This window comes from Vibrio sp. ER1A (assembly GCF_000733315.1).
Classification (GTDB): domain Bacteria; phylum Pseudomonadota; class Gammaproteobacteria; order Enterobacterales; family Vibrionaceae; genus Vibrio; species Vibrio mediterranei.
Genome location: NZ_JPJA01000084.1, coordinates 34,492 through 87,032 on the forward strand (window position 1 = coordinate 34,492; position 52,541 = coordinate 87,032).

48 protein-coding genes are annotated in these 52,541 nt (G+C 44.6%); 17 read left to right on the forward strand and 31 right to left on the reverse strand.

The window, feature by feature from the left end:
- The 7 genes from HW45_RS05080 to HW45_RS05110 form a co-directional block, all read right to left on the reverse strand.
- Positions 1 to 563 (reverse strand): AMP-binding protein (locus tag HW45_RS05080; RefSeq protein WP_038225371.1); only part of this gene is annotated, 563 nt, incomplete at its 3' end.
- 168 nt (positions 564 to 731) lie between these two features.
- The gene (locus HW45_RS05085; RefSeq protein ID WP_051867810.1) at positions 732 to 1,598 is read right to left on the reverse strand and encodes an alpha/beta fold hydrolase; all 867 of its coding nucleotides are present in this window, start codon (positions 1,596 to 1,598) and stop codon (positions 732 to 734) included.
- Positions 1,599 to 1,600: 2 nt separating this feature from the next.
- Complete coding sequence (locus HW45_RS05090) at positions 1,601 to 2,149, reverse strand: Slp family lipoprotein (RefSeq protein ID WP_006074290.1); 549 nt, start codon at positions 2,147 to 2,149, stop codon at positions 1,601 to 1,603.
- A 34-nt stretch (positions 2,150 to 2,183) separates the two neighbouring features.
- Complete coding sequence (locus HW45_RS05095) at positions 2,184 to 2,501, reverse strand: hypothetical protein (RefSeq protein WP_038225372.1); 318 nt, start codon at positions 2,499 to 2,501, stop codon at positions 2,184 to 2,186.
- A gap of 45 nt (positions 2,502 to 2,546) precedes the next feature.
- Complete coding sequence (tsaB, locus tag HW45_RS05100) at positions 2,547 to 3,248, reverse strand: tRNA (adenosine(37)-N6)-threonylcarbamoyltransferase complex dimerization subunit type 1 TsaB (RefSeq protein ID WP_006074288.1); 702 nt, start codon at positions 3,246 to 3,248, stop codon at positions 2,547 to 2,549.
- Positions 3,249 to 5,207, reverse strand: coding sequence for an ATP-dependent DNA helicase (locus HW45_RS05105; RefSeq protein WP_038225373.1), 1,959 nt, complete (start codon positions 5,205 to 5,207; stop codon positions 3,249 to 3,251). It abuts the gene before it with no gap.
- A gap of 146 nt (positions 5,208 to 5,353) precedes the next feature.
- On the reverse strand, positions 5,354 to 5,551 hold the full coding sequence (locus HW45_RS05110) for a hypothetical protein (RefSeq protein ID WP_038225374.1): 198 nt from the start codon (positions 5,549 to 5,551) through the stop codon (positions 5,354 to 5,356).
- A gap of 270 nt (positions 5,552 to 5,821) precedes the next feature.
- Here HW45_RS05110 and purU point away from each other — a divergent pair, with 270 nt between their 5' ends.
- The gene (gene purU / locus HW45_RS05115; RefSeq protein WP_038225375.1) at positions 5,822 to 6,655 is read left to right on the forward strand and encodes a formyltetrahydrofolate deformylase; all 834 of its coding nucleotides are present in this window, start codon (positions 5,822 to 5,824) and stop codon (positions 6,653 to 6,655) included.
- 108 nt (positions 6,656 to 6,763) lie between these two features.
- On the opposite strand, the gene HW45_RS05120 is transcribed toward purU, so the two are convergent.
- From HW45_RS05120 to HW45_RS30170, 3 genes are all read right to left on the reverse strand, one after another.
- On the reverse strand, positions 6,764 to 7,573 hold the full coding sequence (locus HW45_RS05120) for a hypothetical protein (RefSeq protein WP_051867812.1): 810 nt from the start codon (positions 7,571 to 7,573) through the stop codon (positions 6,764 to 6,766).
- A gap of 163 nt (positions 7,574 to 7,736) precedes the next feature.
- A complete protein-coding gene (locus HW45_RS05125; RefSeq protein WP_038225376.1) occupies positions 7,737 to 8,339 on the reverse strand; it encodes a VOC family protein in 603 nt (200 codons plus the stop codon).
- Between the two features lie 3 nt (positions 8,340 to 8,342).
- Positions 8,343 to 8,474, reverse strand: coding sequence for a hypothetical protein (locus HW45_RS30170; RefSeq protein ID WP_256200724.1), 132 nt, complete (start codon positions 8,472 to 8,474; stop codon positions 8,343 to 8,345).
- A 42-nt stretch (positions 8,475 to 8,516) separates the two neighbouring features.
- On the opposite strand from HW45_RS30170, the gene argS reads away from it, so the two are divergent.
- The 3 genes from argS to HW45_RS05140 all read left to right on the forward strand — a co-directional run bounded on the left by argS (position 8,517) and on the right by HW45_RS05140 (position 11,462).
- Positions 8,517 to 10,250, forward strand: coding sequence for an arginine--tRNA ligase (argS, locus tag HW45_RS05130; protein ID WP_006074282.1), 1,734 nt, complete (start codon positions 8,517 to 8,519; stop codon positions 10,248 to 10,250).
- 110 nt (positions 10,251 to 10,360) lie between these two features.
- On the forward strand, positions 10,361 to 10,789 hold the full coding sequence (locus HW45_RS05135; protein WP_038225377.1) for an HIT family protein: 429 nt from the start codon (positions 10,361 to 10,363) through the stop codon (positions 10,787 to 10,789).
- Between the two features lie 169 nt (positions 10,790 to 10,958).
- Positions 10,959 to 11,462, forward strand: coding sequence for a YqhA family protein (locus HW45_RS05140; RefSeq protein ID WP_038225378.1), 504 nt, complete (start codon positions 10,959 to 10,961; stop codon positions 11,460 to 11,462).
- A gap of 49 nt (positions 11,463 to 11,511) precedes the next feature.
- On the opposite strand, the gene HW45_RS05145 is transcribed toward HW45_RS05140, so the two are convergent.
- Genes HW45_RS05145 through HW45_RS05155 form a run of 3 tightly spaced genes read right to left on the reverse strand, consistent with a single transcriptional unit; the run spans position 11,512 to position 14,236 of the window.
- The gene (locus HW45_RS05145) at positions 11,512 to 11,742 is read right to left on the reverse strand and encodes a FeoC-like transcriptional regulator (protein WP_038225379.1); all 231 of its coding nucleotides are present in this window, start codon (positions 11,740 to 11,742) and stop codon (positions 11,512 to 11,514) included.
- Positions 11,739 to 14,009, reverse strand: coding sequence for a Fe(2+) transporter permease subunit FeoB (gene feoB, locus HW45_RS05150; protein WP_038225380.1), 2,271 nt, complete (start codon positions 14,007 to 14,009; stop codon positions 11,739 to 11,741). The genes HW45_RS05145 and feoB overlap by 4 nt, the downstream gene beginning before the upstream one ends.
- On the reverse strand, positions 14,009 to 14,236 hold the full coding sequence (locus HW45_RS05155) for a FeoA family protein (protein ID WP_006074277.1): 228 nt from the start codon (positions 14,234 to 14,236) through the stop codon (positions 14,009 to 14,011). Before HW45_RS05155 ends, feoB begins: the two co-directional genes overlap by 1 nt.
- Before the next feature lie 562 nt (positions 14,237 to 14,798).
- Here HW45_RS05155 and HW45_RS05160 point away from each other — a divergent pair.
- The 3 genes from HW45_RS05160 to HW45_RS05170 are packed head-to-tail and all read left to right on the forward strand — an operon-like array spanning position 14,799 to position 17,160.
- A complete protein-coding gene (locus HW45_RS05160) occupies positions 14,799 to 15,539 on the forward strand; it encodes a 5-oxoprolinase subunit PxpA (RefSeq protein WP_051867814.1) in 741 nt (246 codons plus the stop codon).
- Entirely contained in the window at positions 15,536 to 16,234 is a 699-nt protein-coding gene (gene pxpB, locus HW45_RS05165; RefSeq protein WP_038225382.1) for a 5-oxoprolinase subunit PxpB, read from the forward strand. Before HW45_RS05160 ends, pxpB begins: the two co-directional genes overlap by 4 nt.
- A complete protein-coding gene (locus HW45_RS05170; protein WP_038225383.1) occupies positions 16,219 to 17,160 on the forward strand; it encodes a biotin-dependent carboxyltransferase family protein in 942 nt (313 codons plus the stop codon). Before pxpB ends, HW45_RS05170 begins: the two co-directional genes overlap by 16 nt.
- Here HW45_RS05170 and HW45_RS05175 read toward each other — a convergent pair.
- Both HW45_RS05175 and znuA read right to left on the reverse strand, forming a co-directional pair.
- Positions 17,157 to 20,501, reverse strand: a complete 3,345-nt coding sequence (locus HW45_RS05175) for an AraC family transcriptional regulator (RefSeq protein ID WP_038225385.1) — start codon at positions 20,499 to 20,501, stop codon at positions 17,157 to 17,159. The two genes, HW45_RS05170 and HW45_RS05175, sit on opposite strands and share 4 nt — an antisense overlap.
- Before the next feature lie 306 nt (positions 20,502 to 20,807).
- A complete protein-coding gene (gene znuA / locus HW45_RS05180) occupies positions 20,808 to 21,695 on the reverse strand; it encodes a zinc ABC transporter substrate-binding protein ZnuA (RefSeq protein ID WP_038225386.1) in 888 nt (295 codons plus the stop codon).
- Between the two features lie 81 nt (positions 21,696 to 21,776).
- Between znuA and znuC the strand changes: the two genes are divergently transcribed.
- Both znuC and znuB read left to right on the forward strand, forming a co-directional pair.
- Positions 21,777 to 22,559 (forward strand): zinc ABC transporter ATP-binding protein ZnuC, encoded by a 783-nt coding sequence (znuC, locus tag HW45_RS05185; protein WP_006074271.1) that lies wholly within the window; start codon positions 21,777 to 21,779, stop codon positions 22,557 to 22,559.
- On the forward strand, positions 22,556 to 23,341 hold the full coding sequence (gene znuB / locus HW45_RS05190) for a zinc ABC transporter permease subunit ZnuB (protein WP_038225387.1): 786 nt from the start codon (positions 22,556 to 22,558) through the stop codon (positions 23,339 to 23,341). Before znuC ends, znuB begins: the two co-directional genes overlap by 4 nt.
- Positions 23,342 to 23,419: 78 nt before the next feature.
- Here znuB and sucD read toward each other — a convergent pair whose 3' ends face one another.
- From sucD to sdhC, 8 genes are all read right to left on the reverse strand, one after another.
- On the reverse strand, positions 23,420 to 24,292 hold the full coding sequence (gene sucD / locus HW45_RS05195; protein WP_006074269.1) for a succinate--CoA ligase subunit alpha: 873 nt from the start codon (positions 24,290 to 24,292) through the stop codon (positions 23,420 to 23,422).
- On the reverse strand, positions 24,292 to 25,458 hold the full coding sequence (gene sucC / locus HW45_RS05200; RefSeq protein ID WP_038225388.1) for an ADP-forming succinate--CoA ligase subunit beta: 1,167 nt from the start codon (positions 25,456 to 25,458) through the stop codon (positions 24,292 to 24,294). The genes sucD and sucC overlap by 1 nt, the downstream gene beginning before the upstream one ends.
- 182 nt (positions 25,459 to 25,640) lie before the next feature.
- On the reverse strand, positions 25,641 to 26,846 hold the full coding sequence (gene odhB / locus HW45_RS05205) for a 2-oxoglutarate dehydrogenase complex dihydrolipoyllysine-residue succinyltransferase (RefSeq protein WP_006074267.1): 1,206 nt from the start codon (positions 26,844 to 26,846) through the stop codon (positions 25,641 to 25,643).
- Positions 26,847 to 26,874: 28 nt separating this feature from the next.
- Positions 26,875 to 29,685, reverse strand: coding sequence for a 2-oxoglutarate dehydrogenase E1 component (gene sucA, locus HW45_RS05210; RefSeq protein ID WP_038225390.1), 2,811 nt, complete (start codon positions 29,683 to 29,685; stop codon positions 26,875 to 26,877).
- Between the two features lie 102 nt (positions 29,686 to 29,787).
- Positions 29,788 to 30,498 carry a succinate dehydrogenase iron-sulfur subunit gene (locus HW45_RS05215; protein WP_006074265.1) on the reverse strand — a complete coding sequence of 237 codons (711 nt, stop codon included), beginning with the start codon at positions 30,496 to 30,498 and terminating at the stop codon, positions 29,788 to 29,790.
- Positions 30,499 to 30,513: 15 nt separating this feature from the next.
- Complete coding sequence (gene sdhA, locus HW45_RS05220) at positions 30,514 to 32,280, reverse strand: succinate dehydrogenase flavoprotein subunit (RefSeq protein ID WP_038225391.1); 1,767 nt, start codon at positions 32,278 to 32,280, stop codon at positions 30,514 to 30,516.
- Complete coding sequence (gene sdhD, locus HW45_RS05225; protein WP_006074263.1) at positions 32,281 to 32,628, reverse strand: succinate dehydrogenase, hydrophobic membrane anchor protein; 348 nt, start codon at positions 32,626 to 32,628, stop codon at positions 32,281 to 32,283.
- Entirely contained in the window at positions 32,622 to 33,014 is a 393-nt protein-coding gene (gene sdhC / locus HW45_RS05230) for a succinate dehydrogenase cytochrome b556 subunit (protein ID WP_038222929.1), read from the reverse strand. Before sdhC ends, sdhD begins: the two co-directional genes overlap by 7 nt.
- A gap of 395 nt (positions 33,015 to 33,409) precedes the next feature.
- Between sdhC and HW45_RS05235 the strand changes: the two genes are divergently transcribed.
- The gene (locus tag HW45_RS05235) at positions 33,410 to 34,699 is read left to right on the forward strand and encodes a citrate synthase (RefSeq protein WP_006074261.1); all 1,290 of its coding nucleotides are present in this window, start codon (positions 33,410 to 33,412) and stop codon (positions 34,697 to 34,699) included.
- Positions 34,700 to 34,773: 74 nt separating this feature from the next.
- Here the strand turns inward: HW45_RS05235 and HW45_RS05240 are convergent, their stop codons facing one another.
- The gene (locus tag HW45_RS05240) at positions 34,774 to 35,532 is read right to left on the reverse strand and encodes a Nif3-like dinuclear metal center hexameric protein (protein ID WP_038225392.1); all 759 of its coding nucleotides are present in this window, start codon (positions 35,530 to 35,532) and stop codon (positions 34,774 to 34,776) included.
- An 84-nt stretch (positions 35,533 to 35,616) separates the two neighbouring features.
- On the opposite strand from HW45_RS05240, the gene HW45_RS05245 reads away from it, so the two are divergent.
- Positions 35,617 to 36,384 (forward strand): DUF1853 family protein, encoded by a 768-nt coding sequence (locus HW45_RS05245; protein ID WP_038225569.1) that lies wholly within the window; start codon positions 35,617 to 35,619, stop codon positions 36,382 to 36,384.
- Between the two features lie 92 nt (positions 36,385 to 36,476).
- On the opposite strand, the gene thiI is transcribed toward HW45_RS05245, so the two are convergent.
- From thiI to pomA, 3 genes are all read right to left on the reverse strand, one after another.
- Complete coding sequence (gene thiI / locus HW45_RS05250) at positions 36,477 to 37,925, reverse strand: tRNA uracil 4-sulfurtransferase ThiI (RefSeq protein ID WP_038225393.1); 1,449 nt, start codon at positions 37,923 to 37,925, stop codon at positions 36,477 to 36,479.
- 241 nt (positions 37,926 to 38,166) lie between these two features.
- The gene (locus HW45_RS05255; protein ID WP_038225394.1) at positions 38,167 to 39,102 is read right to left on the reverse strand and encodes a flagellar motor protein MotB; all 936 of its coding nucleotides are present in this window, start codon (positions 39,100 to 39,102) and stop codon (positions 38,167 to 38,169) included.
- A 39-nt stretch (positions 39,103 to 39,141) separates the two neighbouring features.
- Positions 39,142 to 39,906 (reverse strand): flagellar motor protein PomA, encoded by a 765-nt coding sequence (pomA, locus tag HW45_RS05260; protein WP_031493735.1) that lies wholly within the window; start codon positions 39,904 to 39,906, stop codon positions 39,142 to 39,144.
- A gap of 343 nt (positions 39,907 to 40,249) precedes the next feature.
- Here pomA and xseB point away from each other — a divergent pair, with 343 nt between their 5' ends.
- From xseB to dxs, 3 genes are read left to right on the forward strand one after another with little or no spacing between them, the layout of a single operon-like run.
- Positions 40,250 to 40,492, forward strand: a complete 243-nt coding sequence (xseB, locus tag HW45_RS05265; protein WP_006074254.1) for an exodeoxyribonuclease VII small subunit — start codon at positions 40,250 to 40,252, stop codon at positions 40,490 to 40,492.
- 20 nt (positions 40,493 to 40,512) lie between these two features.
- Positions 40,513 to 41,397: a (2E,6E)-farnesyl diphosphate synthase gene (gene ispA, locus HW45_RS05270; RefSeq protein ID WP_038225395.1), complete on the forward strand. Its 885-nt coding sequence runs from the start codon at positions 40,513 to 40,515 to the stop codon at positions 41,395 to 41,397.
- A gap of 22 nt (positions 41,398 to 41,419) precedes the next feature.
- Entirely contained in the window at positions 41,420 to 43,285 is a 1,866-nt protein-coding gene (dxs, locus tag HW45_RS05275; protein ID WP_038225396.1) for a 1-deoxy-D-xylulose-5-phosphate synthase, read from the forward strand.
- Between the two features lie 106 nt (positions 43,286 to 43,391).
- On the opposite strand, the gene gltX is transcribed toward dxs, so the two are convergent.
- A complete protein-coding gene (gene gltX / locus HW45_RS05280; protein WP_038225397.1) occupies positions 43,392 to 44,819 on the reverse strand; it encodes a glutamate--tRNA ligase in 1,428 nt (475 codons plus the stop codon).
- Positions 44,820 to 44,982: 163 nt separating this feature from the next.
- Here gltX and HW45_RS05285 point away from each other — a divergent pair, with 163 nt between their 5' ends.
- Entirely contained in the window at positions 44,983 to 47,730 is a 2,748-nt protein-coding gene (locus tag HW45_RS05285; RefSeq protein ID WP_038225398.1) for a heavy metal translocating P-type ATPase, read from the forward strand.
- 58 nt (positions 47,731 to 47,788) lie between these two features.
- Positions 47,789 to 48,238 (forward strand): DUF411 domain-containing protein, encoded by a 450-nt coding sequence (locus tag HW45_RS05290; RefSeq protein ID WP_006075234.1) that lies wholly within the window; start codon positions 47,789 to 47,791, stop codon positions 48,236 to 48,238.
- A 56-nt stretch (positions 48,239 to 48,294) separates the two neighbouring features.
- On the opposite strand, the gene HW45_RS05295 is transcribed toward HW45_RS05290, so the two are convergent.
- The 3 genes from HW45_RS05295 to HW45_RS05305 form a co-directional block, all read right to left on the reverse strand.
- Positions 48,295 to 49,041 carry a hypothetical protein gene (locus HW45_RS05295; RefSeq protein WP_038225399.1) on the reverse strand — a complete coding sequence of 249 codons (747 nt, stop codon included), beginning with the start codon at positions 49,039 to 49,041 and terminating at the stop codon, positions 48,295 to 48,297.
- 319 nt (positions 49,042 to 49,360) lie between these two features.
- A complete protein-coding gene (locus HW45_RS05300; RefSeq protein WP_051867816.1) occupies positions 49,361 to 49,714 on the reverse strand; it encodes a DUF2799 domain-containing protein in 354 nt (117 codons plus the stop codon).
- Between the two features lie 223 nt (positions 49,715 to 49,937).
- Positions 49,938 to 50,648 (reverse strand): oligogalacturonate-specific porin KdgM family protein, encoded by a 711-nt coding sequence (locus HW45_RS05305; RefSeq protein WP_038225400.1) that lies wholly within the window; start codon positions 50,646 to 50,648, stop codon positions 49,938 to 49,940.
- 550 nt (positions 50,649 to 51,198) lie between these two features.
- Here HW45_RS05305 and HW45_RS05310 point away from each other — a divergent pair.
- Positions 51,199 to 52,056 carry a TraB/GumN family protein gene (locus tag HW45_RS05310; protein ID WP_038225401.1) on the forward strand — a complete coding sequence of 286 codons (858 nt, stop codon included), beginning with the start codon at positions 51,199 to 51,201 and terminating at the stop codon, positions 52,054 to 52,056.
- The last annotated feature ends 485 nt before the right edge of the window (positions 52,057 to 52,541 follow it).

A 52,541-nucleotide genomic window follows, 5' to 3' on the forward strand; every position in this document is an offset into this window, starting at 1 on the left:
GATTTCGGCAACAAAGCCCCTGGCAAATCATACTTAGGCACCATACCTTTGACGTATTTCACGACAAAGTCGACCACCGTCCCTTTTGCTCTTGGCAACATTTGACCAAGACTGGTTAGTACCACGTGTTTGATTGGCGTGTTCTCGACCACTTGCTCAAGCGTGCTAGCAAAGTTGGAGACGATAATTATAGCTTTAGCATCAGCGTCGTTTAACTGGTGCTCTAGCTCACGCGGTGTATACAGTGGGTTAACGTTGACGGCTATTAAGCCAGCACGTAAGACACCAAACAAGGCAACCGGATATTGCAGCAAGTTAGGCATCATGATCGCGACACGATCACCCTTTTTCAGCTTTAACTCATTTTGTAAGTAAGCTGCAAAAGCGCGGCTGCGCTCTTCCAACTTACGAAATGTCATCACCGACCCCATATTAACGAAGGCTGGTTGGTCAGCGAATTTGTGTACTGACTGTTCAAACATTTCTACTAAAGAAGGATACTGGTCCGGATTAATCTGTTCCGGCACATCACTTGGGTATCGCGAAAGCCAAGGTTTATCCACAATTATACTCCTTGCGTGTAAGGTCACTCTTTCGTATTCATAGACTGGCAGTTAAATCAATGTAGAGTTTAAAAACTTGTTAACACTTAGAATCTCTATGAATGTTTTATTATTCCTGCTATTACAACACAGCAGACCAGTTTGCGCACGAAAGACTCAAACACTTGTTTAATTTTTGTTAACTAGTCCAAGTATTAGCTCAAATACCTTTTTTGGCGACTCTAAATGGCAATGGTGATCGCCTTCGACCTTTTCTATCTGTGCATCGACAAGAAGAGATAAGATTTGAGGGTTCTGTAAATAGTGATAACCACGCTGCCCCAAAATCACCAAATGAGGAACAGTAATCGCAGACATAATGGCCTCAGCGTGCTCTTGCGTCATACGATAGACCGACTCACATTTAAGCTTACTGTCATGACGCCAAAACCACTGACCATCGATCAATTGCAGGTCACGTTCAACAATCGGGAGGACTGTTTCTTCCCGCAACTTTGTTGCTCGCATCCTCATTTTGATTGCATCTTGTTTGGATGGAATGGCACGTGGTGATTTTTCTCGCCAATGCTCACGACTTTCAATACCGTTTCTTAGTCGCTCTGCGCTCTGCTCTGGGGATTCAGAAAGAGGGACATGCGCTTCGATTTGAACTAATCCTGCGACTTTTTCAGGAAAGGCCGCACTATAGCAACTCGCGATTAATGCACCAAGTGAATGTCCCACTAGATATACATCAACTGCTTCAAGTTTGAGCAAAATGCGGTGAAGATCATCGACGTAGTCGTGAAAGTTGTAAAAATGGTGCGCAGACTTATGTGTTGAATGACCATGCCCTGGCAAATCAATCGCAATAACTCGCCAAGGTACCTGATGTGCAGCAGCCTGCTCGATTAAAGATTGGAAACTGGCGGCATTATCCATCCAACCATGAATAAAAACGACCGTCTTAGCGGCCGTTAGTTTGGGGTTCAATTCAAGATAGGTCACGTACCTGTCATCTATCTTGACTGATTTTTCTTCTATTTTTGCAAGCAATGCTACTTCACCTCTTTGATAACTCTTCCCTGTGTTGGTCCGTAGTAGAAGTCGTCACAGTAATAACCCCAGCAGGAATGAAAAGAACTTGGGTTACGATTTATGATCAAGCGCTCTTCTACTCGCCAAAGATACTGCCCATATACTTTGATAACAGGAAAGTCCGCTTCGAACTCACCTACTTTACCACGCTCCACACCACCTTTATGACCACCAACGGTAATTAAGCGACCACGTGAGTACGTTACAGGATCGACAAATCCATCAACATAAGCAATAAAACGGCCATTGGGTTCTTGGTCTAAGTCAGGCTTACCATACTTATCGATCGGAAGATTGACGATCTCAATGCGAGTTTGGCTTGGCAAGTTTTTAACCGTATCAATCACACCACCAAGGCGAACTTCAGTTCCATCCTTAGCATCAACCACCTGTTGATATTGGGAAACAACGTTTTCATTCGTTGTGGCAAGTTGCTCCGGCAAACTACCACACGCCGACAACATTATACTCAAACCAATCAGGCTAACGATTTTCGTCACCAAATTCATACTTCTTATCCTTAAATGAAAAATACTCTTATTATCATATAAAAATATCGACACCAAGTAACTGTTCAAGTTCCTCTCGTTTGGCTCGATTCATCACATCCATATAGGCTTCTAATGCCTTTTTGGAGCGTCCTTCAGGTAAATCATATTGGACTTGAGCACGCGCCACGTCAGCGTCTGATAAATGTTTTACCGAATGAGCAACAGCTTGAGCCACTTTAGTGACTTGTGTGGTTTGATTAGTTGCGTTAGTACTTGAAGGCGTCGACGCTTTCGACACAGCCTTATTCGTTTTGGCTTTCTGTGTCTTGCGTTGGCTGGGGATAGAAGGAAGGCCGTTAATCGAGACCATGAGTTAATTAAGCTAGCGCGTTATTCGCGCGCTAGCTTTCTCCCGTTATTCGCGGCCTGGTAGCTTTTTCCAAGCTACCGTATCGCGAAGATAAACTGGACTTGCCTCTTCCGCTGGCACAGTATTACCGCGCTCTAGTTCGAATTTAGCAAGAAATGCGATATCTTGCGCCTGCGGATATTTGACTTCAGAAGCGATGGTATCGATAGCCAATGTGTTCATTGTATCCACGTAAGCTTCCCAACCCGTTCCAGCTTGCGTCCACTGCATGCCATCAGCAGACAGATTCTCCGCTAAGATGCTCGGTGGGATCACTTGTTCTTGGTCAACGTCTTGCCAATCGCCATTGTCTTGCTGTTCGAAACGCCCCCAATACACTTCGTTCATGCGTGCATCGATAGCACTAGCCACACGAGTGGCACCATTCATACGATATGAGCCTTGCGCCATTGCTTTGAGTGTTGAAATTCCAATCATTGGTAAGTCGGCACCAAACCCTAGCCCTTGAGCAATCCCGATACAAATACGTACACCCGTAAAACTGCCCGGACCACGTGCAAACGCTAAGGCATCCAGTTCTGCAAGTGTCAATCCTGCCTCTTTTAACAGCTCATCGACCATAGGAAGTACTTTCTTCGTATGATCGCGAGGAGCAAGTTCACTGCGAGTATGAATCGTATCACCAACCAACAGAGCCACTGAGCAGTTCTCTGTTGCAGTATCGATAGCTAGAATTTTATAAGTCATTTATTTCTCAATTTTTTCTTCTTTAGCATTCGACTCTGTGTCGAGTGCTAGAAACTGTCTTATCGTTCCAAGGTCGCGCGTTCGAGGAATAGGCGGCAAGCTGGCTAAGAACGTCGCTCCATACTCTCTGGTCACCAATCGATTGTCGCAAATAATCAGTGCGCCACGATCTTTCTGATCTCGAATCAATCGGCCCACACCTTGTTTTAACGTAATTACGGCATCAGGCAGTTGTACCTGTTGGAACGGGTCACCACCTTGTAATTTACAATCTTCGATCCGTGCTTTAAGCAGTGGATCATCGGGGGCTGTAAACGGTAATTTGTCGATGATAACACAGCTCAGCGTATCACCTCTAACATCTATTCCTTCCCAAAATGCCCCTGTCGCCACCAGCAAAGCGTTACCAAGTTCCATAAACTCTGCGAGCGTTTTTTGTTTGCTGGTTTCACCTTGAAGTAATACGGGCAGTGACAAGCTTCCACGAAACTTTTCACCCAGCTCGCGCATCATGCTGTGTGAGGTGCATAGGAAAAAGCAGCGCCCTTGGTTTTCTTCAATGACCGGAGACAACATGTTCACTAGCTTTTGAGCTAATCCTTGGCTATTTGGTTCAGGCAAATAACGTGGTACACACAATCTAGCCTGAGTGGGATAGTCAAACGGACTTGGTAGAGAAAACTGCTGCTTCGGAATCAGACCTAATCGAGAGGTAAAGTGACCAAAGTCATCGGAAACCGCTAAAGTTGCAGAGGTAAAGATCCATGCACCGCCCTTCATCTCCACTTGCTCATGGAACTTATCGGCAACGGTTAACGGGGTGATATGCAGACTAAAATGACGAGGCGACGTATCGTACCAATAGGAGTAACCGGTAATAGTGACATCGCACACTCGTTCAATACGACCTTTAATAAGATTAGCCCGCTCAAATGCGGTATCTAATAGCTGACTTCGACCTAAAGCGAGTTTAAGTACATCAATCACCAAGTTGATGGCATCCAGCAGTCGGTCTAATTCACGTTTGATACTTGGTGAGGCAACGGCATCGCGCCAGTTTCCCCTAAAACCTGTATCGCCTAGCACAATACGCATATCCATCGCTGATTGGGAGAGTCTATCACCTGCTTTTTGCAATTGACGCATGTCTCTGGCTTCAGTGCGATAACCAATCTCAATATCTTTCGCGAGATCTTGGATCTGACGGCTTGAAATAGATTGCCCGAAATACTGACTGGCAATATCTGGTATTTGGTGTGCTTCATCAAAGATAAACACTTCCGCTTCTGGAATCAGCTCCCCAAAGCCAGTCTCCTTAATAGCAAGATCCGCCATAAATAAGTGGTGGTTTACCACCACGACATCAGAGTCCAACGCTCGCTTACGAGCCTTCAATACAAAGCAATCTTGGTAGCTTGGACACTCTTTTCCTAAGCAGTTGTCATTAGTGGACGTAATGGTGGGTATAATTGGGCTATCTTCAGCAATCGCATCACATTCACCCAAGTCTCCAGACTTAGTTTCCGAGGACCAAGATCGCACTTTGACCAACTGTGACAACAAATCCGTTTGCGTTTCTGTGGTATGACTTTCCACCATTTGTCGACTCAGTCTATCTAGACACAAATAGTTGGAACGCCCTTTTAACAACGAAACTTGCCCATGAAAACCTAACGCTTCAACCATCAAAGGTAAATCACGATGGAAGAGCTGTTCTTGTAAGTTTTTCGATCCGGTACTGATAATGGTTTTCTTACCGCTTAACAGCGCAGGGACTAAATAAGCAAAGGTTTTGCCAGTACCCGTACCCGCTTCCACCACAAGCTGGTCTTCATTATGAATAGCTTGTTCAACGGCATCAGCCATATCAAGTTGTGGTTGTCTGGGCTGAAAACCGGGGATAACCCTTCCCAATGCGCCATCAGAGGCGAACGCCTTTTTAATTGTTCGTGAAACCATTTATTGTTGAAACCACTGATTGCCGCTACCTAATATTAATCGGCCTAGTGTATACCTAATCGCTTAGCAGTTGAAAATTGAATTGAGCGCTCTTGCTCGTAGAACAGAGAATAAGAGCGCTTAAACCAGGGAAGAATTTAAAGTGGCTAGTGCTTATTCAGGTAACGTGTAAGCCATCCTGGGGCGATGACATTGTCCGATTGCTTTAATTGTTCAGCTGCTTGTGAAGGCGAGACTTTACTGTACCAAAGCTCATCAAGCTCATGCTGGTCAAAGGCCGAATCTCCAACCAATTCTGAGACTCTTTGGTCGTAGAGTTTGCGCGCGAGTAGTTCTTTATCCATAACACTCTCCTAAAGCCAAATTGAGGATGCTCCAACAAATCGAGACAAGCCGGAATGCCGTCGTGGCGGACTTCTTTTGTTGAAACCTTGCCCAGAATAGATTAATAATGTTGATTAGATTGCGTACTACCTCAACAAACGCACCATTTTAAATCCTCAAATTCGTAAATTTAGATTCACATCAATATGTTGTGCTCCTTCCGGACCATGAATATCGAGTTTCAGAATAACGAAGAGGTCAAAGTTTAAATTTCACGGAAGCAGTAAATCATGGAAAAGAAAACGTTATTGACGCATTGCAACGATGCGCCTGGTCTCATTTCAAAAATCACCAACATTTGTTACAAGCACCAGCTGAACATTATTCACAACAATGAATTTGTAGATAACACCAGTGGTCACTTCTTTATGCGCACTGAGTTGGAAGGTTACTTCAACGATGAAACCTTTTTAGCGGATTTAGACCAAGCACTCCCACAAGGCACAAAACGTAAGTTAGTCGATTCATCACGTAAGCGCATCGTTATTCTGGTCACCAAAGAAGCGCACTGCCTAGGTGATATCCTGATGAAGAACTTTGATGGTAGTCTAGATGTAGAGATCGCCGCAGTCATCGGTAATTACGATATGCTTCAAGGACTAACCGAGAAGTTTGATATCCCATACCACTGCGTTTCTCATGACGGACTAAGCCGAGAGGAGCATGAAACGAAAATGTTGGAAGTGATCGACCAATATGAGGCCGATTATTTGGTGCTGGCAAAATATATGCGCGTTCTAACGCCAACGTTCGTGGAACAATATCATCATAAAATCATCAACATTCACCACAGTTTCTTGCCTGCATTTATCGGCGCTAAACCATACCAGCAAGCGTATGATCGCGGCGTGAAGATTATCGGCGCGACAGCCCATTTCGTCACCAATGATCTGGATGAAGGCCCAATCATCAAACAAGACGTTATCCCAGTGGATCACAACTTTAGTGCCGCAGACATGGCTCAAGCTGGACGAGATGTTGAGAAAAACGTACTTTCCAAAGCGTTAAACAAGGTCATTAATGACCATGTGTTTGTTTACGGCAATAAGACCGTCATTCTGTAGCCTTTATAACTCGCTACCATGGTTGAATCATCATTGAGCAATGGTAGCGAGTGACTTTCGCTAACTCTAATCAGATAGACGCAGACTCGGTTTATTCAGGAACTAGCGTTAATTTGAGTAACGATCCCCTTTCGAATAGTCCACCTGATAGCCCAAGTCATCTAATAGACCTAATGTCACTGGTCCAATCAAAGTACCATTTGCCATCAACTCTTGACTCATGTCTGGTACTGGAACGCCGTTTTTATCGTAGCGCTTTTTGTCTTCACTCCACTTTGAGTCATATAAATGGCCACCATCGTCACTTATTGGCAGTTCGCGATAGTTTACCTGATATTGTCGATTAAACCGTTTCACCGCTTGGCTATCTTTGACTAAAAACACTTTACCCAGTTGTCCATCATGACGCGTATAGTCGGTAGAATACGCCCCCACCCCGAACACATGACCCATTTCGTGCAGAATATTGGCGTTGAATTCAACTTGATCAAATCCAGGCTCATAGGTATGGCTGCCGATAAAGACCGACCCTTTTGTGGGAATCAAACGCCAACTGATATCAATTTCATCTTCAGGCCCCGCCATGCCATTGGCATCTTCGAGCGGTACCACATAGAAGTTAATGTCTAGTGTATGTTTGTCAGCGCCATCGACGGCGGTAAGCACTTCAAGCCATCGCTTAGCCGCACGCTCATAAGGAGCTATGTAAGATTTGCTCCATGGTGCTTTTTTACCATCATCAAGAACTAATTGATTGCAAAAATGTAGATTGAGATCGAGGCGACCGTTAGAGACTTGTCGACTCGTGCTGGTTTCACAGGTGGGATTATCAATATCAAAATCAGCGGCGGAGGTTAGAAAGGAGGTGCTTGATAGGAGCAGCACTACTCCCCATTTATTTATCGTAGCTGTTATCACTTGCCGTTTCCTTACAGACTAGGTTTACAGCTACAAGTTTAGTCGTTGACGATAAATTGATCGGTAAGAGCCTGTCGAGGCTTTGTGAAGTTAGCCCTTATTCAGGTAATGATCTTTCACTTAATGTCATTACCCGAATAACTAACACTCACACCATTTTGCTCTAGATATCGGCTTGCTCAGAAGCAACAATGTTTTTTAGGCTATGCGGATGAAGTTTGACGCAGATGTTATCGTGCTTAAATGCCACCGTCGGGTTAGCTAAGCGCTCTCCTTCGCCTTTCGGACTGGATAGCTTCATTTTAATGTTAAGAGCATCCAACTGCTCCAAACGATGAGCCAACGCTGGAAAAATGATACATAAATCAGCTAAATATTCGTCCGCTGTTGTTGCCTTTGAAGGCACAACGAACTCAACGTGCTCCCAGTGTTCAATAGGGTGTGTCTTCCCTATTGCTGGATAAGGCAGTTCCAGACATTCAATCGACCAACCACGACTTGTTATTGCTTGGTCAAATTGCAAAACGATAATTGGACGACCGTTTATGTGCGCCTCAGAAATGACCTTGCCATATTCTAGCCACGCGGTATGAGCCGCTTTCGCCACGTCCGAATCATTGATTCGCAAAGCAATATGGTCGGCTTGGTAATCTGCTAAATCTATAGATAACTTGCTGCATAATGCCTGAACTTTATCGAGAAAGGCATCAGTTTCACTCAACATTTGAGAAGGTACTAGACCTTTTTGTAGCAGGGTTTGTTCCATTTTTTAGCGCTCATTTTGTACTTCAAACGCCAGATAGTAGCAGGATTCGGCCAGAATCAGAAAAAATACAAACTTCCCCTCTAGGTCACTGGCGTTAAAGTTGCTATTATGTGCGCCAAATTGCCACAGTTTCATGAACAACATGAAATCCAATTCCAAGAATTGAAGGAAACGCGTGTGAATATCCAAGCACTGATCAACGACAAAGTATCTCAGGCTCTAGAAGCCGCTGGCGCACCTGCAGGCAGTCCTGCTGCTGTTCGCCAATCTGCGAAACCACAGTTTGGTGACTACCAAGCAAATGGCGTAATGGGCGTTGCTAAGAAATTGGGTACAAATCCACGAGAATTCGCACAGAAAGTTCTGGACGTTTTGGACCTAGATGGAATTGCAAGCAAAACTGAAATTGCTGGTCCTGGCTTTATTAACATCTTCCTAAGCGAAGAATTTCTTGCAAAGCAAGCTGACGAAGCACTGACGGATGCACGCCTAGGTGTGGCTTCTCAAGAGCAACAAACCATCGTTGCTGACTACTCTGCACCAAACGTAGCAAAAGAAATGCACGTTGGTCATCTTCGTTCAACCATCATCGGTGATGCGGTTGTTCGTACTCTAGAGTTTTTGGGTCATAACGTTATCCGTGCTAACCACATCGGTGACTGGGGTACTCAGTTCGGTATGCTTATCGCTAATCTAGAGCGCGTTCAACAAGAGTCTGGTGAAGTTTCAATGGAACTCTCTGACCTTGAAGCTTTCTACCGCGAATCTAAAAAGCTGTATGACGAAGATGCTGAATTTGCAGAGCGCGCACGTGGCTACGTAGTGAAACTGCAAGGTGGCGATGAGTTCTGCGCTGAAATGTGGAAGAAGCTTGTTGACGTTACTATGATCCAGAACCAACGCAACTACGATCGCCTAAATGTATCGTTAACGCGTGACGATGTGATGGGTGAAAGTATGTATAACGACATGCTACCTGGCATTGTGCAAGACCTGAAAGAAAAAGGTCTAGCAGTTGAAGATGACGGCGCACAAGTGGTATTCCTTGACGAATATAAGAATAAAGATGGCGAGCCAATGGGTGTTATCATCCAAAAACGTGATGGCGGCTTCCTATACACCACGACTGACATCGCTTGTGCAAAATATCGCTACGAGAAGCTTGGTGCAGACCGCGTTCTTTACTTCATCGATTCACGTCAGCACCAACACCTACAGCAAGCTTGGACTATCGTCCGCAAGGCAGGTTATGTACCAGAATCAACCAGCCTTGAGCACCACGCATTTGGTATGATGCTAGGTAAAGATGGTCGTCCGTTCAAGACTCGCGCAGGCGGTACGGTTCGCCTTGCTGATCTTCTAGACGAAGCAGTAGAGCGCGCTACAGCGTTAATCGAGTCGAAAAACCCAGAGCTAGATGCTGAAGAGAAAGCAAATATCGCTAACACGGTAGCAATGGCAGCGGTTAAGTATGCAGACCTTTCTAAGCACCGTACTACAGACTACGTGTTCGATTGGGACAACATGCTAGCGTTTGAAGGTAACACTGCTCCTTACATGCAGTACGCTTACACTCGTGTAGCGTCTATCTTTGCAAAAGCTGGCGTATCAATGGACGAGCTTTCAGGTGACATCAAGATCACTGATGAGAAAGAGAAAGCGTTAGTTGCTAAACTACTGCAATTCGAGGAAGCCGTACAATCTGTCGCTCGTGAAGGTCAGCCTCACATTATGTGTAGCTATTTATTTGAGCTTGCAGGTCAATTCTCTAGCTTCTACGAAGCATGTCCAATTCTTATTGCTGAAGATGAAAGCGTTAAGCAAAGCCGACTAAAACTCGCGGCATTAACAGCTAAGACTATCCAGCAAGGTCTAGAACTGCTTGGTATCGAAACGCTAGAACGCATGTAATTACCACTACGTAAATGGTAATGAATACACAAAGGTTGACGTGAAAGCGTCAACCTTTTGTTTTATCTGACGTATACTGAGTCCCTCATTATGACAACGGAATTAACACCATGAGCTTTGAACTGCACCCTCAACTCGCCAAAGACACTACTGTCATCGGTCACTTTCCACTTTGCGTTGCCCTCCTTAGCAAGGACAGTGCGGTTCCTTGGGTAATCTTGGTTCCGAAGCGTGAAAACTTAAAAGAACTTCATCACTTACCAATGAAGGAACAGCAGCAATTTTTGCTAGAGTCTCAAGCCGTCGCTCAAGCACTCGAAGCGACTTTTCGACCTGACAAGCTCAACCTTGGCGCATTGGGAAACATGGTGCCGCAACTGCATATCCATCATATTGCTCGATTCAAAGACGACATCGCTTGGCCAGGTCCTGTATGGGGCAATACCAAAGGCGAGCAACGCAGCGATGAAGAACAAGCGGACATCATGACACGCATCGGTAATGTCCTTTCCTTAAGCAGCTTGTTTACACGCGGTTAATGTCACCCTTTTAACAGCGACTGACCATTGGCCTACCTACCCAAGATCTCCGCTCGAATAAAGATCTTGGGTACTATTACGTATTCGTAATAATCTTTAAAAAAATCCTATTATTATCACGAATCCAATTTCTCTATAAACTTGCCCCGTTAAAATATAGGAGCAAGTCATGACCAAAAGATTATTAGTTCAATTCCGTTATGTCAGCTGGATTGCCATCATTGGCTCTATGGCTGGCTCTGTCTTATTGTTCCTAATTGGTGCCGCAAAGACTTACAATGCGTTTGGCGTGTTCTTGTTGAACGCCGAGCCACCTTCCGAGTTACTGCACCTAGACCGCGCAGATATAGCCATCAGCTATCTTATTAAATCTTTAGATACCTTCTTAGTCGCTTTAGTGCTATTTATTTTTTCACATGGGGTGTACACCTTATTTATCAAGAATAAAACCGCCGAAGAGACAGACTCAACTTTGAGCTGGATTAAAACGCCAAACATCGGTCACTTAAAAAACAAACTGGCCGAGGTCATTATCATCATCCTCTTCGTCAAGTTTCTTGAACTGGTGTTGATCAACTTTAACCAACTTAAGTGGGAAATGCTGGTCTTGCCAGGTGCGATTGTTTTGCTAAGCGGTGGCCTCAAGTTATTAGGTCTCAATCAGCATAAATAAAAAAGCCGCCCTAATTGGGCGGCTATTTATATAATGACTCAATCACATTTTACATGGTAACGGTAACCGATAAACCATCGTTACGATTCATGGCATAACGCACACGTGTCACTTGATCGGATTTATTGGTATCAAGCATGCGTGATACTGTGCCCTTACGAATCCATACGGACAACATCGCGTCAACACCATCTTCACTGAGCGAGAACTTCTTAGCAATCTCCTGGCGACTCGCGCCAGGATGCATTTCAATGAATGATTTTAACTCTGTAAGAATCATGCCGTTTGCGCCTCTAGTGCACTCTGTTTTCGGCCTTCGTTTTGCAGTAGCTTGAACACCAGTACACACACTAACAGAATGGCAGCGATCCAAGCAGCACTGGTCATAGGATGAGCCGTGAAATGAGTAACCTGGTAGTACAACGTTGCACTTCCGTAGGCTAGACCCATTGTCCACACCGCAATAAAGCGTGCGTATTTTTGACCAAACTCTTTAACGTAAGCACCCATTGCTGCAACACATGGTGTGTAAAGCAAGATAAAGATCAAGTAAGCAAACGCTGCATTGCCAGTGACAAAGTAGCCTTTTAGGTTACCAAAAATTGATGTATCTACGGCCTGCTCTTCAGCTACGGCAGAGGAATCAGTAAGGTCACCAACATCGACACCTAGAGGATCTGAGTAGCTAAGACCAGCTAAATTCGCCGGGATAGATTCAACCGCTTCTTGTAGGCTCCCCATCAAATCATATTCACTCTCTTCACCTTCACCCGAAGTGTAAAGGCTGTTGAGTGTACCCACGACAGCTTCCTTGGCAAAAATACCAGTGATAATACCCACCGTTGCTGGCCAGTTATCTTGCTGGACACCCATAGGTGAAAAGACTGGAGTAACCACTTGAGCCGCTTTCGACAATACTGAGTTTTCACTATCTTCGTTGCCGAATGAGCCGTCTGTACCAACAGAATTTAGGAAACTCAAAATAGTTACAACTACCACGATGGTTTTACCTGCACCCAATACAAAGCGCTTTAATTTCTGCCATGTTTTGATCATGACGTTTTGGAAAGTTGGCAGCTCATAGTCCGGCATTTCCATAACTAAGCTATCACTCGAACCTGGGTAGATGGTGTGCTTAAGTACTAAACCTGTAAACACTGCCGCGACAATACCAAGGATGTACAAAGCGAATACCACATTTTGACCGCTTTCTGGGAAGAAAGCCGCTGCAAACAAGGCATACACAGGAAGGCGGGCACCACACGACATAAATGGTGCCATGGATGCGGCAAGTTTGCGCTCACGCTCTTGGTCTAGGGTACGTGTTGCCATAATAGACGGTACGTTACAGCCAAAACCTAAAACCAGTGGGACGAATGCTTTGCCCGGTAGACCGATTTTTTGCATGACTTTATCTAGCACGAACGCGGCACGAGACATGTAACCAGAGCTCTCAAGAACGGCCAAGAAAAGGTACAGAGCTGCAATCACTGGGATAAAGGTAGCTACCGTTTGAATACCACCACCGACACCGTCAGCAATAAGCGTTACAAGCCAAACAGGTAAGTGTCCATCCAATAGATAGTGTCCACCATCAACCAGCAACGCACCGACACCAATGTCAAAGAAGTCGATAAATGCGCTACCAATGTTAATGGAGAACATAAACATTAGGTACATCACCACAAAGAAGAATGGCACACCCACCCATTTGTTCAGAATGAGTGCGTCTACTTTTTCAGTGAAGCTGCGGCTTAGCTTACCTTCACTACGGCGAAGTTTCTTACATTGTTCATGCAGGAATGTGTATTTGGTATCAGCAACCTGTAGATCGATATCAAGTTGAGTTTGCTTGCCAGCCAGTTCAATGTCGTCACGCTGCTCTGATGTCAATGAGTTCAACACCATCACATCTTTTTCTAATGCACGAATCGCTAGTGCTCGCGAATTAACCGTTTCTCCGGCAAAAACAGGTTCCACTTTCGCAATAGCCTGCTCCATTTCTGCACCATAATTAATGGCAAGCGCATCAAGAGTAAGACCTTGAACAACGGTTTTGTGAAGACGTTCTTTTAGGTTTCTGACTTGGTCTTTATCTGTCGCAGATAGTGTCATCACCGGACAGCCAAGCGCTTTTTCAAGCCCAGCAATATCCAATTTTACTCGTTCACGCTTCAACGCATCCATTTTGTTAAGTACAACTACCATAGGGCGACCTAGCTCACGTAGTTGGAGCGTCATATACAAGCTGCGCTCTAAACTGGTAGCATCAACAACGTTAATGATAAGATCAGCAGGATGAGTCAGGACAGCGCGAGAAGCTATCGATTCATCAATACTGTTACCATCATTGCCACTATCTAACGCGTAGATCCCCGGCAAATCTGTAAGTTGAAAGTCATCACCCGCGTGATGATATTGACCAGTTTTCTTTTCTACCGTGACACCAGCCCAGTTACCAACTTGTTGCTTAGCACCTGTAAGTCCATTGAATAAGGTCGTTTTACCGCTGTTTGGGTTACCGACTGTCAGAATGGTGTAGTTCATTACACTGACTCCACTTCTATCGCTTGCGCTATGTTATTGCGAACAGCCAAAGAGACGCCACGAACCTCAATTTGCAGAGGGTCACCCATTGGAGCTCGACGAATAACTTTAACTTCGGTATTAGGTAATAATCCCATTACCATCAGTTTTTTACGGACATCATTCGATAGTCCTGTCAGTGCAGTGATTTTTCCACTGCTTCCGATATTCAAATCAGCAAGTTTCATTAAATCCACCCAAACTATGATTGGTAATGAGAAATATTAACATTAACAATAATTTTATATTTAAAAACTAAGGTTTCGCATTGCGCTAAATCAATTTTAGCGCCAACGCAACTGCAATACTTGTCAAAATATTTCCGTCAATTACGTCAATTTCTGAAAACAAACCCAACTTTCATGACGAGAAGATGACTAGCAAAAAAGATAAATAAAAATAAAATCAATAAATATCAACACCTTACACTAAAAATAAAACAATGGCGTAATACTCATAATAAGTTGCCGTTTTTTTTATAAGGAAAATAAGTGGAACTGCTTATAGTAAATCCCAACAGAGCAAACCTGCTCCTGTTAATCGAAATTCCAGAGGTGATGTGGGTAACCGCATCACTCCGGCAGCAAGCGAAGGTGTCATTGGCACCCGCGGTATGGTCCCCCGGCTATGCCGCGAATTTTTTTTCTTACTCGTCTCTCAAACTTCCTTCTCACGTCTACTTTTCTGATTTGTAAACAATTAACCTATTCCCCATACTCAGTAATAGATGGTCAAATGGAATTGGACACTATGTTTAAACTTAACGGTGATGTTGGTGAAAGTTTCGGCCCTTGGCAAATGGGACAAGATGCCTCCTTAATCCCACTGCTTGATATGGCTAACATTGCCTGTGGCTTTCATGCCTCTGATCCTGACAACATGATTAAGACTATCGAACTCTGTGTCACACATCAGGTTACAATTGGTGCCCATCCTGGGTATGCCGATAAAGAGGGATTTGGGCGGCGCTCAATACCAATGACACAAAACGCCCTCATTCACTCTGTGATTTATCAGATTGGCGCTCTTAAAGCACTAACGGAATACCAAGGCAGTCAGGTAAGTTATTTTAAGCCACACGGCGCGTTATATAACGATATGATGGAGTCCGATGATATTTTGAAGTGTATGTTGACGGTGTCAGCCTCTTTAAATTTACCTCTTATGCTACTGGCAACAAATCATGCCATGACCCACTCCGAAATGGCGAGTCAATGTGGTGCATCATTAATATTCGAAGCGTTTGTTGATAGACGCTACCAAACCTCTGGTTTATTGGCGCCGCGAAATCTAGAAGGCGCCGTGCTTCACTCTGAAACCGATATTCTTGGGCAAGCCTCATCCTTAGTCTCACAACATTCTGTACAAACCATTGACAACAAAACGTTGAAGTTAGATGCCGAGACACTCTGTGTGCATGGAGACAATGAGGCGTCAATTCGAGTCGCCAAAGCAATCCGCTCACTTATTGACGCTCAGGCCTTATCATGAATACCAACTTACGCATCATTGAGGTATCTGAGTCAGCACTTATGGTGTACTTTGGCGATGAAATTGAACTCTCTTTACCAAATGAGATTGGTCAGTTCTGTGACCAGATAGAGCAACACTTTGGGGAAGGTATACTAAACCTCACCCCTTCCTACACCAGCTTATTGGTGGAATATCATCCTTTGAGAGTGGATGAGCAGCAGCTTCGACAGTTCATCACAGACATTAAGGTAATCGAAACCAGTCTGTCCACACCGTCATCAATTACGGTTTTACCCGCCTATTACGCACCTGAGGTAGGCCCAGAATTAGACAGCATGTCTCGTGACTTATCTCTTGCAATTGAGAGTATTATTGAAATACACAGCCAGACACTTTATACCGTTTGCGCTATCGGCTTCGCTCCAGGGTTTGCTTTTCTAGCTCAGGTGTCAGAAACCATCCAAGTTCCCAGACTAGTTACACCGCGACACTTTGTTCCAAAAGGAAGTATCGGTATCGCTAATAATCAAACGGCGGTTTATCCTCAAGATACGCCTGGCGGATGGCAAATCATAGGTAATTGTCCTATTGAACTTTATAACCCTCAGCAGCCACAAGATAGCAAGTTGAAGGTTGGAAATAACGTTCGATTCGAAGCAATAGACAAGCGAGAGTTCATAAGTCTTGGAGGCAAGATATGCCCAAATTGGTAGTACTCAATCAAGGACATCATGCAACTATTCAAGATCTTGGACGCCACCATTGCGCACAATTTGGGTTAAGTCCGGGTGGAGTCAGTGATCTACACGCCCACTGCTGGGGCCAAAAACTGTTAGGTAACCCGTCTACCAACGCCAGCGTTGAAATACTGCTTGGGCGGATAAAGCTGCGTGCAGTCGGCGATATCGACGCTGTTCTTACCGGAGCTGATTGTCGCGCAATTAACGCTACTCGCGGTATTGCCTTGCCTCAGTGGCAAGCCTTTCGCTTGCATGATGGCGAAGAACTACACCTATCCACGCCCAGACAAGGCCTAAGAACGTATTTATCGGTCAAAGGAAATTTCCAAATTCCTCCTTTTCTGCATAGTGTCGCAACGGTTGAAAGAAACCAAATAGGAGGACTAGGACAAGGAAAACCACTCGCTTTGGGAGATGTATTGACCATAACGGATAAAGCTCATACCAAACCCATCAAGATGCCAAATTCGGCAATTCCACGTTATGCGTCCAGTTATCGACTCAGGCTCATCCCCACTTTTCAATACCATCAATTATCATCGCAGGTGACCAATGAAATACTGACATCGCAATATCGAATTTCAGCCAATAGCAATCGCATGGGTATCAGACTCGAAAACGAAAACGGATCAACCAGTACGGCTTTACCTGCTGTTGGTTCGATGATCTCAGAAGGTATTGTTTGCGGAGCTGTGCAACTCCCGCCAGACGGGATGCCAATTATACTACTGCAAGATAGACAAACGTTAGGTGGCTACAAAAAACTTGGCACCGTCGCTTTTAGAGACTTGGCGACACTTGCACAGTTAAGACCTGGCGACCACATTGAGTTCCACCTGACTAACCTTGAAGTCGAACGTCACAAACAACGCGCTTTTTATCAGTACTTTGAACTCTAATCGCTTGTTTCTTCTACATCCATGGCAGCAAACTTCGAGGGCGGTAAACCGAAATAGAGTTTGAAGCGTTGCGAGAAATATGACGGATCGTTGAAACCACAAGCAAACGCCACGTCAGCCACTTTTTCTCCTTGTAATAACATCTCACACGCTTTTTCCATTCTCACATCAGTTAGATAGTCGGTAAATGTCGCACCAAAAAGTGATTTAAAGCGACGCTGAAAACTGCGCTCGGAGATAAACAAAGATTTAGACGCCGTAGCGGTACTAAGATCAGGATCATTGAAGTGTACTGACACCAACTGAGTCACCTGGCGTTTCCAACTTTCATACTTGTCGGTTTTCACTTCAACTGATGAGGTTTCCGTCTCTGGATTCAGTATAGAGCGAGCCTTCACCTCTGCCGGTCCTGTCGTTGACTGCTCACCTGACAGAGTCCAGCGCATAGTAATTCGATTTCGACCGTTTCGCTCTACAGGTTTCAACTCGCCACCAGAGTGATGTATATGGAAAGGAAGACTACTTGGACTAAAATCCAACTGATTAACGGCCATCGTATCCAACTGAGTTGCATTACTTTCGCTAAAGTTAGGGAGTGGTAAACCACTATCTTCAAAGCAAACGCTCAGCTTCGCTTGGTCATCATCCAGAGTAATACGTATGACTTGCCCACGAACCAAACGTCTCATTGCGTTAGCAAGTATCGAGTTAAATATGATGTCTAAGTCACAACTATCTACCAACACAATATCGCGACTAGCGTGATTAACCAGCTCAACATTGATGCCATAGCTGTCTAACTCTTTCTGCCACGCCGCCAGCGTGAAGTTTAGAATTCGCATCACCGAGCATAACATGGGCTTTTGATTGCTATCCTCAAACACAGCACGCACACTTTTTAGGCTTTCACTCGCCTCACTGCTTTTGTGGGAGTAACTGGAATTTTCTAGTTTAAACTGTTTAGAGTGACTGATCGCCTGCTCAGTGAGTTCTCGAAGCACTTGGTGACGTATATTAAATGCCTTTCTAAGTTGCTGATTATTCCCCACCAGAACTCGACTTTGATGTTGCAATTGTTCTGTCTTCAACGCGACTTGTGTTTTTAGAACGGTATTCATTGCTTGTATTCGACGTGAACGCCAGTAGATAAACATCGCCGTTGCACAAACAAAACTCATACCAAGAAGGGTATAAAACCACCCGGTCATATACCAAGGTGTGAGTACATAGAACTCGAACAATTTGGTCCTCGGACTATCTTGCTCGCCTGATATTGCAATTTCGATATGCTGCTTGCCTGGCTTTGGCTTATCAATATTTAACTGCTGTCCCTGCAATTGTTGCCAATTAGAATCACCGATTCGATAGACCAAGTTACTCCCTTGCGCAAAAGGCCATAAACCTAACTGCAAAGCAATTGAATCACCAAACTCCACTTTAGGTGTTAATCCTGCTACACCACCAAGGTGAATGGGTTGGTTATTGATCGATACCTTAGACACTAGTACTTCCGGCAAAGGCAGCTGTGCATCAAGTAGTGCTTTCGAACTGAACTCGACAATGCCGTAGCGTGAACCTACTATCACTTCATCACTTTTTTGACTGTAACTACAACTGCCATTGATAAACTCATTATTGATTAGCCCATAAGGCGCACTAAAATGTTTCGTGATATCTCCTGAGGTGGAATAGGCAGAAATCCCCGCTGATGTCACGAGCCAAACACGCTCATCCGCTTGCGTAATACATACTGGACGAATGTTGTCGTGAAATAGAGGAAGGGTCCTAAAGGCTCGACTAGGTAGTGATAACGAAAAGGCTCCATAGCCACTCGCCACCCAAATCTGCTCATCAGAGGAGGATATTTCGATAACGCTGCCAAAGGGTTCACTCTGCTTAATAAAGTGACTTTTGCCATTTTCAATCAGATACAGTCCGTGGTCCGTCCCAACAACGGTAAGTTCTGGATTAACAACTTCGATTTCAGTGATCTTTGCAGGTAAGTGCTTGCTCACCACCCACTCATCACCAAAGTCTGTGACTTTTTTAGTCACTGTGTTTACGCTCATCAACCTTAGTCCATCACTCAGCCACAGGTTGTTGCCCGACCCTATCGCCAAATGATCAACGTGTGTTGGTATGCTATCAATCTCTTGTCGAATAGCCGTGACACGATATTTGGCGAGATCGAGTTGCAACAGTCCTCTATCAGTCGCTAACCATAATTGTTTGTCTTGTTGGGTCAGTGATGAAACACGCCCCCAAAATACCAGTGTTGAGATTCCCTTGCGATCTATTGAATAGAGTGCAGATGGCGTAATAACCCAGTAGCCTCCCAATGTGTTGGCTACGACTTCCAATTTCGCCTCTACGCGCTGTAGTTCATCTTCTAGCGACACCGTAAAACGACGAAATAGATCACCATATTCCGAGAAATAGCGCATGCCATTATCGGTGGCGATCCACATCCCATCCATCTTGTCTGATACTAGCGAATATATCTTTTCACCAGATAAGCTGAACTTGTCATTAATGTTGTGTTCTACACGTTCGGCGCGATAGGTTGCTTTATCAATTAGGAACAAACCATGCTCCGTTCCAACCCAGAAGTATTGAGTAGATTCTTGGAGTGTCAGTACATGGGCGCGATTCAGTAAATAGTAGTGTGACTCTTGGTTTACCAAGGAAAACTGCTCCACGCCTGTGCTATACCCTATCAAAAGCTGGCGTGTTGAGGACGAATAGAATAATTCGGTAACCATGCCTCTATGGCTAGTCTTGAGTTGACTCAAGGCTTGGTCTTGCCACTTAAACACACCTACATTTGTCCCTAAAAACCAAGTCCCATCAACTTTCAAAACGGCACGTATATCAATATTTGAACCGCTGTAGAACCGTTCAAAGATAGCTAGGTCGATTTGAGAAAAGTTCTGTGAATTTATATCCTGAACGTAAAGGTGTTTTTGATCGGCAAACCAAACTCGCGGTCCACTATGACCAATACGTTTTATGCTACCAGTGATTTCTACTTGATAGGCAACTTGCTCTTTACCCAGCGGGTAACGAGTCAATAGCTGATTACCTCTGGCATACCAAAACCGGCCATCTGCAAATGTAACGGTACGACTATTGAAAGACGCACCATTGAGCTCAACAAAACGAGAACCATCGAAAAATCGAACTTTATCATGCACATCAATAGACCATAACCCTCCCTCTTCTCCAGGGAAAAGCTGTTTCGCAGCAAGAAACTTTCCTTCGGTTTGCAGAGTAAGTGGGTAGAATATTGGCGGTAATTCGACGGCAAACGTAGTGACGGAATAAACCCCCAGCACAGCCATGCTCAATAGTTTTGCTATAAAGCAAAACAAGTAAGATGAAAAACCCCTGCTTCCACCGCTTTTATGAGGTAGCGGTAAGACATTCGTTGACGAGTAATGAAAGCAATGGGTCAAAATAAACCTAGTTAATTTGCGTCGATAATTATCGATAATTTAATAGATTTATTTAGTCAGGGAAAGTAATTGTGTGACTTCACTCATATAAATGATTGTTGGATCACGCTAACGGTGGTGGTCGTCATCAGAAAAATTCAGAAAACGACCAACACCTCAAGTATCAAGTAGGATTAATCTGGCACAGATCAATTATTGCGTCATGCAATCAACGATATTGGTCGAGATTGACTCAAGAAAAGTGAAATAGCTACCATCTGCCACTTTAATATCGGTCCCCAGTGGGTCTAGAGTTCCGATGGAAGTATTGGTGCCCCGAGTAACCGATTGAATCACGGCAGGTGTATATTGCGGTTCAGCAAAAACGCACTTCACATTTTGCTCGCGAAGCGTGGTTTTAATCGAGATCAGTGTTTTTGCTCCAGGCTTGCGTTCTGGGCTCACCGTAAAGTGGCCTAGATTGTTCAAGTCGAAGTAACTTTCGAAGTAGCCATAAGCATCGTGGAAAACATAATACCCTTCCGACTGAATCGGTTTGAGCTGCTGTTGTATCTTCTGTTCCGTTGCATCTAAGTTAGCCTCAAATGCTTTGAGCTTTGCCAAATAACCCGCTTCGTTTTTAGGATCTAGCTCTATCAATTTCGCAGTAATAGCTTTTGCGACCTGTCGCGACTGTGCAGGTCCTAACCATACGTGAGGGTCGTAGCTACCGTGGTTGTGTCCTTCATGACCGTGATCATGACCATCGTCATCGCCATATTCTCTCAACGCTAAGCCAGGAACAGTTTGAATTTCCAGCACGTTATTTTTCCCCTCAAGAGACTTCTCAAGAAAACTCTCTAGGTCGCTGCCAAACCAAATGACCAGTTCACTACTTTGTAGTTTTTTCACATCAGAGGGCTTTAGGGCATAATCATGAGGTGAGGCGCTTGCGCTTAACAACGAAGAAGCCGTTTGGTCATCCAGAATCAGTTCATGGGAAATCATCTCGAACGGTTTTATACTATTAAGTACTTCAAATGCTTGCGATTTATATGGAAGCAGTGTAGTAAGTGCCAAGATCGGAATGTAACGGTACATGTGCCCTCTAATTGTCTACTAGCGTGTGATGATTCGAAATGTTACATTATAACAATAAGCAATTGCAAATGAGTTCTATTCATGACTGAACTGATAAAGCTGAGCGGTGTAACCGTTGAGTTCAGTAAACGTAAGGTTTTGGACGATATAAACCTCACAATAAATAAAGGCCAAATTTTAACGCTTATTGGCCCAAACGGTGCCGGTAAGTCCACACTAGTCAAAGTGTTACTTGGCTTGCAAACTCGCTTTCAGGGAAACATAACCCGTGCCAAAAAGCTTAGAATTGGTTACGTCCCTCAGAAACTTAAATTAAATGACACCCTTCCACTTAACGTGGAACGCTTTCTTGCACTTGCCGGAAAATACAGCGCGCAAGAAAGACAAGATGCTCTCAAACTTGTTGGTGCAGAGCACTTAATGAAAAGCAATATGCATCAATTGTCCGGCGGTGAGAATCAACGTGTCTTACTAGCTCGCGCTCTATTACAAAGACCTGACTTGCTCGTTTTAGATGAGCCAGCGCAAGGCGTCGATGTTCAAGGTCAGATTGACCTGTATGAACTCATAGATACATTGCGTCACCGTTTTGGCTGCGCGGTTTTTATGGTCTCTCATGACTTGCATCTCGTTATGGCAAAGTCCGACGACGTTATCTGTTTGCATCACCATATTTGCTGCCAAGGCAGCCCGCAAACCATTACGCAACACCCATCGTATATCGCTCTGTTTGGTAGTGCGACTAAAGAGACACTGGCTTTTTATCAACATCAGCACACCCACCATCATCATGATTTATCCGGTGAGCCTGTAAAGGGTAACGCTTCACAATGTGCTCACCACAACCACGGACATACATCATGATTGAGTTCTTACTACCTTCTATTTTCGCAGGTATAGGTATTGCTTTAATTGCTGGGCCTCTTGGTTCATTTGTAGTTTGGCGTCGCATGGCCTATTTTGGCGATACACTAGCCCATGCTTCACTTATGGGGCTCGCATTGGGTTTCCTACTAGATATCAATCTCTATTTAGCTCTGACGGTCTGCTGCATGGCATTAGCTATCATCTTAGTGACCTTGCAAAAACAACGACTGGTCGCCACTGACACACTGCTCGGTATTCTCGCGCACAGTGCATTATCGTTAGGTTTGGTTGCCGTCAGCTTCTTGGATAACATTCGAGTAGACTTAATGAGTTATTTGTTTGGTGATTTGCTCGCAGTATCACCAACTGATTTAATGTATATCTATGCTGGTGTGGCGGTCATAGGCGCCTTGCTGTTTGTCTTTTGGCGACCACTACTCTCTACGACAGTAAATGAAGATCTGGCCGCAGTAGAAGGTGTCAATGTCGACCTAATGCGTCTTATCATTATGTTGATGGTGGGTTTAGTTATCGCAATAGGTATGAAGTTCGTTGGCGCGTTAATCATGACTTCACTATTGATCATACCCGCTGCGACAGCGAGAAAATTTACCGTAACACCCGAGCAGATGGCAATAACCGCCTCATTTATTGGCATCATCTCAGTATTTTGTGGTCTGAGTTTATCTTGGTTTTATGACACGCCGGCAGGCCCATCGGTGGTCATCAGTGCCGCGAGTTTTTTCTTGTTGGCGCAGTTCGTTCCATCGAGAGCCTAATCTGTCGATTACAATATAAGCTCTTGCACAAAAAAGCCCCTGCCTTTTTCAAGGCAGGGGCTTTTTTTATACGTAGAATTACCAACCAGTAATTTCACGCAGACCTTTACCGATATCGGCTAGGCTCTTAACCGTTTTAACGCCTGCAGCTTCTAATGCTGCAAACTTGTCTTCAGCGGTACCTTTACCACCAGAGATAATCGCACCAGCATGGCCCATACGTTTACCTGGAGGAGCTGTAACACCTGCAATGTAAGACACTACTGGCTTCGTGACGTTATCTTTGATAAACGCCGCCGCTTCTTCTTCTGCCGTACCACCAATTTCACCGATCATTACGATCGCTTCAGTCTCTGGATCTTGTTCAAACAGCTTAAGAATGTCGATAAAGTTAGAACCAGGGATTGGGTCACCACCGATACCGACACAGGTAGACTGACCAAAGCCTTCATCAGTCGTCTGTTTTACCGCTTCATACGTCAGTGTTCCTGAACGAGAAACGATACCCACTTTGCCTTTCTTGTGGATGTGACCAGGCATGATACCAATTTTGCACTCATCAGGAGTGATAACACCTGGGCAGTTTGGACCAATCATTACCACGCCAGCTTCATCGAGACGTACTTTTACATCAAGGAGGTCAAGTGTCGGAATGCCTTCTGTAATAGTCACGATAAGCTTAATACCCGCATCGATGGCTTCAAGGATCGCATCTTTACAGAATGGTGCAGGAACGTAGATCACAGATGCTGTTGCACCCGTTTCTTCAACAGCTTCACGCACAGTGTTAAATACAGGTAGACCTAAGTGAGTTTGACCACCTTTACCAGGAGATACACCACCAACCATCTGTGTGCCGTATTCAATCGCTTGCTCTGAGTGGAACGTACCTTGACCACCAGTGAAACCTTGGCAGATAACTTTTGTATCTTTATTAATTAGTACAGACATTATTTGCCCTCCGCTGCAGCAACTACTTTTTCCGCTGCTTCTGTTAGCGAGTTTGCAGCAATGATATTAAGACCACTTTCTGCCAGTTTCTTCGAACCTAGAGGCGCATTGTTACCTTCAAGTCGAACAACTACAGGGACTTCAACACCTACTTCTTCAACCGCACCGATGATACCGTCTGCAATTAGATCACAACGTACAATGCCGCCGAAGATATTTACCAATACAGCTTTTACATTGCTGTCAGATAGGATGATTTTGAATGCTTCTGTAACACGCTCTTTTGTCGCGCCGCCACCAACATCTAGGAAGTTTGCAGGTTGACCGCCATGAAGGTTTACGATGTCCATAGTACCCATCGCTAGGCCTGCACCGTTAACCATACAACCGATGCTTCCATCAAGAGCAACGTAGTTTAGCTCCCACTGTGCGGCATGTGCTTCGCGCTCGTCTTCTTGTGAAGGATCGTGCATTTCACGAAGCTTAGGTTGGCGGTAAAGCGCGTTTGAATCGATATTGATCTTACCGTCTAGGCACAGTAGGTTGCCTTCACCAGTAATAACAAGAGGGTTAATTTCCAGCAGCGCAAGATCGTACTGTGCAAACATGTTGCCAAGACCCATAAAGATCTTCACAAATTGTTTGATTTGGTCGCCTTCAAGGCCCAGCTTAAATGCAAGCTCGCGGCCTTGGTAAGCTTGAGGGCCAACCAATGGATCAATCGCTGCTTTATGAATCAGCTCAGGTGTCTCTTCTGCTACCTTCTCAATTTCCACACCACCTTCTGTTGATGCCATGAAAACGATACGACGAGAAGCGCGATCAACGACTGCACCAAGGTACAGCTCGTTAGCAATATTTGATGCTTCTTCTACTAGGATTTTTGTAACTGGCTGACCATTGGCGTCTGTTTGGTAAGTCACTAGGTTTTTGCCTAGCCACTTTTGAGCAAACTCTTTAACACCGTCTTTGGTATCGTGAAGTTCAACGCCGCCCGCTTTACCGCGACCACCAGCGTGAACCTGACATTTGACTACTTTCTTTTCAGTACTGATACGACCAGCGGCTTCGAACGCTTCTTGTGGGGTGTCACATGCGTAGCCTTCTGGTACAGGCAATCCGAATTCTGCAAACAGCTGTTTGGCTTGATATTCATGCAAATTCATTGTGCGATTCCATTTGTTATATCCCTGAGGGATTTTTTATTTCCATAAAACCGGTATCGGTTATACGTCTGTAGGAGTACTCGTTAGAGTCGCCTTAAGGGCTTACTAAGGAGCTAGACGTGAGCAAGTCTAGCTCCTTTTATTTTAGACGTCTATACGTCCAAAACAAAAACAACGCTTAATTACACATCAAGTAGCAAGCGTGCTGGATCTTCCAGTAGTTCCTTGATGGTTACCAAGAAGCCTACGGATTCACGACCATCGATTAAACGGTGATCATAAGACAGAGCTAGGTACATCATCGGCAAAATTTCTACTTTGCCGTCCACCGCCATTGGGCGATCTTGGATTTTGTGCATACCCAAGATAGCAGCCTGAGGAGGGTTGATGATCGGCGTAGACATAAGAGAACCAAAGACACCACCGTTTGTGATAGTAAAGTTACCACCTGTCAACTCTTCAACAGTTAACTTACCATCACGACCTTTAATCGCTAGCTCTTTGATACCTTTCTCGATGTCAGCAAATCCTAAAGTGTCACAATCTTTAAGTACTGGCGTAACCAACCCACGAGGAGTGGAGACGGCCATGCTGATGTCAAAGTAGTTGTGATACACAATATCATCGCCATCAATCGACGCGTTTACTTCAGGGTAACGCTTCAATGCTTCCGTTACTGCCTTCACATAGAAAGACATGAAACCTAAACGTGTACCATGACGCTCTTCGAATTGGTCTTTGTACTGCTTACGAAGGTCCATGATAGGTTTCATGTTCACTTCGTTAAATGTTGTCAGCATCGCCGTACTGTTCTTAGCTTCTAGCAAACGCTCAGCAACACGCTTACGTAGGCGCGTCATCGGAACACGCTTCTGGCTACGAGCAAGCACAGGAGCCACAGCTACTTCAGCTTCCGCTTTAGGTGCCGCTTTGGCCGCCGCTAGGTGCGCTTCAATATCTTCACGTGTGATACGACCACCAACACCAGTACCTGTCACATCGTTTGCCGTCAAATCATTCTCGGCCAATAAGCGACGAACCGCTGGGCTCAATGCATCATTAGACTCTTCTGTTAGTGACGCTTTATGGCGCTTATCTGGAGAAGCTTCTGTAGAGTCAGTCGTGTCGCTAGTTGGTTCACCCGCGACAGCGCCTGGCTTAAGCTTAGCGATTAGTTGTTTAGAAAGTACCGTTGCACCTTCTTCTTCAATAATTTCCTCTAGAACACCCGCATCAGGAGCCGGTACTTCTAGAACTACTTTATCGGTTTCGATATCAACGATAACTTCATCACGCGCTACCGCTTCGCCTGGTTTTTTATGCCAAGTTGCGACTGTCGCGTCTGCAACTGATTCAGGTAAGTCTGGAACCAGAATTTCAATTGTCATATCTGTGTCTTCCTTTTACTTCTAGTTCTTAATCTAGAGTCAACGCGTCTGAAATTAACGCTTTCTGTTGTTTTAAGTGTACTGACATATAACCTACTGCCGGAGATGCTGATGCTGGTCGGCCAGCATAGCTCAGCTCTGCTCCTACAGGGATTGCCGCACGGAAGTTATGTTGGCTCGAATACCAAGCGCCTTGGTTTTGAGGCTCTTCTTGACACCACACAAAGTCTTTCGCATTGGTATAAGCAGCAATCTTCGCTCTTACGTCATCCATTGGGAATGGATACAACTGCTCAATACGAACGATAGCAACGTCATCTTGGTCGTTGTTACGACGCTGCTCAAGTAAGTCAAAGTAAACCTTACCTGAACAGAAAACGACACGTTTCACGTTCTCTGGAGCAATATCGTCAATTTCCCCGATCGCAGGTTCAAACGTACCTTGTGCAAGCTCTTCAATAGTTGAAGTACACAGTGGATGTCTTAGTAGCGATTTTGGCGACATAACGATAAGCGGTCTACGCATCGGGCGAACCACTTGACGACGAATCATGTGATACACCTGGGCTGGCGTAGATGGGATTACCACTTGCATGTTTTGTTCAGCACAAAGCTGTAAGTAGCGCTCCAGTCTTGCCGAAGAGTGTTCTGGGCCTTGGCCTTCATAACCGTGTGGCAATAGCATAGTCAGGCCACACAAACGCCCCCACTTTTGTTCACCAGAAGATATGAACTGATCGATGACAACTTGTGCACCGTTAGCGAAATCACCAAACTGCGCTTCCCAAATGGTTAGACCGCTTGGTTCCGCTGTAGCATAACCGTATTCAAACGCCAGTACCGCTTCTTCAGAGAGCACGGAGTCAAAAACTTGGAAAGGTCCCTGTTTGTCGTGCAGGTTAGCTAGAGGAATATAGGTACTTGCATCATCTTGATTATGCAAAACCGAATGTCTGTGGAAGAAGGTCCCTCGACCTGAGTCTTGACCAGAAATACGAATACGTTTTCCATCATCCAGAAGTGTGGCGTACGCCAGTGTTTCAGCCATACCCCAATCGATCATTTTCTCACCGCTCATCATAGCAGCGCGATCGTTGTAGAGCTTATTGACTCGGCTTTGCAGTTTATGGCTATCTGGATACTGTCCAAGACGTTGGCCAAGCTCAACAAGACGTTCTGTCTTCACTTCACTTGCCCATTTTTCGTCCCACTCTCGGTCCATATATGGAGACCAATCTACTGAGTGCAGAGCCATTGGACGCCATTCTTTACATACCACTTCGCCTCTATCCAACGCATCACGATATTCATTGATCATTTGAGTCGCAGTTTCAATATCACTCTCTTCACGCTCGATTAGCACATCGGCATACAACTTACGTGGAGTTGGGTGCTTCTTGATTTTTTGGTACATCAATGGCTGAGTAGCATTTGGTTCATCTGCTTCGTTATGGCCGTGGCGACGATAGCAAACTAAGTCAATGACCACATCTTTAGCAAATTCATTTCTGAAGTCCAATGCGATTTGAGTAACAAATGCAACGGCTTCAGGATCATCAGCATTAACATGGAATATCGGTGCCTGTACCATCTTAGAGATATCAGTACAGTACATCGTAGAACGCATGTCATGTGGGTTTGAAGTAGTAAAGCCGACTTGGTTATTCACAACAATGCGAACCGTACCACCGACTCGGAAGCCTCGTGCTTGAGACATGTTGAACGTTTCAGCAACCACACCTTGACCCGCGATTGCAGAGTCACCGTGGATGGTAATCGGCAGTACCGAACGACCATCTTTGTCGCCTAAGCGATCTTGACGAGCACGCACAGAACCAATAACTACTGGGTTAACGATCTCAAGGTGAGATGGGTTAAATGCTAGAGCTAAATGCACATCTCCACCAGGCGTTGCAAAGTCAGCAGAGAAACCTTGGTGGTACTTAACATCACCAGTACCCCATGTTTCGTCATGCTTACCCGCAAACTCATCAAATAGGTCTTGTGGCTTCTTACCCAAGACGTTGACCAGCATGTTCAAACGACCACGGTGCGCCATACCAATCACAACTTCACGCATCCCCTTGCTACCAGCATGGCGGATAAGTTCTTTAGTCATTGGAATAAGGGCGTCGCCACCTTCTAGAGAGAAACGCTTTGCACCTGGGAATTTGGCACCTAAATAGCGCTCAAGCCCTTCCGCAGCAGTCAGTTCTTCAAGGAAAGTGTGTTTATGTTCAATATCAAAGGAGGGTTGACCGACTACTGATTCTAAACGCTGCTGGATCCAACGTTTTTGTGCGGTGTTGGTCATGTGCATGTATTCTGCACCAACGGAGCCACAATAGGTTTTTTGCAGCGCCTTATGAAGATCACGTAATGTCATGCTTTCTTGCCCAATAGCAAAAGAGCCAACATTAAATGTCTCATCTAAATCGTCTTCAGTAAGAGAGTGGAAAGCAGGTTCCAGCTCTTCAACAATCGGACGTTTCCATAAACCCAGCGGATCTAGGTTAGCAGCTTGGTGACCGCGGAAGCGGTAAGCGTTGATTAGCTGCAGTACTTTTACTTGTTTAGCATCGACCTCGGGGTCACTTACTTGAACACTTGAATGCTTTGTTTCTTGAGCGAGTCGTCGGAAGTAATCACGGACACGTGAATGCGGTTGTTCAACCACATCGTCAGGTTGCACAGGCAACCCTTCAAAAACACGTCTCCACTCCTCACTTACCTGATCGGGATCACTTAGATACAGTTCGTAGAGGTCTTCTACGTACGTTGCATTGGCGCCTGCCAAGTGTGAAGACTCGAGCCATGCCTTCATCACACCATTGTGCATATTTTCCCTTAACCAGTAGTAGTTTTCACGTATGCTTCGGTCTACGCCGAGCTATTAGAAGCCGGCTCTTCCAAAAGGTCGAGCCGGCAATTTTTTTATTTGTTACACCGAACGATTCACAAGCATTGACTTGATGTGGCCAATTGCTTTTGTCGGGTTTAATCCTTTAGGACATACACTGACACAGTTCATGATGCCATGACAACGGAAAACGCTAAATGCATCGTCAAGATTTGATAAGCGTTCATCTGTTGCTGTATCGCGGCTGTCAATCAACCAACGGTACGCGGCAAGTAGACCTGCTGGTCCGATGAATTTATCTGGATTCCACCAGAATGACGGGCAAGATGTCGTACAACATGCACACATAATGCACTCATACAATCCATCCAAATGCGCTCGCTCTTCTGGCATTTGCAGATTTTCACGCGAAGGTGGCAAATTGCCATCCGAAATAAGAAACGGCTTAACTTTCGCGTAGTTATCATAAAACTGAGTCATGTCGACAATCAAGTCACGAACTACAGGTAATCCAGGAAGTGGTCGAATTACGATCTCGTTCCCTTCCAGAGCTGACAGTGGCGTGATACAAGCCAGGCCATTTTTGCCATTCATGTTTAGGCCATCAGAGCCACAAACACCTTCACGACAAGAACGACGGAATGATAGCGTTGGGTCTTGCTCTTTCAGAAGAATCAGAGCATCTAACACCATCATGTCAGAGCCTTCATCGACTTCAAGCGTGTATGCCTTCATGTAAGGCTTATTGTCTACATCCGGATTGTAACGGTATAGAGAGAAATTAAGTTTCATAGTCTGGTCCTCCCTCTAGTACGTACGTGCTTTCGGTGGGAAAGCTTCACGATGAACTGGTGTCATGTTGACATCACGTTTCGTCATCTGTTCAGTTTCCGGGTTGTAGATAGAGTGACATAGCCATTGCTCGTCATCACGGTCTGGATAGTCAAAACGAGCGTGTGCTCCGCGGCTTTCTGTACGATAGTTCGCCGCAACCGCTGTAGAGAATGCCGTTTCCATCAAGTTATCAAGCTCTAAACACTCAACGCGTTGGGTATTAAATTCTGAAGACTTATCTGCAAGGTGTGCGTTTTGTAGGCGCTCACGAATCACTTTTAGCTCTTCTAGACCTGTTGCCATTGCATCACCTTCACGGAATACCGAGAAGCTGTTTTGCATACAAGTTTGTAGATCTTTACGAATTTGAACAGGATCTTCACCTGAAGTGCTGTTTTCCCAGCGCATAGTACGTGCTAGTGACTCTTCAATGTCTGATTCCGTCGCTGGACGAGCTTCTGTTTGCGCGGCCAGAGTTTCACCAAGGTGAAGACCAGTCGCACGACCAAATACCACAAGGTCAAGCAGTGAGTTACCACCAAGACGGTTAGCGCCATGAACCGATACAGAAGCAATTTCACCACAAGCAAATAGGCCCTGTACTTCAAGGTCGTTTCCGGAAGCATCTTGTTTAATAGCTTGACCAGAAACTTGCGTTGGTACGCCACCCATCATGTAGTGACATGTTGGAATAACAGGGATTGGCTCTTTAACTGGATCAACGTGTGCAAACGTTCGAGAAAGTTCACAAATACCTGGAAGACGCGACTCAAGTACGTCTTTGCCTAGGTGATCCAGTTTCAGTTTAATATGTGGGCCCCATGGACCATCGCAGCCGCGACCTTCACGAATTTCAATCATCATTGAACGAGCAACTACATCACGACCTGCAAGGTCTTTTGCATTTGGTGCATAACGTTCCATGAAGCGTTCGCCATCTTTATTAAGAAGATAGCCACCTTCACCACGACAACCTTCTGTTACTAGTACACCAGCGCCAGCGATACCAGTTGGGTGGAACTGCCACATTTCCATGTCTTGCATAGGAACGCCTGCACGTAACGCCATACCGACACCATCACCAGTGTTGATGTGAGCATTGGTAGTAGAAGCGTAGATTCGACCTGCACCGCCTGTCGCTAGAATGGTTGCTTTGGACTTGAAGTAACAAATCTCACCAGTTTCCATACATAACGCAGTACAACCAAGAATCGCACCGTCTTGGTTTTTCACTAGGTCAAGTGCATACCACTCTGAGAAAATTGTGGTCTTGTGCTTAATGTTTTGCTGATAAAGCGTATGAAGCAAAGCATGACCAGTACGGTCAGCTGCAGCTGCAGTACGTGCTGCCTGCTCGCCACCAAACTCTTTAGACTGACCACCAAATGGACGTTGGTAGATCGAGCCATCTTCAAAACGAGAAAACGGTAGACCCATTTTTTCTAGTTCGATAACAGACTTAGGACCATTCTTACACATATACTCGATAGCGTTTTGGTCACCAATGTAGTCAGAACCTTTAACAGTGTCATACATATGCCACTGCCAGTTGTCTTTATGAGAGTTTCCTAGCGCTACTGTGATACCACCCTGAGCGGATACTGTATGTGAACGAGTAGGAAATACTTTGGATAGCAATGCACATGATAGGCCTTGCTCTGAAATTTGTAGTGCGGCACGCATGCCCGCACCACCAGCGCCGATTACTACGGCATCGAACTCACGAACTGGAATAGACACTTACGCACCCCACAGAATAAAGAAACCAGAGAAGAAATAACCAAGAAGCACTGCGATGAAAGTCAGTTGCAGTGCACCACGAAGCTTGGCACATTTGATGTAGTCTGTAAGAACTTGCCATAGACCAATCCACGCATGAATAAGCACTGAAGCTAGCGCCAACATAGTGAAGACTTTAGTGAAAGTACCACCAAAGAAATTGGTCCAAGATACGTAGGAAATGTCTCCTGCAAAAGCGCAGAAGCTCACGAGATAAATCGTATAAAGCGTCATAATGATAGCGGTAGCACGAATCAATAAGAAATCGTGTACGCCATTACGACCAAATGTTGAGACGTTGTTTACCATACCAATACTCCAGCCAGCAGTGACAGAACACCTGTCACGATGAAGGCAACCTTAGCGCTTTTGGTGCCCGACTCGAGCTCCTCAAAATAGCCTAGGTCCATAATCAAATGACGCACACCACCAACAATGTGGTACGCCAATGCCGTCAAAATTCCCCAAAGGATAAATTTCACGAAGAAACCATCGACGATGTCAGCAGCTTCTGCGAAACCAATCGGAGAAGAGAGTGATTTGGATAGTAACCAAAGAAGTATACCGATCGACACAAACGTAATCACACCCGACACACGGTGCAGGATGGAAGCGATTGCGGTGATCGGAAAGCGAATTGTCTGCAAATCTAAATTAACAGGTCTGGACTTTCTTTCTTTCACGGGCTTGCTCACTCAGCTCCATTGAGCCATTTATTGTTATGAATAAATTTTGGTCCGTAAGCCTCAAAAGTTAACATAAAGTTAACAATAAATTCGTGTTACAAGAGAGATAATTGTAACAATAATGTTAACAGACTAAGATCCAAATCGACCTCACCTCGGTTTGTACCCTAGAATTTATAAGGATTTGACCAACAATTTCACCGCAACTATACGGTTGGCAACATTCTAATACAATTGGTGTAACAAAATATGCTACACAGAACAGATTTTTAACCATTTTTCTATAAAAAATCATAACAAGTGCACACATCACCGTTTAAAAATTGACTTTAACTGCGAAGCGAAGTAAAAAATTGGCACACAAACATCCTGGACGGATTAAATAATAAACAAAGGAGATTGTTATGGCAGATAAGAAAGCGACCCTTCATATTGAAGGTCAAGCGCCAATCGAGCTGCCGATTATGGATGGTTCTATCGGACCACAAGTAGTCGACGTTCGTAAACTTGGAGCCAATGGTTACTTTACTTTTGACCCAGGTTTTCTTGCCACTGCATCCTGTGAATCTCAAATCACTTATATCGACGGCGGCAAAGGTGTACTACTGCACCGTGGCTTCCCAATCGATCAGTTAGCTAACAATGCAGACTACCTTGAAGTTTGCTATATCCTTCTTGTTGGTGAAGCCCCTACACGAGAAGAATATGAGAGTTTCAAACAAATCGTTACACGCCACACCATGGTTCACGAACAAATCGCGAGTTTCTTCCACGGTTTCCGTCGCGATGCTCACCCAATGGCGGTTATGTGCGGTGTTGTAGGTGCTCTTGCAGCCTTCTATCACGATTCTTTAGATATTAATAATGATACGCACCGTGAAATCGCGGCTTATCGTTTGATTTCTAAGATGCCGACACTTGCAGCTATGTGTTACAAGTACTCAATCGGTCAACCATTCATCTATCCTCGTAACGATCTAACGTATGCGGAAAACTTCCTACACATGATGTTTGCTAACCCATGTGAAGAGTATGAAGTGAACCCTATCGTTGCACGTGCGATGGATAAAATCTTCACTCTGCACGCAGACCACGAGCAAAATGCTTCGACTTCTACAGTACGTCTTGCTGGTTCATCGGGTGCTAACCCATTTGCGTGTATTGCAGCTGGTATTGCATCACTATGGGGCCCTGCTCACGGTGGTGCCAACGAAGCATGTTTGCGTATGCTTGAAGAAATCGGCTCTGTTGATCAGATCCCTGAATTCATCGAGCGCGCGAAAGATAAAGACGACCCATTCCGTCTAATGGGCTTTGGACACCGTGTTTATAAAAACTACGATCCACGTGCAACAGTAATGCGCGAAGCGTGTCACGAAGTACTGAAAGAGCTAAACATCAAAGATCCACTACTCGACGTGGCAATGGAACTTGAGCGTATAGCACTTTCAGATGAGTACTTCGTTGAGAAGAAACTGTATCCAAACGTAGACTTCTACTCAGGTATTATCCTTAAAGCGATTGGTATCCCTGTTTCTATGTTTACGGTTATCTTCGCGATGTCTCGTACTGTGGGTTGGATTGCTCATTGGAACGAAATGCACAGCGATCCAGGCAACCGTATCGGTCGTCCTCGCCAGCTTTATACTGGTGAAGAAATGCGTGATTTCAAACCGCTTCACGAGCGTGAATAACAGAGCACATCAATCAGACACAACATCTGAAAACAAAAGAGCAGCTTACGCTGCTCTTTTTATTTGAAGAAAATCTATACTGGATTATCAATGTCGATAAACTCGACATCAAGGCTATGCGCTGATGCCAACCACTCACCCAGAGCCTTAATACCATATCTTTCAGTTGCATGGTGGCCCGCCGCAAAATAGTGGATGTTCAATTCACGGGCTGTGTAGGTTGTGCGCTCAGAGATCTCGCCTGAAATAAATGCATCGAGCCCTTTAGATGCAGCAAGTTCAATATAGTCCTGACCACCACCGGTGCACCAGCCAACCGTTTCAATCATTTTCTCCGCTTGTTCAGGTGCAATGTGAAGCGGTTCTCTAGAGAGAACCTGAGCAACTTTCTGAGCGAAGGCTTCACCAGTCATCGGTTGAGCCAGTTTACCAAACATAGCTACAGACTGAGCGTGCCCCTCTAGTCCATCAATCACTTCAATATCGAGTAATTCAGCTAATCTCGCATTGTTGCCAAGTTCAGGGTGTATATCCAGAGGTAAGTGGTAACCATACAAATTAACATCATTTTTGATAAGGGTGCGAATACGTTTACCTTTCATACCACGAATGGCTTCAGGTTCGCCTTTCCAGAAATAACCATGATGAACCAATAGAGCATCCGCATTAACAGATACCGCATAATCGATCAGTGCTTGCGAGGCTGTTACACCTGTCACTACCTTATTTATTTCACTAGCGCCTTCAACTTGTAGCCCATTTGGACAATAGTCTTTAATCAGTTGAGGAGACAACTTTTCATTGAGCACCGCTTCGAGTTGTAAGTTATTCATAGCACTTCCTGAGCAATTTCTTGATTTCCGTGGTTATAGCAATTTAATCTAGGGTTGTCGAAAGGAAAACGCAAACACATGAGCATGAATACTATAAAGGAATTCTTATCTTGGATAAGGACTAGTCCTAGTCTAATGATGAATGACCACAGAATCTCGCCCTACTTCCCCAGCGTCAATATGGATTCAGATGTTAAGGTTAACAGCGACTATGACGGCAACCCTAGACTCGGTTTTTTGTATCAGGAACTGTGTCGTCGACAGTTTGACGCCAGTCATGAATATCAAGTTATAGGCGAAGAATTGCAGTTGCAGCAAAATAACCGAACTATTGGTGCTATCGACTTTATTTTGGATAACCTTGCCACTGAGCAAATCGAGCATTGGGAAGTGGCAATAAAGTTCTATCTACTCAAGGACGGCTATTGGTATGGACCAAATGCCAAAGATCGCCTGGATAAGAAATTGCATCGCATGCTTGAACACCAACTTATGATGACTCGCACAGAAGCGTTTCAAGCTTTGTATCCGAACATTGATGACATTTCTCAGCACCTACTGATGCAAGGCAGACTTTACGTCAACCCATTTGAAAAGACTACAGTTCCAGAATATTGCCTAGGTTTGAAGATCAATCCGGAGCGAGTCACTGGTTTTTGGTGTTATCAAAGTCAGTTTGAAAGGGTTACGGAGCCTTTGTACCAACTATCCAAACCTCTTTGGGCAACGGGATTCAACAACGAAAACAAAGTGCCAGTGACTGAACTGCCACAACACTTTATCCATTGTCAGTCTGAAACTGGTCAGTTTTGGTTTATTGTTCCCGATGACTGGCCGCAGAGTAGTATGTAACTACAAAGCCATAACTAACGGGCATAAAAAATGGGCCCTAATAAAGCGCCCATTTTTACCTTGTGATTTGTCTATCGCTTTAAAGACGATCCCTAAGGGCGATACACCTTCACATTGTTAAAACCTTGTTCTTGCAAATACAAAGCTTGAAGACGACTCATTACGCCGCGATCACAGTACAACAGGTACGTTTTCGACTGGTCTAAGTCACCAAACTTGGTTCCTAACTTAAAGAATGGAAGGTGTTGAACTTCAACGCCATCGAGTTCCAACGGACTCTCTTCCTCTTCTTCTGCGCTACGAATATCTAAAACGATAGCGTGCTCTTCAACTGCTTGAACTTGCTCAACTTCAGGCGCTTGCTCCTGACTTTCTTTTTCGATATCACGAATGTCCATCATTCGCGCATCACGCACGACTTGCTCAAGAATCCCAAAGTCGAATTTCTCTTCTTCAGCTTCTAGCTTAGTTTTCACAGCCTTCACAGTTGGCTTACGAGAAATCACCCCGCAGTACTCAGGCATGGTCTTAGCGAAATCTTCAGTACCAATTTCACGAGCAAGGTCGATAATGTCTTCTTTATCCCAGTTGATCAGAGGGCGAAGAATTAATGTGTCAGTGACACCGTCGATATGACGTAAATTAGTCAGCGTTTGGCTTGATACCTGGCCGAGTGCTTCACCCGTTACCAAGGCTTCAATGCCAAACTTTTCAGCAAGCATTCCACCAGCACGCATAAACATACGCTTAAGAATAACGCCCATTTGGCCGTCTTCTACTTTTTCAAGAATTTCAGCAACAACCGGTTCAAAGTCCACCGAGATGAATTTCACTTTCGCCGAAGAGCCGTACTTGTTCCATAAGTAATGCGCAACTTGCTTAACGCCAATCTCGTGAGCAGGGCCGCCTAAGTTGAAGAAGCAGTAATGCGTTTTAGAACCGCGTTTAATATGCAGATAGCTTGACACACCAGAATCAAAGCCGCCTGAAATCAAGCTCAGCACATCTTCTTGTGTGCCAAGAGGGAAACCACCAAGCCCTTTATGGCGAGCGATGATTTGATTCAGTTTATCGTTCGCAACTTCGATGTTTACTGTTACGTCAGGCTTAGACAGTTTCACACGAGCACTTTCGACAGCTTGGTTCAAGCCACCGCCAACATAGCGCTCAAGCTCGATTGAGGTGAAGTCGTGTTTGCCGCGTCGCTTAGCTCGAACAACAAAAGTTTTGTTTTCGATACGGCTGCCGTTTAGTTCCAACACCTGCTCGTAGATATCGTGCATATCTTCAAAATCAGATTGCTGAACCTCAAGAACATGATGGATACCCGGGGTGTGAGTTAGGATCTCCAACACCTCGTTGTAGTATTTATCAGAGCTAGCATTCACTTCAATGTGGTCACGACGGTTATATACCGCTACAGATTCCGTACGTCGCTGGATAATAATTCGCAGGTTGCACTCTAAGATTCTTGTAAAGCGCTTACGCACTGAATCGCTTTTTACAAAAATCTCTGGATGGGGCTTTACGATAAATCTCATAGTCTTTTCACATCTCGTTGCAATGCTGTCTGAGCACGACAGTATAGGTAACAAATATCAACTGTAGTACAAACTCACCCAACTCATCGTGCCAAGTTTGAGACTAGAGCGGGCATTCGTCTATTTTGGGGCGCAAGTATATACTCTACGTAGTTAAGATGCGAGTGTTGCAATTGTAGCGTTCAGCACAATAAAAAACACCAGCGCTGAACGCTGGTGTTTCATAGTAATAGTGCACATTTTATTGACCGTCTGCAGACACCTCATCAGTGTACACTGGCTCCCCTTGCATAATACTGATTTCAACACGGCGGTTGCGCGCTCTCTGTCGCTCAGTATCATTCGGGCCCAAAGGTTCGGTATCAGCCACTCCCAGCACTCGCAACCTTTGATGAGAGAAGCCTTTTACTTTCTCCATCTCTTGGGCAACAGAAACGGCTCGCTGAGACGATAAATCCCAATTAGAACGGTACAGCTCAGAATCCAAAGGCAAGTTATCCGTATGCCCTGATACACGGACTTGGCCAGGTATATCCTTAACTAAATCAGCAACCTGACGAACAAGAGGTCTAAATTTAGGCTGCAAGAAGGCCGACCCCTCTGGGAAAGCGCCTTTTTCTTGAATTCGAATCACCAGTTGTTGTCCCAAATTGTCCACTTCAACGGCTCCCTGATTAATCTCTTGCTGCAACGCTTTCCTGATGATCTCCTCTAGCTTATCGAGATCTTCATTTTGTTGTTCGCTCTGTGCTGACGCCGTGCCAATCTGGTTCTTTTGAGACCTATCCGCAGTTTGACCGCCTGTCATTTTGCCATCGTCTCGCTGATTACCACCAGCTCGATCCGACTCACCTTCATGAAACTCCAGCGTTTGCTGAGTGATGTCCATGGTCTGCTGCATAATGACATCAATTGGCGTCGGCTCAGGGCGACCTGGTCGGAATTCTTGCGCGATGATGCTGGTACCCTTAGGGATATCTTTCACCTCAAGGCGATTTTGTACCCCAAAGGCAAACTTCATGGAGCCCGCGATCTGCTTGAACTTTAGTACGTCCATCTCTGAGAATGACAACAGAAGTACAAAGAAGCACATGAGTAGCGACATCAAATCCGCAAATGTGCCCATCCATTGGGGAAGACCCGGTGGTGGACAATCGCATTTTTGTTCCTCTTCCACAGCTCCTCCTACACCAATTTAATATGTGAGACCAGCATGTTACTCACCGTCCAAATCAAAGGCTCGCTTGCTTTCATTGAGGTAGTTTTTCAAATAGCCATCAATCACGCGAGGGTTTTGACCATCTTGAATCGCCAAGACACCATCCATAATCAAACGACGATTGAGTTTTTCTTGCTCGCGACGCAACGTCAGCTTGTCAGCAATCGGGAAGAAAAGCATGTTGGAAAGAATGGCTCCATACAAGGTTGTTAATAGTGCCACCGCCATTGCTGGGCCGATCGACTTCGGATCGTCCATGTTAGAAAGCATCGCAACCAAACCGATAAGGGTACCGATCATTCCCATTGCAGGAGAGACGTCACCAAATGCCTTAAAAACGCCCGCTCCTTTCACATGACGTTCATCGGTTAATGCGATGTCTTTTTGCATCGCGTTACGCACGACTTCTGCATCGTGACCATCAACCAAAAGATCGATGCCTTTTTGCATAAAGCTGTTCTGGATATCCATTTCCTCTAACGCAAGGAAACCACCTTTACGTGCCGCATCCGCCATTTCGACGATTTTCGCGATTAAGTCTTCAGGTTCATCGGTTTTGAACATGAACGCTTTGCCCGCAATCTTCGTTGCACTAAAGAACTGGCTCAGAGTGAACTTCATCAACACCACAAATGTCGAACCACCGATTACGATGAATACCGACGTGGTATCGTAGTAAGTCATGATGCTGCCACCCAGCACCATCGCCATAATGATCGAAGCGGCCCCACCAATTAGGCCTATCAGCGTTGCTAAATCCACTCAACACTCCATAAATAATTGCCATCAATCGACATTGACGAACCTGAATATCCGCACGAGTCTATCGCGTTATATTCAGGTTATCGACCACATGCCTATATCTTTAAGTAATTTATGACCTGAAAATCACAAAATTCCCCTTTCCTTCTTCTTCGAGTCTGAGTCAATTCGAGAAATCACCATAAAACAACATCTTCCACAGTTTCTATATCCATCCTGTTGAACAAATTTGTAGCAGAAACAAAAAGTGGAAAGCATCTTGGTTACATTTTTAGCACCATTAGTTTGACCATCCGTTAAGGCTCATGTAACGTTCGAACATTTCTGATAAAACAAGTAAGTTATGGCGACGAAAAAACCAGAGAACATGTCGTTTGAAGCGACAGTGGATGAGCTTGATATGCTTGTCGAACAACTAGAAAATGGTGACCTTGCATTAGACGACGCGTTGAAGAAGTTTGAACGTGGTATCGCTTTAGCTCGTGCTGGCCAACATAAGCTTACTGAAGCAGAACAAAAAGTCAGCATCCTGCTAGCCAAAGATGACGACGCAGAACTTGATGACTTCTCCCAGTCAGCAGAATAGAACCAAAAGTGAGTATCCCCATGATTGAGGCTTTAAAGTCTTATCAACAACGTAATAACGAGCAACTGGACGCTTGGCTCGACCACTACCCTTTCCAAGAGCAAAGATTAATAGAAGCAATGCGATATGCCTTGCTACTTGGCGGTAAACGCGCTCGCCCTTTCCTTGTTTATGCTACCGGACAGATTTTTGGTTGCAACAATGAACAATTAGATACTCCGGCCGCTGCTATTGAGTGTATCCATGCCTATTCGTTGATCCACGACGATCTTCCTGCAATGGATGATGACGAACTCCGTCGAGGTCAAACGACTTGCCATATTCAATTCGATGAAGCGACCGCTATTCTAACTGGTGATGCTCTACAAACGCTGGCCTTTACCATTTTATCTGAAGGTGAATTGGCATCCTTTGCCAATGAGCAACGTATTACTATGGTACAAAAGCTTGCTCACGCTTCAGGTGCTGCTGGCATGTGTATTGGGCAAGCGCTCGATCTAGAAGCGGAGAACCGCAATGTGACACTGGAAGAGCTTGAGCGTATACATCGTCATAAAACAGGGGCATTGATTAAGTGCGCTGTTCAGTTAGGTGCTTTGGCAGCTGGGGCTAAAGGGGTTCAATACCTGCCTCAGTTGGAAAATTACGCTGATGCAGTTGGACTCGCGTTTCAGGTACAAGACGATATTTTAGATATTGTCAGTGACACGGAAACCTTAGGCAAACCTCAGGGTTCAGACGTCGAACTTAACAAAAGCACGTACCCTGCTTTGCTAGGATTAGAAGGGGCTCAGCAAAAAGCAGCGCAGCTTTTTGAAGAAGCGCTTTGTGCTTTAGAGGCAATCCCCTACAATACTCAATTACTCGAAGATTTCGCCCGATATGTCATCGAGCGCAACAACTAAACAGAATTAAAGCGCTAACACTATGACACTTGATATTTCAAAATATCCAACACTGACATTAGCAAATACACCGGAAGAACTTCGCTTGATGCCAAAAGAGTCACTTCCGAAGCTTTGTGAGGAGCTAAGAACGTATTTGTTAAACTCTGTGAGCCAGTCAAGCGGACACTTGGCTTCTGGCTTAGGCACGGTTGAATTAACTGTCGCTCTACATTACGTATACAATACGCCTTTCGACCAATTGATTTGGGATGTGGGCCATCAGGCTTATCCACATAAAATTTTGACGGGTCGACGTGAAAAGATGTCGACCATTCGTCAAAAAGATGGGCTTCACCCGTTCCCTTGGCGTGAAGAAAGTGAGTACGACGTTTTATCCGTTGGCCATTCATCCACATCTATCAGTGCAGGACTTGGTATTGCTATTTCTGCGGCTAAAGAAGGCAAAGATCGTAAAGTGGTCAGCGTTATTGGCGATGGCGCCATTACTGCGGGAATGGCGTTTGAAGCGCTTAACCATGCTGGTGATGTTCATCCTGATATGCTCGTAATCCTCAATGACAACGAAATGTCTATCTCGGAAAACGTTGGCGCTCTAAACAACCACCTCGCTCAGGTATTATCTGGTAGTTTGTACACTTCGATTCGTGAAGGTGGAAAAAAAGCACTATCAGGTTTGCCACCAATCAAAGAGCTGGTTCGTCGTACGGAAGAACATTTAAAAGGTATGATCGTTCCGGGCACGCTATTTGAAGAGCTAGGCTTCAACTACATCGGCCCAGTTGATGGTCATGATGTCAATGAACTGGTTAAAACGTTAAAGAACATGCGTGAGCTTAAAGGCCCGCAGTTCCTACACATTATGACCAAGAAAGGTAAAGGATACGAACCGGCTGAGAAAGATCCAATCGGTTACCACGGCGTACCTAAGTTCGATCCTTCTCACTCCTGCCTGCCAAAAAGCAGCTCAAGCAAACCAACCTATTCAAAGATCTTTGGCGATTTCCTATGTGATATGGCAGCCAAAGACCCTTCATTAATGGCAATTACCCCTGCCATGCGTGAAGGCTCTGGCATGGTACGTTTCTCGAAAGAGTATCCGAGCCAATATTTCGATGTCGCGATTGCAGAACAGCACGCCGTGACATTAGCCACTGGTATGGCTATTGCTGGTAACCGCCCAATCGTTGCCATTTACTCTACTTTCTTACAGCGCGGCTATGACCAACTGATCCACGATGTTGCTATTATGGATTTGCCGGTAATGTTTGCTATCGATCGAGCAGGATTAGTCGGGGCTGATGGTCAAACTCACCAAGGTGCCTTCGACTTAAGCTTTATGCGCTGCATCCCTAACATGGTCATCATGGCACCAAGTGATGAAAATGAATGTCGCCAGATGCTCTACACTGGTCACATGCACAATGGTCCAAGTGCCGTGCGCTACCCACGTGGTGGGGGCAATGGAACAACACCAGAAACTGAATTTACCGCTCTAGAAATCGGCAAAGGTCGCATCGTACGTGAAGGCGAAAAAGTAGCGATATTATCCTTCGGTACTTTCTTAGATAATGCGCTTATCGCGGCGGAGAACATCAATGCTACCGTCGCTGATATGCGTTTTGTTAAACCGCTTGATGAAGCGCTAATTAGAGAGCTTTGCAATAGTCACGACGTCATAGTTACTCTAGAAGAAAACGCTATTGCAGGTGGTGCTGGCGCTGGCGTAATTGAGTTCATGATGAGTGAGAAACTAATGAAGCCCGTCCTAAACCTAGGGCTTCCTGACAGGTTTGTCGCTCAAGGCACTCAAGATGAGTTGCACGCAGAGCTTGGACTGGATGCGGTGGGTATAGAAAAATCCATTCGAGACTATCTAGAGAAGTAATCTTACTTCCATATAAAAAGCGGCTTGTGAGTCGCTTTTTTTGTTTTTATGAAAAAAAGGCCGCAATATTTATTGCGGCCTTTTCAATATCATCGAGTAAGAGTAATTAAGCGTTCGCTTCACGCTCAGCAATAAATGCTAAAGCCATCTTAATGCGAGCAATAACACGCTCTTTGCCAACCAGTTCCATAACTGCATCAACCGATGGAGATTGACCACCGCCTGTTACTGCTACGCGAAGTGGCATACCGATTTTACCCATACCAATTTCTAATTCTTCACAGACCGCGGCAATGACTTGCTCTTTAATATTTACTGTTGTCCACTCTTCCAACGCTTCTACTTTCGCTAGCGCAGCTTCTAAAGGCGCTTTAGCTACACCGCGTAGATGTTTCTTCGCAGCACCAGCTTCGAACTCAGAGAAATCTTCGTAGAAGTAACGGATTTGCTGTGCAAGTTCAACCAATGTATTGCAACGCTCACCAACTAGCTTAATGACTTCTGTGATAGCAGGACCATTCTCTGTGTTTAGCTTTTGCTCATCAAGGTGCCATTGTAGATACTTTGCCACATACTCTGGCTCAGATGTCTTGATGTAATGGTTGTTCAACCAGTTTAGTTTGTCAGTATTGAACGCAGATGCTGATTTTGAAATAGCATTCAAAGAGAACAGTTCGATCATCTCTTCTTGTGAGAAGATTTCTTGGTCACCATGAGACCAACCTAGACGCACCAAGTAGTTGTTCAAAGCATTCGGAAGGTAGCCTTCATCACGATACTGCATCACAGAAACCGCGCCGTGGCGCTTAGACAGTTTCGCACCATCATCACCTAGGATCATTGCACAGTGTGCAAATGTAGGTACTGGAGCACCTAGAGCTTCATAGATATTGATCTGACGAGGCGTGTTGTTGATGTGATCTTCACCACGAACAACATGTGTAATACCCATATCCCAATCATCAACCACTACCACAAAGTTATATGTTGGCGCACCATCGGTACGACGAATAATCAGGTCGTCCATTTGGCTGTTTGAGATTTCAATGCGACCACGGATTTGGTCATCAAACACCACGCTACCCTCTTTCGGATTGCGGAAGCGAATAACACATGGGTCACCTTCTTTTGCTGCTGCGTTCGCTGCAACAATTTTAGGGTGGTTCGCATCATAGCGAGGAATTTCTTTGTTCGCTTCTTGCTCTGCACGAATCTCTTCTAGCAACTCTTTCGGCGCATAACATTTGTATGCTTTGTCTTCGGCAAGCAGCTTATCAACCATTTCATTGTATCGATCAAAACGCTTAGATTGGTAATAAGGACCCTCGTCCCATTCCAAACCCATCCACTGCATGCCTTCCAAGATCGCGTCCACTGCTTGTTGCGAGTTACGCTCTAGATCGGTGTCTTCGATACGAAGAACGAATTCGCCGCCTTGGTTTTTAGCAAATAGCCAAGAATACAGTGCAGTACGTGCACCACCGACATGAAGATAGCCTGTAGGGCTAGGAGCAAAACGTGTTTTAACCGTCATCGAATGTACCTTGTTGTCAACGTCGCACGATGCGCTTCATCGTGCGTTGCAAATTTGGGCGCTATTTTATCACCTTAAGCTAAATCTACAATCAATAGCTTGACCTTACCCTTGCGGTAAGGTTTATCGTTAGTCACAGTTCAATATTTCTTCGAGGTGTTTTATGAATCAATATACGCTAAATCTATCAGGACTCTCCTGCATGGGGTGCGTGAATAAGTTGCAAAAAGCACTCGATACCTCCCCGCTATCGATGGATGTCAAAACACTCACCACTGAACAACTTATCGTGGAGAGTTCCTCGGATGTCCAAGACATTATTTCCATCGTTCGATCCCTTAACTACCATGCCATTCCCGTATGGCATTTTGTACTTTCAGGTCTGAACTGCGGAAAATGTGTAGCGAAATTGCGCGCTCAGCTTGAGTCATTGGAAGACTACGAAATTCTCTCATTGAGTAAATCAGAGTTAACCATTGCAACAGTAGACAATCCGCTAACTATTATCGATAGCGTAGAAGCTGTTGGATATCAAGCAAAGCAAGCGGCCAACCCTACCAGTGGCAATGACGTTGACGCGTCTACGCAAAGCGAGAGTATTGAGCCTATTTCTCCTGATATCTCGTCGCTAACAGAATCGAAGGACGAACCGCTGTTAACACAAGAGGGCTACAGACTTCATTACCTGATTCAGGGAATGACTTGTGCAAGTTGTGTGAGCTCGGTAGAGAAAGCACTTGCCAGTGTTGATGGCGTCAAGAGCGCTCGCGTTAACCTTGCTGAACAAAGTGCTATGGTGGTAGCTTCCAAAGATGTAGAAAGCATCAATGACACTTTGCTCGCTGCTGTTGCGAGTGCGGGTTACCTAGGGGAGCTAGTTCAAGACTTAGCCACAAGCCAAAGTCAGCAACAGCAAGCGCTGTTAGACCATCAAGCGACTCAAAAAAAGCACACTATTGTTGCCTTAGCCATTGGTGCTCCGCTCATGCTTTGGGGAGTACTAGGTGGCAATATGATGATCCGCAACCCTCTAGACCAAATGACCTGGGGGCTAATTGGAGTCATCTGTTTATGGCTACTCGCTACCGCCGGGCGCGACTTCTATGTAAATGCTTATAAAGCACTAACACACAAACGAGCAACGATGGATACCCTCGTTGCGTTAGGCACGGGCGCAGCATGGTTTTACTCTATGTTAGTGGTGGTTAAGCCTAGTTGGTTCCCACATCAATCTAGACATGTCTATTTTGAGGCAAGTGCGATGATTGTGGGATTAATATCTCTCGGGCACTACATCGAAGCCAAAGCAAAGTCTAAAACCAATCAGTCGCTTCAAGCGTTAATGAACCTTCAACCACAATATGCGACTGCCATTATTGATGGTCAAGATCAACCTATGGCAGTGTCAGATATTCGTCTTGGCATGCTGCTTAGAATAAAGCCTGGTGAAAAAGTTCCTGTTGATGGCCTAGTACTTGAAGGACACAGCTATGTTGATGAATCCATGTTGACGGGTGAACCTGTAGCCGCGGCAAAAGACATTAATGACTCCGTATCTGCAGGCACATTAAACACCGATGGTAGCTTGGTTATCAAGGCAACAGGTGTGGGCGCAGATACTATGTTGTCGCGTATAATTAACCTAGTAAGAGAAGCGCAAAGCAGTAAACCTGCCATTGCTAAATTAGCAGACTCTATCTCAGCAATATTTGTTCCCGTCGTTGTAGCTATCGCTTTATTAGCCGCGGCAGTTTGGTTCTTTGTCGGACCAGAGCCTAGAGCCAGTTATATGCTTGTTGTGACGACAACAGTACTCATCATCGCCTGCCCATGCGCATTAGGTTTGGCAACACCACTGTCTATTACTGTTGGTATAGGCAAAGCTGCCCAAGCCGGCGTATTAATTAAAGATGCCGACGCCTTACAAAAACTAAGTAAAGTAAAAGTCGTCGTATTCGATAAAACCGGCACACTGACCATGGGTCAGCCAACCGTACAGCGAGTATTTACATCGAACCTATCATCAGCACATGAGCTGACAGAACATGAGCTGGCCAAATTGGTATTGCCATTAGAAAAACGTTCAGAACATCCTCTAGCAAAAGCGGTCACTCGATATTGGTCGGCCACTGACACAAGTGAGCCCCAACAATTTGAGAATCTTAAAGGCAAAGGGGTTAAAGGGATAGTTGACGATAAGCAAATAACCATTGCATCGCTCAATCACGTACAAAGTTTGAACATTGATACAACGCCGATTCAAGATGGCCTCGATGAAGCAGCAAATATGGCTGCGACACCAGTGGTCGTGGTTATCGATAATTCAGCGGTAGCTGTGATTGCTATCGCCGATGAGCTTAAGCCAGAAGCCGCGTCTGCAGTGGCATCATTGAAACAGCAAGGTATTCATACTGTGATGCTAACGGGTGACAACCGACATGTTGCTAACGTAATCGCTAAGAAGCTAGGTATCGACGAGGTGGTTTCTGAAGTACTGCCAGATGAGAAGTCCGCTCATGTAGAGTCACTTAAGGCTAAGTTTGGGTCTGTCGCTATGGTTGGTGATGGCATCAATGACGCACCTGCTTTAGCACTTGCTGATGTCGGTATTGCCATGGGCTCAGGGAGTGACGTGGCCATCGAAAGCGCGCCAATGACATTGCTTAATAGTAACCCTGCAACGGTGGCTTACGCCATCTCACTGTCTAAAGCGACAGTGAAGAACATAAAACAAAACCTATTTGGTGCGTTTATCTATAACTCGTTAGGGATCCCGATTGCAGCAGGGATTCTTTACCCGATTTTTGGTTTTCTGCTCAGCCCTGTTTTTGCTGGAGCAGCCATGGCACTGTCCTCTATTACCGTTGTCAGCAACGCAAATAGACTCAGAAATTTTCAATATAAAGGCTAATCGAGTTCGTTAACCGATAACGATATAGCCAATAATTAGTTGTTAAAAAGGATTCAATATGTCAAAGCAAACACGTTTATTCAAACTGGCAACACTGTCGTTTGCGATGGTAACAGGTTCAGCGTTTGCCACGGATATGCTCACGTATAAGTCACCTTACTGTGGCTGCTGTAAAGAATGGGTGAAGCATATGGAAGATGCTGGGTTTAATGTTACGGTTGAAGAGCATAAGAATATGAACCCGATAAAAGAAAAACTAGGTATAAAGCCCGAACTCGCTTCGTGTCATACAGCGGTTATCGGTGACTACGTCTTCGAAGGCCATATTCCAGCCGATGACATCAAGGCTTTCCTAGAGAACCCACCTAAGAACGCTAAGGGACTTGCTGTTCCTGGTATGCCCGTTGGTTCTCCAGGTATGGAATATGGCGACAAGAAAGACCCTTATCATGTCTATGCTTACAATGAGAAAGGTCAAGTCTACAGTTTCCGTGCTTACAATATGTAACGTGAAGCACTGATACTAGAAAAACGCCATAGCAGTCGCTGTGGCGTTTTTTCTGGCTAAAAGTTATAAATCCCACCTATAAGAAATGCGCTATTCGCTACACCATGGCCATAACGTGATACTTTAAAATCCCCTTGACTCTTGTACTCAAAATACGGCTGAAACGCGTATTTCGTTAACGTCAACCTAAACTCATGATCCATGGTACTGTCCGTGTATGGGTAGTATGGCCCATAAGCTCCTATGCTATGGTAAACATTGTTGTAGTGGATTTTCACTGGGTGCGTTTGGAACGTATAGGCAATCTTGTTATCAAATCGATAATCTGTATCCGGTTTATATCCCCAACGGTCATGTTGTGCATAAACTTCGATTCGAGTGCGATGACTCAAAGAGAGACCTTCCTCAAAGTCATAGCCGATTTTAAAGAGTGGACGGTACTGCATGGTTTCACCCACTTGCATTAGGTGTTCATAGCCAGCCCCTAGCCAGAAGTTGTCCGACATTTGAAAACGCTGCTCTACCCCTAGCGTTACCAAAGGAGCTCTCACGCGGTGTCCATAGTACATGTTATGGTGGTGATGTTGACCATCACTGTGAGGTGTTGCACCAATCGCAATATCTTCTATTTTGAACTTAATCGTTGTATCCGTATCAAAAGTATGGCTTGCTGCCATCTTAGCTGTGGTTTTGGAATCATAGAGATAACTGCTATTGAACTGGATGTTACCTTCAATATAGGACGATGCAGCAAATGCGCTGCTCGAGCTAAATGCGAGTGCCAAGAATGAAATTTTACGCAAGACGTTAGTCCTAACTTAGTCAGAAAAAACGCATCTTCGCTCTCGATTTACCTTGTGGCAAATTCTAACAAAGTCATGACTCTGCAAGACACAAATTGTCAAAAAATCAGATAAATACTGGAAATTCAATCAACTAGCTTAACCCTAACTTCGCTATGTAAATAAATCGTCTGAAAGACATATTTTCTGGGCAGAAAAACGACAAAGGACGACCAATAGTCGACCTCTGCAAGGATAAATAAAAGTTGCTGAGTAAACAGCAAATTTATTAAAACAAACTAAACGTTCAGATTTATATCAGCGTGCCGCCTCAGTTCCGCTATAAGCGGCCAAGACTTTGATTTGAACGTCCATCGTTATACTTCATTCGGAATCGCCAATCGAGGTCGTCACAAATCCCCAGATAGCTTTTCCCCATAATCCCTAACTTGTAGGCATCTTGCGCGCAGTATTCAGTTCGGCCTTTTTCATATCCCTTAGAGTAAGCCGTTTCTAAAGCTTCATCATTAACATTTAATTCTTCAGGTGTTTTTTTCATGTAGCCTTTTTTTGACTGCTCATAACCAAATGTTTGCCATGAATCACTCGTCCCATCTGTGGGAAAAGCTATCTGAGTACAACCACTCATAAAGACAACTGTGATTAAGCTAGATACAAGAAATTTAATATTCATTTCATCACCCTTTTAAGTCATTACTGACAATAAGAAGTTTAGTACGCCATGACTTGAGCATTCGTTCAGTCTCGTTTGCGTATTTTATCTTGTCACTCTGAAGACAAGGGACAGATAAAAAGAAATTGCGAGGCACCTCTATTCTATAGCCGAACTCAGAACAGAAAAAAGGCTCCTTACGGAGCCCTAAATATGGAAATATGAACAATCTTGAGGGGACAGATTAGAAGCCGTATGAAGCACCGAACACAACAGCGTTGTTTACTGCACTGCTTCCGTCAGCATTCTTTAGGCCGTGAGCTTGGCTACGGAACTCAAAGTATGGTTGTACGCCGTCACGAGTCCAAGTTGCACGAAGCTCATGGTCCATCGTATTAACTTTATCATCGCCGTTCGCATCTTTGTCGCCAGCTACTACGTAAACGTTGTTATAAGAAAGAGCTACAGGCTGGTCAGCGAATTGATAGGCAATTTTGTTGTCTAAACGAACGTCGGTATCTGATTTGCGAGCTTGGCCATCTAATTGATTGTTAATGTGCATACGAGTACGGTTGCTCAAAGAAAGGCCGTTATCGAAGTTATAACCGATCTTGATCAGTGGGCGATACTGAATTGTTTCACCGCCTTGAATCAAGTGATGGTAACCTGCTGCAAACCAAAGGTGGTCAGTTGCGTTAAAGACCTGTTCCACACCCAAAGTAGTCGCTGGTAGTGGACTAGCACCATCTTGTACTTTACCCAGTGGAATAGCATCAAACTCAACTAAAAGCGTAGTGTTAGAGTCAAATGTATGGCCGGCTTCTAGCGTAGACGTTGCTTTAGAGCCTTGAAGGTACGTATCGTGAAACTGAACGTTACCAGTTACATAAGAAGAGCCTGCGAAAGCGCTAGTTGATGCAACTGCAAGAGCGGTAAGAGCGAGAACTTTTTTCATTATAACACCTATATATGCTTTAGTTTTGAGCAGCTTATGTTGCTGCCTTGATATGCTGCCGTTTGGCTTGAGCACACTATAACTAGATTTAATTCGCGCTAACAAATAATTACCCCACACAAGTGATCAAAATCACAACAAGAAAATGACAAAAAATATAAATCATTACAAAACAACAATTTAAAAAGGTTATATAAAACACAATAAATTTCCAAAGAAAAATTACCTATGATAGAAGTCACAAAAAACATGCTTGTATCGCCATATTGATGACAAAAATGTCGTAAAAACCACATGCCGTCGAAAATTACTCTTACAAAATCGTGACATCAAACGTACTTTTAGGTTTAAAACAGCATTTAATTCGCATCAAAAAAGTAGTTTTATCGGTAAAAAATAACCTAGAGCAGTAACTCTCCATTTCAACCTTGGCATTTGAGGAGCGAACTTGTGTTAGTCTGAACACCCAACCGTAGTTCAGAAAGTGGTGGATAAAGTGCTTAGAGATATTTCGAGTCGTATAAAGAGAGCTCAATTAGGGCCTTCATTCATGAACCTTCTGTTATTGGTCTCGTTCTTTTCTCATGCAGAACCACTGTTATGGCAAGCAGACAAAGGTGAACAGCACCTCTATCTCATGGGGACAATTCACGTTGGGGATACCGAGCTCGATCCATTTTCTAGAGAGGTGACAGAAGCTTTAGATGGCTCTAATAGCCTAATTGTCGAAACACGCTTAAATGAAAAAGTTCGTTTCCCGCAAGAACCACAGCCAAGCGCGAAGCAGGTGTTAGATGAAGAATACTTAGCAACATTGAGTACAATCTTAAAACAGACCTCCCTCGTTCCAGCTACCATCTTGAACTTACCGCCTTGGCAAGCAGCCCTAACCCTACAGCAATTACAATTCCAATCTCTTAATTACCAACCTCAGTTTGGCATTGATATGCAGTTTGTTCATTGGGCAAACACTCATCAATTACCAATAAAGGGCTTAGAGAGTTTACAGTTTCAAATCGATTTACTCGCAAATCAGCCTGATGACGGATTAGATATGTTGAAACAAACAATCCAAGAGTGGCCAAATGGTGAAGCAAGTATCCAATGTTTAGTCGAGTCTTGGCGTATGGGAGATATAAAGAACCTTGAAGAGGTGTTACAAGCAGAGGCCTACAACGATGATTTTTATCACTCATTTATCTACGAGCGAAATGAAAAGTGGGTAAAGATATTAAGCCAATCGCAAGAATACAGAACAGGAGCCTATTTTGTAGCAGTGGGCGCACTACACCTTGTTGGAAAACATAGTGTTGTTGAATTGCTAAGAGAACAAGGTTATGCCATAAACCTACTTTCCACACCAAACAAGGCAAATTGCTCGATTTCTGGTACGAGTCAGGACAACTGACTATTATCGAAATTCATTCATTTTACCGACTCTTTACAACAAAACGTCGAAAACGAGATATTTTTGAGCTGATAACACGTCACCGTAAATCAGACTCCCTTAGATCCCTTAATTACCAACTAGTTAACTGTCATTCTCATAGATTATTCTAGAAACTAAGTAAGTTATTTTAAGTAGTTGAGTGGTATTTCTCCATAATACATGACAAAGCTATAGATTATTTTTGCTTTCCAAATCATACGCTTATTAATTTAATGTAATTAATAAGTTCCACTTTTTTGGAATTAAAAATTTTTTAATTCTTACTCTTTTTTTTGATCTTTATTCTCTCTTGTTCATACTTAGGATTATCTCGAAGTGTGAGATGCCTCCAAATTTTAAATAATTGAAAGGGATCATTATGAAAATTTTCTCAGCACTAATCTTCGGCATCATGCTGACGCTTGCTCCAATCACCCATGCCTCAAACAGTTCAGCGTTAGGTC

Excerpts from the sequence above, each read along its gene's own strand:
- HW45_RS05090 (WP_006074290.1), bottom strand. The coding sequence starts at position 2,149 with ATGAATTTGGTGACGAAAATCGTTAGCCTGATTGGTTTGAGTATAATG.
- HW45_RS05095 (WP_038225372.1), bottom strand. The coding sequence starts at position 2,501 with ATGGTCTCGATTAACGGCCTTCCTTCTATCCCCAGCCAACGCAAGACA.
- tsaB (WP_006074288.1), bottom strand. The coding sequence starts at position 3,248 with ATGACTTATAAAATTCTAGCTATCGATACTGCAACAGAGAACTGCTCA.
- HW45_RS05105 (WP_038225373.1), bottom strand. The coding sequence starts at position 5,207 with ATGGTTTCACGAACAATTAAAAAGGCGTTCGCCTCTGATGGCGCATTG.
- HW45_RS05110 (WP_038225374.1), bottom strand. The coding sequence starts at position 5,551 with ATGGATAAAGAACTACTCGCGCGCAAACTCTACGACCAAAGAGTCTCA.
- purU (WP_038225375.1), top strand. The coding sequence starts at position 5,822 with ATGGAAAAGAAAACGTTATTGACGCATTGCAACGATGCGCCTGGTCTC.
- HW45_RS05125 (WP_038225376.1), bottom strand. The coding sequence starts at position 8,339 with ATGGAACAAACCCTGCTACAAAAAGGTCTAGTACCTTCTCAAATGTTG.
- HW45_RS30170 (WP_256200724.1), bottom strand. The coding sequence starts at position 8,474 with ATGAAACTGTGGCAATTTGGCGCACATAATAGCAACTTTAACGCCAGT.
- HW45_RS05135 (WP_038225377.1), top strand. The coding sequence starts at position 10,361 with ATGAGCTTTGAACTGCACCCTCAACTCGCCAAAGACACTACTGTCATC.
- HW45_RS05140 (WP_038225378.1), top strand. The coding sequence starts at position 10,959 with ATGACCAAAAGATTATTAGTTCAATTCCGTTATGTCAGCTGGATTGCC.
- HW45_RS05145 (WP_038225379.1), bottom strand. The coding sequence starts at position 11,742 with ATGATTCTTACAGAGTTAAAATCATTCATTGAAATGCATCCTGGCGCG.
- feoB (WP_038225380.1), bottom strand. The coding sequence starts at position 14,009 with ATGAACTACACCATTCTGACAGTCGGTAACCCAAACAGCGGTAAAACG.
- HW45_RS05155 (WP_006074277.1), bottom strand. The coding sequence starts at position 14,236 with ATGAAACTTGCTGATTTGAATATCGGAAGCAGTGGAAAAATCACTGCA.
- HW45_RS05160 (WP_051867814.1), top strand. The coding sequence starts at position 14,799 with ATGTTTAAACTTAACGGTGATGTTGGTGAAAGTTTCGGCCCTTGGCAA.
- pxpB (WP_038225382.1), top strand. The coding sequence starts at position 15,536 with ATGAATACCAACTTACGCATCATTGAGGTATCTGAGTCAGCACTTATG.
- HW45_RS05170 (WP_038225383.1), top strand. The coding sequence starts at position 16,219 with ATGCCCAAATTGGTAGTACTCAATCAAGGACATCATGCAACTATTCAA.
- HW45_RS05175 (WP_038225385.1), bottom strand. The coding sequence starts at position 20,501 with ATGGCTGTGCTGGGGGTTTATTCCGTCACTACGTTTGCCGTCGAATTA.
- znuA (WP_038225386.1), bottom strand. The coding sequence starts at position 21,695 with ATGTACCGTTACATTCCGATCTTGGCACTTACTACACTGCTTCCATAT.
- znuC (WP_006074271.1), top strand. The coding sequence starts at position 21,777 with ATGACTGAACTGATAAAGCTGAGCGGTGTAACCGTTGAGTTCAGTAAA.
- znuB (WP_038225387.1), top strand. The coding sequence starts at position 22,556 with ATGATTGAGTTCTTACTACCTTCTATTTTCGCAGGTATAGGTATTGCT.
- sucD (WP_006074269.1), bottom strand. The coding sequence starts at position 24,292 with ATGTCTGTACTAATTAATAAAGATACAAAAGTTATCTGCCAAGGTTTC.
- sucC (WP_038225388.1), bottom strand. The coding sequence starts at position 25,458 with ATGAATTTGCATGAATATCAAGCCAAACAGCTGTTTGCAGAATTCGGA.
- odhB (WP_006074267.1), bottom strand. The coding sequence starts at position 26,846 with ATGACAATTGAAATTCTGGTTCCAGACTTACCTGAATCAGTTGCAGAC.
- sucA (WP_038225390.1), bottom strand. The coding sequence starts at position 29,685 with ATGCACAATGGTGTGATGAAGGCATGGCTCGAGTCTTCACACTTGGCA.
- HW45_RS05215 (WP_006074265.1), bottom strand. The coding sequence starts at position 30,498 with ATGAAACTTAATTTCTCTCTATACCGTTACAATCCGGATGTAGACAAT.
- sdhD (WP_006074263.1), bottom strand. The coding sequence starts at position 32,628 with ATGGTAAACAACGTCTCAACATTTGGTCGTAATGGCGTACACGATTTC.
- HW45_RS05235 (WP_006074261.1), top strand. The coding sequence starts at position 33,410 with ATGGCAGATAAGAAAGCGACCCTTCATATTGAAGGTCAAGCGCCAATC.
- HW45_RS05240 (WP_038225392.1), bottom strand. The coding sequence starts at position 35,532 with ATGAATAACTTACAACTCGAAGCGGTGCTCAATGAAAAGTTGTCTCCT.
- HW45_RS05245 (WP_038225569.1), top strand. The coding sequence starts at position 35,617 with ATGAATACTATAAAGGAATTCTTATCTTGGATAAGGACTAGTCCTAGT.
- thiI (WP_038225393.1), bottom strand. The coding sequence starts at position 37,925 with ATGAGATTTATCGTAAAGCCCCATCCAGAGATTTTTGTAAAAAGCGAT.
- xseB (WP_006074254.1), top strand. The coding sequence starts at position 40,250 with ATGGCGACGAAAAAACCAGAGAACATGTCGTTTGAAGCGACAGTGGAT.
- ispA (WP_038225395.1), top strand. The coding sequence starts at position 40,513 with ATGATTGAGGCTTTAAAGTCTTATCAACAACGTAATAACGAGCAACTG.
- dxs (WP_038225396.1), top strand. The coding sequence starts at position 41,420 with ATGACACTTGATATTTCAAAATATCCAACACTGACATTAGCAAATACA.
- gltX (WP_038225397.1), bottom strand. The coding sequence starts at position 44,819 with ATGACGGTTAAAACACGTTTTGCTCCTAGCCCTACAGGCTATCTTCAT.
- HW45_RS05285 (WP_038225398.1), top strand. The coding sequence starts at position 44,983 with ATGAATCAATATACGCTAAATCTATCAGGACTCTCCTGCATGGGGTGC.
- HW45_RS05290 (WP_006075234.1), top strand. The coding sequence starts at position 47,789 with ATGTCAAAGCAAACACGTTTATTCAAACTGGCAACACTGTCGTTTGCG.
- HW45_RS05300 (WP_051867816.1), bottom strand. The coding sequence starts at position 49,714 with ATGAATATTAAATTTCTTGTATCTAGCTTAATCACAGTTGTCTTTATG.
- HW45_RS05305 (WP_038225400.1), bottom strand. The coding sequence starts at position 50,648 with ATGAAAAAAGTTCTCGCTCTTACCGCTCTTGCAGTTGCATCAACTAGC.
- HW45_RS05310 (WP_038225401.1), top strand. The coding sequence starts at position 51,199 with ATGAACCTTCTGTTATTGGTCTCGTTCTTTTCTCATGCAGAACCACTG.